The sequence below is a fragment of the Clostridium bowmanii genome (genome assembly GCF_018861315.1).
Lineage (GTDB): Bacteria > Bacillota > Clostridia > Clostridiales > Clostridiaceae > Clostridium_AD > Clostridium_AD bowmanii.
Map to the genome: position 1 here is coordinate 1 of NZ_JAHLDL010000016.1, position 57,671 is coordinate 57,671.

Sequence of the window (57,671 nt, forward strand, 5' to 3'; positions counted from 1 at the left end):
GACTAACTCACCTTTAAATATTTTTCCTCTTATTTCCGAAAAAAATTCTTTGACAATAGCAAAAGATTTTATCTCACTAATTTCCTTTCTTATATGTTATGAAGCTGTTCTTTATCAATTGTTTCAGCAGAAATATTTGTAATATAAATGTTAATAGAAGTCCAATAAGTGTTTTTATCAATATTCTTTTTACTTTTCCTTTTTGCAACCTTCAAAAAGTTTTCTTCTCTTTTTTTCTTGTATTCTGCAGTTAATTTAGTTACAATTAACCTGGTTTTAAATTTAGTAATTTTACCAATATAGATATCTAAGAGTTCAATAGTCTGGCCCTCTACGAGGGGCTTTACTATTTCTTCGATATCTATTCTTTTATATAACGTATCTTTTCTTACCTTTCCATTACTCATTATTTCTGGAGTATCATTTTTTATATACATTGCAGTAGTACTTTTAATTTTAGATAAATAATATGCCCCACATTTTTCTATATATTTAAAGTGTTCTGCTTTAAAGTACCCCAAATCTTTTAAATGCAAATCATTTGGTTCAATTCCTTTTTCCAGTGTTGGCAAGTAATCTGCATCATTTGATACCCCTTCTATTACATCACATTGAATAAAATTTCCGGTGAAAAGTTCATATTCTAATTGGATTTTTGCGGCAGCATCAGAGGAGCTTCCACCGCTCCCTCTATATGTTGATTTCAGATTTTCAGGAAGAGGTATAGTCGTTGAATCTACCACCTTTATTGATTTAAAAAGTGTCCTTAATAAAGCATTATCATTTCTTAAAATTCTATTTTGTTTTTCTAACATTTGTTGAAATACAGTCTTTAAAAAGGCTACTGATTCTTTATTAAAGCGTTGGTCCAAAGCTTGGGGCGATATAGTTATATCTTCCATCGCGCCTATTCTAGTGCTTAGTTGTAACAAGCTTGATCTGCACAAATCTTCACCACTAAATAGACATAGTGATAAAAATATTTCTACTGTTATTTTACTGTCTCTTTTAATAAATTTTGTATTGAGAGCTATCTTTTTAATAAAATCAATAGAATATAATTCTTTTAATATTTTTAGTAGTTGCTTTAATCTTTTGTTCATTTGTTTAGCATCCCTTCATTAATATATTTATTGTTTATATACTAATTTTATAATATTTAAGGCTAAAACAAAAAACAAAGAGTATAAAATTATCCTATATATGTAATAATTAGCTTGTTTAATAAAAATAAATAAAAAAGCTAGTAGATTCAATTACATTAATTGGTTCTACTAGCTTGATGGCTATGGGGTCTGACCCCTTTTTAAGTTCATATATTTTGTGGTTTCCTAATTGCTAGTGGATTAGATTCTTTACTGCATCCCTTACATATTCTACATCAAAATCATTTATCTCCGCAATATATTCTATAGAAAGCCCTTTACTGTATTGTTTCAATATCAATTGTTTAATTCCTTCTTTCGCTTTTTCTCTTTCTTCTTCTCTGCCTTCTTCTCTTCCTTCTTCTCTTCCTTCTTGCTTGTAGTGCAATTTCCTAATTTCGTCTATATTCAATTTAAATGCACCTCCTCTTTCCCTTTTATATTCTTCATATTTCTTTTCAAACACAATGTCTTCAGTTAAAAATAAGTATCGTAAAAAATCTACTAATGCTTTTATTTGATTATCGTTTTTAACTTTATTATCTGCAATGCAGGCAGGAGTATTAGTCAGACTCAGTATCCATAAGATATTAGGGTCTTATGCTACTGGCATATTTAAGATAAAAGAATTCAACAGGTATATTATGCAGGACTGCAATTTGTTCGAGGCTATATTCAGGGTATTCTTTTAATATTTCATTAGGAATAAGAAGTTCAGCTGCAAAAATATTAGCTTCACGTTCAAATTTATCTTTTACACAAAAGGTGTGTTTTTGGAGAAATACTATATTTAATTTAGAGTGAAGTATAGCATGTCCAAGTTCATGACTACATACTATTTTTCTATTTAAATAATCTAAGTTATTATGAATATGTATTATTTTAACTTTAGGGCATGCCTGATAGAATCCCCTAGTACGCATTCCCAAGTCTTCATACATAATCACTATCTTTAGGTATTCTGCTAATTCAAAAGGGTCACTAGTTTTATATTTTTTCATCAGCTGTTGCGCTGTATTCCGTACATGCTCCAAATTAAAACCTCCAAACTATAATTTTAATCTTTATTACTTGTATATTTTTTGGGTGTATATTTCTTTTTGTTTGAAATTTTAGCATACTCAAGCCCTGCTCTTATGGCTCTCGCTAAAATCTCTAAATCCTCTTCGTCTAATATATCACCATTTAACATTATTGCGTCCTGGGATTTAATCATTTCCAATGTGTGATTTAATAACTTACCAATATCTCGTTCATTGCTTTGGCTTAAACTAGGTATAAATTGCTGACTTAATCCATCGCCTCGTATATCCGTTCTACCCAATAAATAGTCCATAGAAACCATAAAAAAATCAGCGAAGGCTTGCAATGCTGGATTTTCAGGTACTTGAGCATTTTTCTCATATCTAGATATTGAACTTTTATTTATAGAAAAATTCTGAGCAAGTTTGTCTTGGGTTAATCCTTTTTCGATTCTTAATTTTTTAAAACGTTCACCGAAGGTTGTCATAAAATCACCATCCTGTATTTATTATCTCATAAATTAAGCAAAATGTAATTATATGTTACTAAAAAAAATAAATTTTATTTTTCTATTGACAAGTTGCGTTTAAAACAATAAAATGTAATAAAGACAGTGTGTAAAAATAATACATATAAGTAATATTTATATATTAGCTTGTTGTTTAAACATTGTTTATGAGCACTCATTTACGAATATTGTAATTTTTACTACATTATAATACCTTCACTGTAAATCACAGTGAATATTTTTTAAGAGGTAAGTTGTTTTAAAAACATTATATCATAAAATTAGTACTAATATTGTGGAATTCTTAAAAAATCAATCAGTGTACAAGCAAGTACACTAGATATTACAAGGTGGTGTATTTTATTATGGAAGAACTAGTAGAAAAGGCTAAAACTAAAGATGTCACGGCTACAGAAGAAATCATAGGAAAATTTAAATATCTCATATTTAAGGAGACTTCAAGATATCACATTCCAGGTTATGAACTAGAAGATTTGGTGCAACATGGTTATCTATCTGTTATAAAAGCCATAAATATGTACAAGCTAGGCAGCAACAGCTTTAACGGATACTGCATAAATTCTATAAAAATGAATTTTAAAGCACTTTTAAAAGGTCAGATAAAACATTTTAGAGAGGTTCCAAACAATGAAATGCTAGATTTTGATACTTCAGAAGATTATGAATTTACCTTAGAGGACGAAGTAATTGCGTATGATGAAGTTAAAATGCTATATACAGCTCTTGATAAACTTAATCCCTTAGAGCGTGATATTATAGAGAGATATTATGTTTTGGACCAGTCCCTAGGAGAAATAGCCTGTGATAGTGATAAAAGCTACCATCAATTTGCAAGAATGAAAAGAAAAGCCCTAGAAAAACTAAGAACACTTATGAAAATTGATGCCCCTGAATTCAAAACTCACAAGTTAAATAATTTAAACACAAAAAAATAAAAATAAAGAAGGACAGAAATGTTATACTGTCCTTCTCCTCATGTGATAGCTGTAAGGATTATTATCTATTCCAAACCCATTTAATTTATCCTTTATAATAATAATCTCGGTTCCAATAGTATGTTTATGAAATCGCATCATTAGTATAATAATGCATCTGACACAGCTGTTATAGTAACATTGTAGTTTGATTCTTTAAGGTTCATTAAGTAAGGTATCACTAATTTATTACCAGTCTTTACGATCTTAATTAAAGGTCTTAAACAATAACTCGAATAATTCTCAACAACTATTCCTATTAAATCATTGCTCAGTTTTACACAGGTACCTATTGGATAGGGTGCTATCTTCTTAGAAAAAATTTTTACTAACCGATGATCAAACAAAGTACCACTGCTACCCATAATAAGTTCAACACCTTCAGATGGTAATACCCCTTTTCTATAAGGCCTATCTGATATAAGTGCATCATATACATCAGCAATTGTTATTATACGGGCAAATAGCGATATTTTTTTTCCCTTTAATTTTAATGGATAGCCTGTACCATCGTACTTTTCATGGTGCTGATATATTCCCATATAAACTTTAGTGTCTATATCTAAATTTTCTTTTATGTATCTATAACCATTTTCTGAATGTTGTTTAATTATTTGAAACTCTTCATAAGTTAATTTTGCAGGTTTATCTAATATTTCATTAGGTGTATATATTTTACCCATATCATGTAATAAAGCGGATAGGCCTAATAAATATAGTTCTTTTTTTTCAAATTTTAGAGCTACACCTAATACAATTGATAATACACAAACATTTACTGAATGATAAAAAGTGTACTCACTTGCTACTTTTAGATCTATCATATTTACCATTAAATCTTTATTAAATAATATTTCATCAACAATATCACCCATTGATTTTTCTATAATCTTAAGATAGGTTTGTATCTCTTTTTTTTTCATATTGGGCTGCATTAAATTTTTTACTGATTTTATTGTTTTAATCTTTAAATCTTCGTTAATAATCTCCATTACAGTAATGTCTTCAGATAGTTCATCGATAATGTATAGCCCACAGTAGCCTAAAGCAATTAATTTTTTTATATATGACGGACGAATAAGTGCTTTTTTAGTTAAAAGAACTTCTCCATTATCGCCATATAATGTTTTGCCTAAAATCATTCCTTCTCTAATATATATAATTGGTATATATCTCATTTTACTTCACCTCAAATGTATGAAATGTTTAAATTTTTACAGTAACATTTTTAAAATACTATATTATATCTTTCGAACTTTATGTATAAAACTTTAGTATTCAACATAATATTGTAATATTAGCTTTTATATGTTAAAAATCACACGAATCATGTTGTAAACTTAAAAATGTCATTTAGCTTTTCTTCTGCTATGGAATCATCTCTCCATTGCTTTTATTCTTCCATCATATATATTTTTTCTAAATCATATCCATATAACTTTTAAAAAAATAAAAACTACCCAAATGCATCGCTATGCAGTTGGGTAGTTTTCTAATCTGGCTGTCGCCAAGCTTTTTTTGTTTTTTTCTCTTTATTTTTATCTATTCCATTTCAAAAGTAACAGTCCAAGTTGTTAAATCCACTTCTTGTTCATTAAGAAGTGCCTTTTCTATTTGCACTTCACATATTGCTATTTTAGAAGGACTAATTGTTTTATTTATGTCTATAAGGCCAACTGTTATAACTTTATCCTTTGCATCTTTTAATTTAAAAGGAAACTTGTCTATAGTCATTTCACTCTTACTTCCATTATACATTAATAGTATTACTTTTAAGTCACCGCTATTAGTTGTTTCAACACTAAAAAGCACCATCCTTGAGTCATTATTTTTAACAATTTCCCTTTCGGAAAATTCTAATATTCTAACAAGCTCTAAATCAGTTAAATCATCTGAGATTTTTTCAAATCCACCCTTTATCGATTTTTCAATAAGAATTTCTCTGGGATTTTTTACAGAAGCTTTCTCTAATTTTTCATCTATTTTATTCTCTTCATGTACATTTAGTATTTTACCATCTGGACAAATCTTATAAATAAAACTATTAGTTAAATCTCTCTTAGATAAATCCTCAGTGGTAATAGTGACTAACCCATTTAATTTATCCTTTATAACAATAGTATCATTTCCACTCTTTTGTTTATTAATATTACTCATATTGTATGTTCCTCTCCCGAATAATAGTTTTTAATTTTAAAATAACCTTCTATTCAACTTTATTATATCATATTATTTCCATAAAAAAAGCACAAGATTCAACTGTATCTTAATAATTCTACATGTATTCCAAAATAACCCAGGGGCCTGACCCCACCCTATTTTTTAAATAATATATTTACAGTTGCATCACTTACTGCTCCTTGTTGACCAAATATATAAACATTATTAACCTGTGGAAGTTTTCCACTTATATAGTTGGTTGTTATATTCTTTAAATTACTATCATCTACAAGAACTATAGCTGTAGAATTCATTGCTGCTATTGCTGATCCTGAAAGAGCATCAGGGAAATCTTTTCCTGTAGCTACACAAATACTTTTAAAATTTATATCACTCTCAAATCTCTTTATTATATTAATGTTTCTCTCGTACTGGTCACTACCAACTATTCTTTCTATGCTAGAAAACTTATTTGCTACATAATTACTTATTAAGTCAGTATCACCTAATATATATGTCTTGGTAAAAGACTTATTGCTTATAAATGTATTTGTAGGATCAGGTAATGCATCTTTATTAGTTAATATTATAGGAATCCCTTTTTTAGCTGCAATAGATGATGCTGATAGAGCATCTGCATATTGCATACCATTGGTTACCATGATTTCTCCTGATACTACACCTAGCTTTTCAGCTATTTTAATGGAGGTTTCAAATCTATCAGCACCACCAAGTCTTTCTGTAGCTATGCCCATTGTATTAAGTTGGTTTTCAATGCTTTGAGTTACAACTCCAGTACCACCAGTTATAAAAATATGAGCTACACTTAATCTTTTAAGCTCAGTTATTACAGTTTGTGGTATTGAATTTTTATCTGTCAAAAGAATTGGTGCATTATATTTTTTTGCAAGTGGTGCAGCGCTTAGAGCATCCGGATAATCATTGCCTGTAGCAAGTACCGCATAACTTGAAGTTGTTTTCCAGCCTGACTGAGATATAGCAGTTGCAGTTTGGTATCTATCTGCTCCGCCAAGCCTTATAATACTTATATTACTTGCAGCATTAACAACAACTATACAACTTGCAGTCTTATATCCATCTGCACTTGTAGCTGTAATAATTGCACTTCCTGCACTTACAGGGATTACCACTCCATTAGCTACCTTTGCAATAGCAATATTTGAAGAGGACCATGCTATATTTTGATTTGAAGCAGTAGATGGATTTATAGTAGCAATTAAAGTATCTATTGATCCAAGATTTAAAGTATCCGAGGTTTTATTTAAACTTATCGAGGTTACTTTTGAGCCTACTGTTCCTGAACTATTAACAATAACACTACAGCTTGCTGTCTTACTCCCATCAGCAGTTGTTGCTGTAATTGCAGCAGAACCTGCACTTACTGCAATTATTACACCATCAATTACTTGTACTTTACTTGTATCTGAAGAGGCCCAGGTTACGACTTGATTTGTTGAAGTTGGCGGATTTACAGATACCGTTAAAACATCTGAACCTCCAACTGTTAAATAATCTGAGGTTTTATTTAAATTTATTGATATTACAGGGCTAGTAACTTTAACAACGCAGCTTACAATATTAGTCGCATTAGCTGAAGTTGCTGTAATTACTGCAGTACCTGCTCCAACTCCAAATATTACTCCATTAGCGACTTGTACTATAGCAGTATTTGAAGAGGCCCAAGTTACATTTTGACTTGTCCCAGTATTCTGATTTACAGTGGCTATTAAAGTCTCATTACCAAAAATGGTTAATGCAGTTGAAGCTTTGTTTAAACTTATAGATGTATCTGCTTGACTTACAACAACCATACAAGATGAGGTTTTATATCCATCTCCTGTAATCGCCGTAATTAATGCAGTTCCAGGACTTACTGCCACAACTACTCCATTAAATACCTTTACTACATTAGTATTAGAGGATGTCCAAGTAACAGCTTGGTTTGTTGCAGTTGTTGGATATACAGTTGCTATTAAAGTATCAACTCCATTAACTGTTAAAGCATCCGTCATTTTATTTAAACTTATTGATGTTACGCTAACTACAGTATCTGCAAATACCTGCACATTCATAGCTTGTAATAAAAAAACCATCATAAAACAGATAATAATAATTGAACGTCTTTTTTTCATAATAATTGCCCCCCATAATAATTAATTCCATTAATATCTATATTAACACAAAGTATTCCATTGTAAAACTAATTTAGTCCCTATTTGTTAACAATTTACTTAATAAAATCTACCTTTGAAACAGTAGGGTATAATGTTTTATCCCAGGTATGATCTTTACTAATTTCATTATCTGTTAAATTAAAATAAGAATGTGATCGTATAGGCTTAGATGAAGAATGATCATCCTAGGTCTTTATAACTTTTCATAAGCTGTACCTCCATCCTACATTAAGTCTCCATTACTTTGTCTAGGATACTGAGTTGATTAAGTATTTCCTCATGCATTTATTTTATCAGAATATTACATTTAATTCTATACTATTTATTAATTACTATAATTATCAAAACATACAATAATTTCATCAACTTCTAAAACAGCTCAATCGGCTCTCCCTTGTTTTTTGGGGCTGTATTGATGTAGAAATTGCTGTGGGGCTTGCAAGCAAATAGGGTCAAATCCAGCAGAACTTGTGGAAATAAAAGGGCTAATCCCACAGTTTCAATGAATAGTCAATGTGGAAAACTTGACATTTTGTCTAATTATGACTAAAATTTCAATGAGGTGATTTTTTTGAAAAAATTTATATATATTCCAATGATACTAAGTATATCAATATTGTTTGTTGCATGTGGTGCTAAAACTCCTGCTAATGCTAATAAAACTAACACTACAATACCTACTGCTATTAAGGTAACTTACACTAAGAAATTAGCATATTTACCATCATATAACGGAGTACAACCAACCCAGTACACTGCTGCATCCAAAAAATCAGCTCTTGCTACTTCGAAATATACCATAAAAAACACTACAGATTCAAAAGTATTTCAAGATTATGAAAATATTTTAAAAAAAGATGGATGGACTATTACAAGTTCAAAAAAATATGTTAGTATTTTTGCAAAAAAAGACAAACATATAGCAAATATTGTAATCCAAAAATACAATAAAGATGTACTACTACAAGTTATGTCAAAATAGGCTATTAATGTTTCCCCTGCACTAACCTATTTTGTATAAGTAACTTTAGACCAATTGGAAATTAGTATGGAAATTTATTTCTATACTAATTTTTTATTTTTGGAAATTTAGATAATTCAAAACCTTACTCATTTATTGAGATTAGATGCCTATGGTATTTCTCCTTTCTATTTTCCTATATGTTCCTTGGGGTACTTTTCATCATATATGAAATTACTACATCATTATAGTCTCCGAGGCTTTTCGCGAGCGATGTGAGCTTTCTATTATTATCATTTTTGAAAATAAATATTTAGCATTCTTTATTGCCGCTTCTATTCTTTCTTTTGCAGTGAACAGAAAAAAAGAACCGCCACCTAAGTGACAATCCTCTATTCTTTTTGCTTTCTGATATTCCCCCGGGTGGTTTCGTGAGCGAAGTTAACCTGATTCACAAACATATCTATACTACTTGCCTTATAATTCATATTTAATTCTAGAAACACAATAATATCTTATAATACATATTTTTTATTAGAAATTACTCATTAAAATATATAGCTAAATTATCTATATTACAACCTTTTTCTAAAAGCTGTTCAGCTTTAAACTCTAAATTAAAAAATTTTGCTTTTAATGAATTAATCTCAATATTACTTGTATCAAAGGTACCTACAGCTACTATTTTAGCATTATCTATATTTTTAATAGTAACTGGTATCTTTTCAACTTTAATCTTTTTATCTGATGCATTTCTCACTATTATTGATATTTTCAGCTCTCCGCTCTCACCACTTAGAATTTTATATAATGATACATTAACATCCCCTGAAGTAATTGGCAACATTTCATTTAAATATTTATGTAATTTTTTAAATTCTGAATCATTAGGTACATTTTCAAATTCTATATTAGCACTATTATATGCTTTTATATTTGTATCAAAAACTATATGTAATCCATCTTTCAAAGCTATTGTATCAATAAATATATTCTTTTTATCAAAATATAGTTTCCAAGGTACTGCAGAGTACGGTGGTATATTTCCTACTTCTCTAAGTTCAAAAATTTGATTTGCCACAACTTCGTCTTTTGAATTAAGTATCATAAGTGGAAGCTTGTCAAAATTAATTTCTTTGGAAAGGCCATTTCTAAAATAAATGCCTACTTCAACCTTATCACCTAAATCAAATACATAAGTAGTATTTATATTTATGTCTCCTTCATTCATATCCGGTAAACTTTCTAATTCTTCTCTATAAAATTCTTTTTTAGCATCTGCGTGTGCAGCTTCATGCCCGTCATTTAAGTATAGTTGTAATTTAGCTTTGGTTCCATCAACCTTCATAATTGTCCTCCTATAATAAAATATTGGATTTTTTATTTACTTATCAACTATCACCTTGGGTACTAAAATATTAGTTCAGCTAGTTAATAATATCGCGCAAATTTTTATAATACTCTTTTATTTTTGTATAAATACAACATTATAAGTATTTTTCCCTAAAACTACATTTATTTTAGAATTTTTATTTGCATTTAGAATCCTTAATTGTCTATCTGAAATTTCATATGATTTCTTATCTACTTGTTTCCCATTTAATAATACATTAGTGACATCTTTTTCTGATAACCCCTTAAAATCAGCAGTTATATATTCTAAACCCAATAATTTTCCAGCTTCTGCTGATAACTGATCTTCTTTTACAGGAATCACCTCTTTAACTATATCCTTGCCACCTTCTTTTACATCTACAATTAAAGGTATCTCCTTATATTGACTCTTTAACTCTTTAGCATATTGCTTTCTATCACCTTAGCCTGATCTTTTGTTGTATTTTCTTTCAACGTAACATTAGCCACTACAACATCAGCCTTTAAATAAACCTCACTACTTGATACCTGTTTTTCATTTGTTATTTCTTTAGTCATTTTCTCATGCTTAACAATTTTATTAGGCACCGTAGGTGGCTTAACTGCTGAATTGCAAGACCTAACTATTGAAAATGCAATACCTATTATTACAACTAAACTAATAATTACAGCTATAATAATTTTATTTGTTTTAGTACTACTCATACGGTAGCTCCATGATAATTAATTTCACAGTTAATTATACTATTATTAGAGTTTTATTACAATGGAAACACACAACTTGCAATTATTCATTCGGTAGATGTCCTATAAGATATATATACTAATAAACATTTCTAGTCCGATTCTTCATGAAAAAGAGAAGAACATTTCCACAATTGTCCTTCTCTATTTGTTTTATTTTGTTATTATATCCAATTTATCTCATTTATTGCTTGTGAACATAGTCAATCTGCTCCTATAAAACTTCTTCAACCTTATAAGTTTTAGCATTATCTAAAGCAGTTATTGCCGTTCCTGTTAATGCTTGCGCTAATTCTTCCGCATCTTTTTTGTCAGTTTTTGCTACACTTAAAGTTCCATCAGATAATACTCCATAGTAGTTAATTCCATCTGTTACTACATATTTAGTTGTTGCTGTCAATCCTGTTATTGTAGAGTCTCCAGCTATTCCTAATGATTCTACTTCTAATGTTACTTCTGAAGCTTTTATTGCTTCTACCTCTTCTGGTATCACTTCCGGTACTACTTCTGGTACTACTTCTTGTACTGCCGGTACTACTACCGGTACTACTACTTCATCAACTTTAGACGGTTTAATTTTTTTTGGGATACCTAATGGTGTCATTCCATAATTATAAGGCTCATCAATCATCCAAGTTGGTCTCGTATTACTCATTTCATTTACTGGTGTAACTGTGATATTAGATCCATTTCCACTTACATTCATTTTAAATACTGTCCAGTACATTTCATTGCCATAACCTGTTGGCACATAGAAAGTATTATCAGCCGTTGCACTGTTACCTTTGAATACTTTAACTATCGCTCCCGAATTTCTTAAAGATGAGTCTCCAGAATACTCTCCAGAAAAATTGTGTACATCGAAAATATATTGTCCATCTACTAACTTATGAATAGTTGTAGTTTCCGGTCCATATGACTCCATATCATCCCAATCAAGATCAACGTAATTAGTATCAATATAAGTATATTCCTTATTATAAAATGCAGTATGGAATTTATCACCATCTGGAGTTGGACCAACCAAATGAGAATCCTCATCATATGGCAATTCACCCCAAGTAAGTACGATCTTTACTTCGCTTGTACCTGCGGTTCTAATAATAGTCTCATTTTGATCTGATAAAATTGTGTCTGATGGTACCACTACATATATATATCCCGTTATAAACCCATACCCTGTAATTTCACCAGTAAATTGTCCCGTTGGAAGACTAATGAAATAATAACCATAATCATCTGTTGTTGTTTCTTTTGCAACAGTCCCAGTGGTGTTATTAATCCCACTTCTAAATTTAATGGTAGCATTTGCCGCTCCAGCTCCGTTAGTGTCAGTAATTCTTCCACTACATCCAGTAGCTACTACTGCTATTTCATTTGATGTCTTTACTTCTCCTATAAGCTTTGTTGTATAATGAGAAGGACCTACCGTTACTTTAAACATCTTTCCTGCATTTTCAGCACCAGATATAGTTGAAAATGTCAATTTTGAGCTTGACTCATCATAATTAATATTTGACAATTCAACTAATCCGCCGTTAATAGTTGCAGTTATATTAAAATCATTTGCTGTTAATCCTGAAACAAAATGATTAAAATTTAAAGAAACACTGTTCATTGTAATTTCTGAAATTGATGTAATTGAAGCATTAGTTACAGATGAATAACTCTCTGATATTTCTTGTCCATTTACATTAATTGATGCACTTCCATTATCAAATACTAAATTCTGCGGTCTAGCGGATAATATTGAACCGCTTGCTCCAACATTTATTCTTGCACTACCTATTGCACCTTCACCAAAAATTGATGTTACTGCATTTAATATCATATTATCTACTGTCGTTCCTTGTGGAAGTGTAATTCTAACCTGTGAAGCTCTTGTATTAATAGTTTCAAATGCTCCAAGTAATTCAACCATTGGTGAATTCACTTGAGAATTTTGAACACTATTTGTAATATTTATATTGCTAAATCCAATAGCATTTCTACTTAAATTATTTTCTTCTATGGTTGCAGTACTTTCAAGTTGAACTTCTGCTACTATAGTACCACCTTCTGCTACTAATCTTACTCTACCATCATTTTTATTTACAATTATAGTAGCAAGAACAGAATCAATTAAATGTACACTGTTTTCTCCACCACCTTTAACAATTGTCGTGCCTTCAACAGTAACATTTTTTAATATTAAATCTCCATCTCCAATATTTTCTCCAAGTATTAAATCACCTTTTATAATCATGTTCTGTAATATTATATTTTTACCTGTAGCTGTCACTTTCCCATTTATAGTTAAATTAGAATTATCTGAACCATATGTTCCTGCATGACTATAAACTTGATCTTTATTCTGAACGGTTATAGGAGCTTTTATAACCACAGTCTCTTTGATTTTATTTTGTTTCTCTAGAAGAGACATATTTGAATTAGCAAGCTCATTAAATACATCATTTGCTTTATTAACTTCATATAAATTATTATTTACTTCATAAGAAGATGCACTAGGATCTCTTACTATGTTAAAAAACGTTGGTCTATCATTAATTAATATAAATGCTATTCCCCCCTTATTTACTCCATTAACCCAAATATCACCGTTTTGTGCATGTGCTTGTATTGGTATAAACATTAATAGCAATACTAAAATAGCAGTTTGAATAGATTTAATATAATTCTTATTGTTACGCATTGTTTTCCCCCCCATATATATTTTAAACTGTCCTTCATGTAATGGAATCTAATTTTAAGAGATGCCTTTTTCTCATTACAAAATTATATATTCTGATGGCAATTTTTAGTATTTAGTCTCCTTTCATACAATCTTTTAATAAACTACATAAGTATATTTTACTTTATTTTTATTGTAAAAACAATCTTTAAATACATTAATATTGATTATATTTAAATATTTTACATTACATTCGTAAACTTATTTATACACTAATTGCTTAAAAATATTTTTTAAAAATATTTTTATTGTAACAATTAAAAGGTATTTATAAACTTTAATAGAATTTTATAGTAGTACAAAATATAACTTCAAAGTACGAGGGGGAATATAAATGACTAATAAAAAATTATATAGGGGGTTATCCACGTTTGCAATGTCTGTACTAATTGTATGTTCTGTTAGTAGCATTGTTTATGCAAAAGATGGCGACATATACAACACAGATAATACAAACTTAGGAGGCATAGGTAACATATTACTTCACAATAAATCAGCTATTTTTAATCTGATAAAAAACATAGAAACATATGAATATGAAGTAGCTAATAAACTATATGCAGCATCACAGGTAAATGAACAATTTATTAAGAATCCTGATGCAACAGTGGTGGCAGTACATGCAGCTGTAAAAGCAAACCTTATACCAATAGTTGCTGCTCCAGGAACCGTTGCATCAGTTAGCGCTATTAGTGTTAATAGCTTCAAAATAGTATTCAACCAATCGCCAGCAGATACTTCAAAAATTAATTTTTCAGTATTAAAAGGAACAACTCCAATAACTGTAACAACTACCTGGAATACTGCTACCACAGAAGCTACCGTGACTAGTTCATCAGATTTACAAATTGGGAGTTATACAGTTAATGTGAAAAATGATACTGTAAGTATTGGAACGTCAAATGTAACTATTTCGGAGCATAAAATAGCTAAGATTAATATAATTTCTTCTGAACTAGAAATTAGTAATACTATAATTGGTACTACTACAACTCAGATTGGACATGCAACATATCAGATATTAGACCAATATGGAATTGATATTACAAATTCATCTTTAGCTCAAAGTATTACATGGACATGTGGAATAGGAAATGCTGTTGGAAGTAATGGATTATTAATAATTACTCCATTTAGTGGTGCTACTAATTTATTAACTTCTTATACAAATACCACAATAAATGCAATTGATGGGATTACAAAAGTTACGGCAACTTCTAATGTATCCGTTATGTCACCCCGTAAAATAGGAGAAACAGTTACAGTACACGATAGTGTCTGGGGGACTTATGAATTAACAATAAGTAATGTTGAGCTTACAAGTGAAAGAAACCAATCTTCGAAAACTATTCCGGCAGAAGTATATAAGGTTACTTATACATATAAACTATTATCAAAAGTATCCGCAACAAGCATGGGATTATATATAAATGGATTTGATTCCTCTATAGATAGTACTAATGAATTAGGTGAAACATACCCTAATAATATAAATAAAATTCCAAAAGAGCTATATCTTGTTGGTAATTCGTGTACTGCTGAAACTTTCATAGGTGTAGATAACCCAACAACTAAATTGATTTTAATAAAAAAATACTCAACAAATACCGGTAGTAATTTTGTGACATTTACTATTTCAACAAATAAATAACATTTTTCAATGAGTAATAGCTATTAATAAATTTCATCAATAAAAAAATCCTCAATATGATATTAATATCATATTGAGGATACTATTTTACTTTCATAAACTTATGCTGTAAAACTAATTACAATCTAGACTTATTGTCTAAAATCTTATAAGCCTTTTATTTTTTTATAAATACAACATTATAAGTTTTCTTTCCTAAAATAACTTTTATTTTAGAATCTTTATTTGCATTTAGTATTCTTAATTGTCCATCTGAAATCTCATATGAGTTCTTATTTAGTTGTTTTTCATTCATTAATACTTTAGTGACATCTTTTGATAACAACTCTTTAAAATCAACAGTTATATATTCTATCCCCAATAATGTTCCAGTCTCCGCTGCTAATTGATCTTCTTTTACAGGAATAAGTTCTTTGACTATATCTTTGCCTCCTTGTTTCACATCAACAATTACAGGTATTTCTTTATATTGGCTTTTTAACTCGTTGGCATATTTAGTAGCTAATACTTTAGCCTCATCTTTTGTTGTATTTTCTTTCAACGTAATATTAGCCACTACAACATCAGACTTTAAATAGACCTCACCACTTGCTACCTTCTTTTCATTTTTCAACTCTTTGTTCATATCCTTATGCTTAACTATTATAGTAGGGTCTTTTGGTAGCTTAACTGATGAATCGCTATTCCTTCCCATTAAAAATACACCACTCGCTATTATAGCTAAACCAATTAATACGACTAAACTAATTTTAATTTTGTTTGCTTTTATGTTACTCATAATTTACCTCCATCGCTAGTTAATTCCAAAATTAATTATACTATCATTAACACCTAAGTACAATAGAAATACACGGATTACATTATTTGTAATTTAATTTAAACTTATTGATGTTACATTAACTATGGTACTTGCAAATACATATACATTCATAGTTAGTAATGAAATATCCATCATAAAACAGATACTATTAATTAATGGACCTTTGCCTAATTTACAATCATTTTTATAAGTAGATTTTCATCATTTAGATTAATATTGCTAGTGCTACTTACTTTATATATCTTTGTCTCTCCTTCGCTTATGTCGCCGTCTCGTATTATAACTTCCTCTATGCCACCCTTCACAAAATATATAGTTACTTTGCCACTTTCATTTGCCTTTACAGTGATTCCCACTTTATACGTACTCTCACCAAGTTTGTACCTTTCTGCATCTGCGGCTACTAACTTTGACTTCTTTACAAAATCTGTACTTGAAGAATCCTTCGGTTGCTGTCCTTTATATGGAATAATTTCGACACTGTAATTTCCCTCAGGAGCTATATTTCCTAATCCATCTTTACCATCCCATCTGCATATGTTGAGTCCTGTAAATCCTTGATTGTTTGCTAATTCATTTATGATTGTGTCATTTTCATCTTTTACTTTTAAGTCATATCTTCCACTGCCAGTACAGTTAATTTTAAAATCTACAGTATCTTGTACTTCTACCTCTAAATTTTCTTTAACCACTTTACTTAAATCAATTTCTGCTGATACGGCACTCGAAGAAGAAATACTATTAAAGGCTTGAAAATATCTCTTCACATAAGTTTGTGTTTGTAATTTTTCTGTGTATTCTCCACTGTTTACATTAGCAATAACATTAAAATTCTCATCTAAAACCTTGTATCCACCAGCATTTGTTACGTTGTTCCAAGTAAACTTCAACGTATCTTCTGATACTAAATTTGGAGTTACCGTCCCCATTTCATCTACAATTTCACCATTTATAAGATCCGTAAAGACAAACCCTTGAAGTGTTGCTTTTGCAAATGCTGCATAGGTCATATATGTATATCCTGCTTGTCCCCAATTCGTTCCATAGGAATTAATAATTTTAAAAGCACCATAACCCTCTGGAGTCTCCAAAGTATCATCATAACCTACTATTACAACTGCATGTCCCCCTAATGTGTAATTTTCTGTGGTAACTATACTAGTCCCCTCCGACAAAATAAGAGGGTACATCCACTTAAACCCCACGTTTATACCTACTATCGGTAAATCACCTGTATTCAAATATTCTTTTGTCTTTTGTATTATGTAATCTGAAGAATCATTATTGGTATAGAGCACATACCAATCTCTTATTTTGTTTATTCCTGATTTTCGAATTACTTCACTGCTTGGTTGTGTTAAGTAATCCTTTGCCACATATGGAAAGTCATATAGTGTAGCAGCTCCTTCACTTTTCAATAAATCTCCTGCATCATTCAGAGTTGCACCTTCATCAACACCACCATTAATTTGATTATATAAAAAACTAGGACTAAAAATATGTTTTGAATTACTTCCTACAAACCATCCAATATCTTTTGCCTGCTGAAAAGTTCTAAGATAATATCCTGCTGCCCATGCAACGCAACTATTTTCCTGTTGATTTCCTATAGGTGGAAAATAACCTAAATTAGAATAGTCTAATTTAGAAGGGAGCTGATTTAATTTAAGTTCATTGGCTTTCAACTTATCCTCTAATGCTTTTTCCACTGAATAATTTTTGCTTAGATTTTTGTCCTCCTTCAATCCTGTATATGGCAGTTGAGCAAAGTCACTTTGTATCTCTACCCATTTGCTATCTTTTTTCTGTAATATTTTTTTATAATACTTATCATCATTTTTAGTAAATATCTCTATCTTATCTGTAGATAAGGCCCTTGTATCTAATAAGATTTCTCCACTTTTAAGTGGATATAGTTGCGGCTCCCCTGCCAATAAGACTTGTTTTGTTAACAAAGTTTCACTACTTTTAGTAGCATTTATTTTATTTGCATAAACATTCAAAACCTTTAAACATAATAATGCAATAAGTACAATAATTACATTTTTTATTGCTTTTCTCATTACTTCTAACTCCTTAACAAATTATTTTTCAGACTAGTTCTAAGATCCCCTTCATTTCATTGCCTTACCGCTTTTAAATATAATGTAAATTAACCCTATTAACACCTCTAAATTTATTATATTTACTTAATTCAACAAAGAACCACAATTACCCTTTATAATTTATTAATAAGCAATAAATGCTTATTAGTATTAATCTTCAAATCGACCCTATTCTATTTCTACTATCATTAAAATAATATGTTATTTTGTAAATGATTAAACGTAAGCGATTGAACAAACACCGTAAGAAGCTATATGTAAAATTTGTGGCAGTGAAGTTAAGATAATAAGAAAGAAAAAAGTAAGATCTGAAATGGATTATATCCCAGCGAAGCTAGTAATGAAAGCCTACTTCTAATATCTATACAAATGCATTGAATGTGAAAAAAATTATACCAATCCATATGATTCTATATCCTGAGCGCCTGTACCAGCACCTGTGCTTTCGCACTCTTTTGCATCGCCCTCATGTGTGGCATGGGTAATGTATAAAAAGTATATAATGTCAGTACCACTATATCGCCAGGAAAAAGACTTAAAAGAATGGGTGCTGAGCTTAAGAGAGACATGATGGCAAACTGGGTGATGCGCAGTTCTGAATATTGGCTTATGCCTCTATATGAGAAAATGCACAAGAAATTGTTGAAATGAGGTGTTATCATGAGTGATGAAATAACCTGACAGGTAAATCACGAGGAGGGAAAAAAGACATCAAGCAAATCTTACATTTGGATACATAGAAGTGACAACTGTGAAGGTCCTCCCATAATTTTATATAAATATACTAGTAGCCGTTCAGGTGATCATGCAAAAAAGTTCCTTGGAGGTTTTCATGGTTATCACGTAAGTAATGCATATGCTGGATCTGAAAAGGTTGAAGGAATTACACGACGTCTTTACTTTAGCCATCTAAGAAGATATTATCTTGAAGCTATACTCCTGGATTCTGGTAAAAAAGAAATTTCAGAATCGGGCGCATCCATTGGACGAGCTTATTGTGATAAACTCTTTAGATTAGAAAGAAAATGCATCGAGAAGATTATGATTATTGTAATTTGATATATGAATGTCTTTATGAAGAAGTCATCGCTATATGTAATGAGCTATCAGATTCTGAATTTAAGAAACTTATTCAAAAACAGTATAACTATATAAAGTAAATTGCAAAAGAAGGATTCTATTAAAAAACAATCTTCACAGCTTTGATGTGTAACTTGTTTTTTAGGATACGATATGTGTTCCATCGCTTACTGATTAAACTTCCTAAATAAGGATACTCACTGAATATATTACTAAATTCAGTGAACAGTGAAGTATTATATTATCTATGCCACCTAAATTCGCATTATCTTTCCATATATCTTCATCTTTTGCATAAGCAACTACACTGAGTGAAGACATGATTATTGTAGCTATTACAAACTTTGAGAACCCCCTGAATATTTTTTTATTTATCATTTTTATATTTTACCCTAATTTTTATTACTTTAAGACTCAGAATTTACTGCTACTCAATCGACTTAACCGCAAACCCATCTGGTACCGCTTCTTGAACATCACCAGTTGGTGTAAGGCTTGCTTTTATATTTGAATGTACTATTCCTATTGCTGAACCAGGAAGACTATTAAATTTGTCATTCACATCACTTGCATCATACATTTTACCGCCAACCTCATATTTGTATGTATTCATGCTACGTATCATAGTAAAAAGTTCTGACTTATGGCGAAGTAATATATTACCTATACTTCCTAAGTTCTCACTAGCTTTGTTGTATATGTCACCATCCGCCGCATATACAGGTACACTAACGGAAGCTGCAATTGTTACAGCTATTGCAAACTTTGATAATACCACGCATAATTTCTTATTCATAATTTTCATTCCTCCTAATTATTGTCTTGGCCACGTTATTTGGGTAATAAACGGTTCTTCAGTATAGCAGTAGAAGGACAGACCCACAGCTGTCCTTCTATTATCCTTTTATTTGATTGTCTTTACTTATTAATAAGCTTGCCGAATCTACTTTCTGTTTGCTACCTTTTGCAAGAAATTCACTCTTACCAATAGATGTTTGGAGATGACTGGAAGTCAGACCCTTGGCACTAGGGAATAACTACTGTAATACTTCTAGTACTTGCATCTGTCTTTGTATTGGCACTTATAGTTTTACTTGTCACAACAAATTTACCACTCCATGCATTTGTTGCTATGTCATAAGTTGATCCATTGTCAATTGTTACTGTGTAATTCACTGAATCAACCGCTGCATTTGCTAATGCTAACATTGCTGATTCAATATTAGTTTTGTCATTAGTTGTTCCAGAAGGTACTGTTTTTACTATTGCATCACTAACCTTAGCAATCTCTGCTGTTGCCCCTACTGTTATGTCTTCTACTTTGTATGTTTCTCCATTTTTTAATTCTGTTATTACTGAATCTGAATTAGCTTGTAAGTATTCGGTTCTAGTAGTAATACCCGTTCCAATAATTACTTTATATTTCATATTAGGTGTCAATCCTACAATCCCATTGTGCCATGCCACTCCAAATGAATCGGCAGCTAGGATAACCATATCATTAGAAGCATTCCCAGCTTTATCCTTCACAGCAATAGGCATAAATATGCTTGCCATTCCATTGCTAATAGTTGCAGTGGTAATATTAGCAGTGGCAAATGTAACACCAGCTGTCATTTCAATTATAACCGTTCTATTATCTCCCTGTAAAACCACACTCTTAGGAGTATAATCACTGAAAATTGTTCCATCAACATTTCGACTTCTTATTATCCAATTAGCTCCTGTTCCAAAGGATGTTCTGTCTATTGGTTCACTTGATATATATGTTATTTTTGAAGAATCTACACTTATTGAGTGCATACTTGGTCTTATACCATCTCCTACTATATCTTTCTTAGAAACAGATGAACTTATTATTTTTGAAGCTGCTCCCGTAATAATTGCATCAGTGCTAACTGCTCCTTGTGTAGCTTGTATAGCAGCAGTATTATTGACTAAATCTATGCCTGATGTAATTATATTTGAAAAGTCGTCGTCTTCTTTTACTGTATAACCAAAAACAATTTCATCTTTTGTACTGAGAGTGGCATCATAAGTAGCTTTACCAATGCTACTAGTACTAGTGCTAGTAGTGGTATTTAATTTTAAAACAGGACTACCAACCACAAAAACAGGTTCACTAAATTTAATTCCTATTTTCATAATCTCACCTATTTTATATAATGATGTGTCATCTATTGCTACAACATCTGTAACTACACAGGCCTTATTCTTGTTAATCGTCTTAGTTCCTGTAACTGTTACATTTGTTAATATGCAATCTCCAACACCAGTAACATTTACCGTAAGGTCTCCATTTATAGTTATATTTCTTAATTCATAAATATTAGCATCACCATCACCAACTATAACATTGCCAGTAATTGTTGATCCATTTCCATCTAAAACAATTTTTCCAATAGTTGATGATGGTCTTACTAATTCCACATCCTGGCTTGGTTTAATAGTAAATGCAGACGAAAATCTGATATATTGAACATTAACATCGCTTAATGCATTAGCAAGAAGGTTTACTGCATCATCTTGACTCAGACTATTTGATATAACCCTTGTATCATTTGTATTTGGATACACCACTTTAATTGAATCTAAATTAGTAGTGTAGGCTGTTAACATTGATATAAGTGTTGCTGGAGTTTTCATTAAATCATATAGGGTAATTGTTTTATTTGAACTCGTACTTGTTTTTGATACGTAGTTAGAAACAATCTCACCCTTTACGTCCACTAATTTTTCCGTTTTGCTAAAATCTTCTAAGAACTTTCCGTTAATATCAAAAGCTATTATACTAATTGTATATTCTAATCCTGTGTCAATATCAAGACCTGCTTGTCCGGTTGTAAATCCACCAAAACTTGCACTTGGAAAAAGTTCCTTTTTATCTAATACAAGCCCTGTGGAAGAAGTAACTGAAACTTTTAATCTTTTTACTGCAGCATCAGTTTTAACATCAATATTAGTTAATCTTGGATATGTAGTAGTAATAGGTGTATCATCTGTGGGTGGTATAATCAATCCATCCTTTTTATGTATAGTCTCAATTGAAGTTATACATTTTTTAGGTACAATAATGCTGATGTCTCTTGGAGAATTATACTCAAAAATGTTTGCATTTAAGTTATCTGCACTATTATTCATAAATATAGATTGAAAACCATTTGAAAGATCTGTTGAAGAAAAAGGCAATACAAAATCCGTTAACGGAATGTAATTTCCGCTAAACTTTAAGGCATCTTTTTCTATTTTTATTGCATAATTTGTAACACTAGGATCTAATTCTCCAATTTCAATACTCAAAACTTTACCAGTTGGGGTTGATGGTGTAATCGCTGATATCTTAAGATCTCTCAATACCGTACTAGGAGTTTTCTCAATCGTGCTTCCAATAGTTTCGGTCTGATATACCGTGATTTTTCCTGCTCCAAACGCAGTCATATCATAATCGAAGCTTACATTTATTGTGTTTATTGCAGTTGTAGTTGTGCCTGTGTTTGTTGTAATTGTTTTTGGTGTATAAGTATAAGGTACCGCAGCATACACTGTTGTCACTAAAAATAACGAACTAAACAAAAGAAAAATGGCAAATAGTTTTACATTGATTGTTTTTTTCTTGAAAATACTTAAATACATCTTAATTATTCCCCCTCATTTGTATAAAATTTATTATTGCTGAACTGTATATTTCTTGAACCCAAGTAGCTTGTTTGAAGAATCGTATGCATTAAATGTTACAGTTGAACCCTTTGTAAGTAGTGTATTCAATTGGAAACTATCATTTCCGTTATAGTACATATCAACACCATTAAGAGACATTCTAGATACACTACTTTCTGCTTGGACATTTACTGAATATATACCCAAAAGTGAATAATATTCTAAGGAAATGTCTTTAACATATTCTACTGCTGTTACATTAACATTAATTGATGTTGTTATAGTTAATCCATTAATTCTGCCTGTTATTTTTTTTAATCCGGCAGTGCTTGTACTAACTGAGGCCCAAGTAACAGGTTCTTTTCCTATAGAACCATCTTTATATAAAACATCAACAGTGCTTGGAAGCACAGGTTGGTTATTTTGTAGTACAGAAACATCGTCACTAGCTAAAACTGTATCAATTACTAAGTTTTCAGTTACTGTATAGGTTTTTTTCGCAGGAACACTAAGGTATTCTCCTGTATCAGCAGATTTCACACCACTTGTTACTATAACTGAATATATCCCGCCCATTTTAAGTCTATTAACCGAATTCATAATTACAGTAGTATCATCTATAAAATTATAAGTACAACTAAGCTTTGCTCCTGTACTGTCTTGAATCAAATATAAAGTACCACTATTAATTGATGTCTTGTCATATTCACTCCAAAAGCTTATGCTCCATGAAATTTTACTAGTACTTATATTTTGATTTGGTAAAACCTGAGTATTATCAGCAGCATATACCATTGAAGTCATAAGCAACATAACTAATGGAATACCAACAGAAATTTTTTTTAAGACATTTCTCCAATTAAAATTAACAATACCGTTGAACAATTTACTTCCACCCCTTTTTAAATTTTTAGCTGAATATGTTTTTCAAATAAATTATATTTAAGTAGTAAGTTTTAATTTTTTTTATTCTTATAATTTATTTTTTAATATGTTATGCATTGTTAATATTATCGGTTAAAAATTATAATTCTTTATACCTTCGCTTATTACTCTTGTAAAATTTTATTCTTTAAGTAAGTAGTCAAACATTTATAACAATGTTAGCCACCCATTTAACTAGTGTAAGTTAGCACTCCAATACCAAATTGTATCTTAGTTGGCATGCTTAGGATCAATGGTATTCTAATAATATCACATACACCACCAGATAATCATAGCGAAATTAATCCAGTTAGGTTATCATCAAATCTAAAATAATGATAAGAAAGCATATTATGATGGTTATATTGGTAATAACTTATTAATCCTTTTTCTATTTGATAGACTTACTTCATGTATTTAACAACAATACTCATTGTATATTAACATCTTAAATGCCCCTTAATTTTTGAATATTAAAATAGACACCCTTTCGAGTGTCTTAAATTGTTATATTTAATTTATTACAGAGTATATTTCTAACATTTAATTTACTTAAAAATGTTAGTCACTATTGAGTAATAGATTACAAATCAAATCCAAAGTATCCTAATTGGTTAGGAAGTATTGAGCCACAGGCAATAGAATAAATATATAAGTACAATCAGTATTTCCTTCATGATCATAAATTTTTATTGTGTCATTATTAACTATATGAATTGTTGCAGCTATTGCAAACTTTGATAATTGAACATACAATTGCCCCTCTATATCTACTAATAAGCATTATGTGGTTGTATTTTTAGAAATTCATTTCCAGCGTTTTGTTCAAAAAATTTAGTTACATCAGAAATTGTATCTCTATTAATTGTATGTCCTATTCCCTTATATGTTACAAATTGTATGGGATAAGGAAGATTACTAAATATTTTTTGGCTTTTATTCCATCTATCTGGCAATTGATTTCTTCCTATTAAATTATATATAAGTTGTCTTTCTGCATCATCATATCCGTCGTGTCCTGAAACATCATCATTAGTATCTAATTCTCCCATATATATATATTGTTTTACTTTTTTATATGCATCAAGATTAATATCTCTTCCAAGTATTTCTTTAGCATCACCAAGTCCTACAGGGTATATTAACTTTTGACCTTCAAGTTCTTCTAAAGGTATAATAGGGTTTGAATTTATTCCTCCGGTAGCTACAGCTTGAACTAATTCCGGATGTAATAAAGCAAATCTATTAACGAATCTTGCTGAAGCTGAAAAACCTATCATTAATACTTTATCTTTTACAAAAGTTATGTTCTCTTTATTTATAACATTTTTAGCATCATTTATCATATTTATTAATTGATCATCTATTCTTATTTTTTCATTATCGTATCCCAATATTGTATCTCTATCCAATTCATGAGTATAAAGTTTCCAATTTTCATATCCATCTGAAGTCACTCCTCTTGGAAACACAGGCATTAAAATTATAGAATTTATTTGTTTATTTACACTAGCAGCTAAAGAACCTTCATTTAAAATTCTATCTTTGACAAAAGTATCTTGTTTCTCTACGTCTCCTACTCTTCCATCATTATTAGGTTCCACAATTATATTTATATCCTTAGATGTTACTAAATTATTAGGAATACTTAAATAATAAGGATAAGAAAATCCACTATCCTTTCTTGGATATACCTTTATAACTTTATCCCTTGAATTTTTAGTATAATCATATTCTATATTTGATGTAGTAAATTTCATAAAATATTTTTTACCATTACCTAATAATATCTTAAATTTGTATTCACCTTCTGCAAATGGTTTTACAGGTGTTACATAAGCCTTATCCGAATCATAACTTATATTGACAGCAACAAATTTATTGTTTTGCTCTATAACAATTGCATCAATATTCTCTTCAACTATATTCTTTGTAAATACAACAGTAAAAGTTTTATTTACAGCTACATTATCCATCCTTGCTAATTCTATCCATGGACTCAATGTATCCGCTTTAGCTATATATACTGAATTCAAACTTAATAAACAACACAATATAAATGATAATATTTTTGGCATTATTTTTCGCATAACTAATCCCCCTGTTATTTTATTTTTCTTAACTATCCTAATCAAATATTCATTGACCTTTACTCTCCAACTGGAGGCATTAATTTAAATGTATCTAATGTTGCTTGTTTCTTAAGTGTAAGGCTTATTTGTGAACGCTTTCCTGTGTAAGTCATAGCAGTAATTACTAATGGAATATCAGTCGATATTATATCTGCGTGAGCTCTTACCACAATTACCGCTTTTGTTGAATCTGATGGATCCTGCTTAAGTTGAGCTGTTACATATGGGATTGATGTATACAAATAATCAACATTATGTAATATCAAACCTTTCTTAATAAGAGTGTAGTTTGTTGTAGGGTTACCGCTTATATCTGTAGCTGTAAAAGGAAGATAGAATATATCTGTAGTATCTCCTGCTGTTAAATCTTTACCATCAGTATTTGTTAATGCTGTACCCAATGCTATATCACTTAATGTACCTAATTGTACAGTTAATATAGCATTTGTGGAAACTGCAGTGCTTTCATCATAGGCCGTAATTACTACTCCTGAAGTAATTTCCATAAGATTCAAACCATCAGCTGGTGCTATCATAATTAATCCTTTTATTGCTGCTATAGAGCCTACATTCGTTTGAAAGTCTATGTTATTAGCCAAATGTGAACTTGTTATATCATTCCCATATTGATCTAATACAATATAAGTTGCATATCCATTCTGAGCTATAACACCTCCATATGTATTTTGATTACTACTAATCCCTAATTTTGTTGAAGTAATATCAATTTTCGCAACTGCTTGTTGCATTATTACCACCATACTTGTCCCTAAATCTATACTATCATTTTTTACATTCACAGAATAATTATCAGGAGTTAGGCCGTAAGGGCATGTTAATGTAGCTTCAGTATTAGATGAATTCCAGGTAATACTTGTTGTAACAGCTGTTCCAGCTGTTTCTTTCAATACAAATTCTACTTTGCTTATATCTACTGGCGAATTGTTAAATACCACTTTAAAGCTATTAGCAGCCGTAGCTTTTACTGATAAAACCATTACCTCCGATACTGATACTTCTGGAGTAAGTATTGTTGTTATTTTTGACTGTACTGCTTCAATCGTTGCATCAGGATTACTATTAAATTTCTCATTTACCTTTGATGCATCATATACTTTATTTGCTACTTCATAGCCATATGTGTCCATGTGCCTTATCATATTAAAAATTACTGATTTATTATGAAGTAATACGTTGCTTATTCCACCTATGTTGATTCCATCTTTCCATAAGTCCCCATCTTTTGCATAAGCTACCTCACTTACAGAAGATGCAAGTATTACAATCACTGCCAGCTTTGAAAACCCAATTATTAATTTTTTATTCACCATTTGTATTTAGTCCCCCTTATATCTCTTGAGTTTATTGGAATCATATAATAAATAATTATAATTCAATGATACCATAATATGTAATAACTTAAATATAAGTATTAAATTATTTTTTACACCATATTAATTGCTTGTTTTTAGATAGCAATTAGCTTAAAGCCCCCCTTCTTCATTATGCATTAATACCCACTTACCATTTTCAAATATAATTGTATGATTGAATTTGTATATATTGCCATCTTCATTTGCTTCAATAATTAAATTTTTCTTGTTTCCGTTATTAACAATATTAATTACATTTCCATGGGAGTAATCTGGATTTGACCCATCTCCTATAGGAGCACAATAAACACCCTCAATAGATTTAATGCGATACATATTTATAAATAAATCAGTATGAGATTCTTCCCAAAACTTCTCTAAATAATCTTTGACTTTTTCATAACTATTAAATTCTTGTTTTAACTCAGTATATCCTCTACCGTTAGTTGTTTCAAATTGACGTCCTTCTTGTTTACAATGCAAAATATCGCTATCTGCCTTATATGCATTTGCTATTAAAATTAATATATCTTCATTACTTATTGGTGTATAATTCAAAGTTTTCTGACTTGAATCATTTTCACTTCCAGTAGACTCTGCATCTGAATTAACATTAGCTGATGGAGTCCATACAGATTCTTCTACCGGAAAAATTTCTTCCACATTTTCAACACTTTCGGTTGTAGTTTGTTGTTTATTAATTTCTTTTTTTGAATCATTAATATTATAATTCCCTTTTGTAAGTATCGATTTATTACCATCAAGATTTAGTACTAACGTATTGTCATCTTGAAAATAAAACTTATGTCTCAGTTCTGTTCTCCCTTCTGTCTTTTCACCATCTACAACTAAAGGGTAAATGCTTAATGTATCAGAATCAACTATTAGATATATTCCACTCATGCTTCTTTGTGAATCCGGGTAAACCATTTTAAACTTTTCTTTTTCAAAATCTATATATGCAATAGACCCATCTTCCGCTGTACCCACCCAACTACCTACTATACTATTTTCTGCTGATTCAGCCGCCATCTCCGTAGGCAATACCTCTGACATAAAATTTTTAAAATCATCTGGAATAACAGTGTTCCAAATCATAAATACTCCAAAGAAAAGTAACACTACTACTATAGTTACTCTTAGTAACTTATTACTTCTTTTTTTTGTTTTTTCTGGAGATTTAAAACTATTTACTTCATTTAATAGTTGCGAAGTTTTTTCCCTGTATTTATGCTTATTCCCGCATTCTGGGCAGAATATATCACCATCATCTAATTTATGTTCACATTTACTACAACGGTACATATATAATTCCTCCCCTTTAATTTAGAGCTCTCACGGAAACCCTTCAGAGCCCATGAGAGCTCAATTTTAGTATTATTAATTTTTGTTGATTCCCCCATTTTTTTTGCATAAAAGAGTTTACATATATGTAAAATTTTAAAAAATTCCTCCTAAAGACATGTTTTAATAGGTGGATTATTTTATGCTTAAAAATTGGAGCTCTCATGCTGATTATCAGCAATTTATTATTTCAAATCTCTCACGTTTTGTATAAATCTTTTCCTAAAAAAGAAATACAATTTGAACCTTCTATATCCAAGTTGTATTGTTTAGACTTAGATATTCTTGGAGAGATATTAAAACATTATTATTCTAATATTGGTAGCCCTGCAACTCTTCAACCTGAAATATTTCGTTCATTTTCTTTAATGCTTTTCCAAGAGGAAAGAAGCATTACCAACTGGGTTAAAAAGATTCATGCCAGTGAGTTATTTACAAACTATATAGGCTGCACTAAAAATAATGTCCCATCACTTGGTGCACATTATAATTTTATCTCTAGATTATGGCTCTCAAATTTGTCTACCGACAGGGCCAAAGTAAAAAAAATATATTATTATAAGAAGAAGCCCTCTAAAATTAAGGCACCTGGGAAAAATAAAAAACTTCCTAATAAAAAACCGGGTGTTGTTAAGGCATTCATTCTTTACGAATACATGGCAAAAAACATTATTCATTTATGACTATGATTGCTGGAATTTATGTTCATCTAGATGCAAGGCTTAAAGTTTCAGGTTTTAGTATTTTAAACCTATTAGTGTAGCTATTTAACAATTAAATGTTTTTTTTGAAAATTCTTGCACTGTGCGCTTGTTTGCTATACCTATTTTTATTACAAACCGATCTCTGAGCATAAAATTTATAGTTCTATAATGAATCTATAAAAAACCAAGTTTTAAATATTAGTTTCCGTGACTACTATACTCTTTCCTTTTCACGTTCCATTTTATAGATCGGATCAGACACATAATCGGCTTTCATATTATTCCCGATAAATTTACCGTTCCTAAACATAGGCTCATAGTCCTTTGGATCATAGAACCGTAACTCTCCCCCACAATATATACACTTAATTGCAAAATTTGGATTTTTCTTAGAACATCTTACACAATACATATTTTTATATATTATTTGTATTTGTATATATTGTTTGTATTTGTATATATAATAAATAAATGTATATTCTGAATTTTATTAAGCACATAGATATAAAACAACTTAATATGGTTGAAGTTTTTTTATATCTAATTACTAATCATTTTAGAAAGTATTGGCTAAAATGTTATTTATTGTTGACCTTATTGCTATTATCGTCGAAAAAACTATATTCTTGATAGCTAGTATTTATAAAGTATGTAAACTTGTATCATTACCTGCCCAGTACTATAAATTGGATTTCATCTTTTATCCCTTAGTTTATTAATGCCTTTTTCTATTTTATAAACTTCTTTCATGTATTTAACCAGCTTGTCCAAGTATTTTTTACCCATTTTATACTTCGTTTTCCTATAATTATCTTATTAAAACAAGTTACATTTCAAACCTTTTAGCGGAATTTGCGACTGTTCTTAAAAGCCGTTAAAACTGTTGATTTATATTGGCTAGTGTATTATTGGAACGAAGCTACTGCGCTTACACTCATTTTCAGCCATAATTACACCTCCCTAACCCTTATTTTTTTCATTAAAAAAGGGCACCTTTTGAGTGCCTTAAGTTGTGTTATTTAATTTAGTACATTTTTCATTAAGTTAATAGGATTTACACTATAAATCTTTAATCCTACTTATTGAGCAGCTGGTATAACAATTGAAATTGTTTTAACTTGATCACCTAAAGTAATTGATATATCTACATTTTGTGCTACATTCTTAGTTTGAATTTTTGGATAAGGTAATTTTGCTGTATATGTTGATTGATTATAATCAATATCAGTATGTCCATTATCATCGAACAACATGTTAAATACTATTCCATCAACAAGTACTTTAGGACTAAATGTTCCTGTTCCTAATTCTTTATTGAATACCACAGTAACTACAAGTCCATTCTCACCATTGGTAGCACTAACTGACTGAACAACTACACCCGAGGCTACAGGAACATCACAAATTGCTGTAAGGTTCGTTGTTATTTTTGATTTTATTGCTTCTATTGTTGCATTAGGATTACTATTAAATTGCTCATTTACCTTTGATGCATCGTAAATTTTATTCTCTACCTCATATCCGTATGTGTCCATGTACCTTATCATATTAAAAATGGATGATTTATTATGAAGCAATACATTACCTATTCCGCCTAGGTTTACATCATCTTTCCACAAATCACCATCTTGTGCATAAGCAACTCCACTAACAGAAGATGCAAGTATTGCAACCATTGCGAACTTAGAAAATGCCATTATTAATTTTTTATTTACCATTTGCATTTAGCCCCCTACATACTTTAAGTTTATTAGGATGATATATTATATGATTCTAATTTAATAATACCATAATATATCATAAACTCAAAGATAAGGATATTAATAGTCTTTATCTTTTCCTATTGTCTAGTAACATCTATATAAATTTTAATTATTTACTTTAGTAAAAAGGGCAAGAACAAAGACTATTTCAAGTCGATATTCATTACCCTTTAAAATTATACTGTTGCTTGTTTTGTTGTGTAGCTAAAATAGCTACACATAAATAGACTTTCCCCCTCCCCATTAACCAAAATCATCCTTGCACTAATTATCTTATATAGTACCTTTAAAGTAATTTCAAAAGATGTTTTAATTAGTAAAACTTGTAAAGTTTTTTATCATTTTTCTTCTTTGTGAATTTTATAAACCTTAATGCCTCTTTTTAATGTATCCCTAATTGTGTCTATAAATGGAAAACTTGTCTTTTTTGGTACAAGTCTTTTAAAATCATTACTATTAAATCTATTATTTAATTCGTTGAAACTTTGAATTCTTATCATGAACCCAAAAAGTACCGGCAATATTACCTGCGCGGTACTATAAATTGAATTTCTTCTTTTATCTCTTAACTTATTAATCCCCCTCTTCTTATATTTTATAAACTTCTTTCATATATTTTACTAGTTTTTATAAATACTTTATCCCCATTTTATGACTTTGTTTAATATTGGAGCTAAAGTGCTGGTCATTCAATGCTGTATTTTCACATACATATAAGCTCGTTAGTTCATCCTGAATACAAGATAAATCTTCTAATTTTGTATTCCTACCTACGTCTAACATTTTTAGGATATTTGTCAGCATAGGATAGAATCACTATCATTAACAACTTTATTGTTATTACTTGAGGAAGTTAATAATGGTTTTAGTTGTGATGTATTGAAATCAATAAAATTAAAATTATCATCAAATCCAAATCGCATTCCTATATAGTCTACTGATAGTACCTTACTAAATTCTTCCATGCTTATATTGAACTTGGTGGAATTAGTGCCTTTTTTTATGCCACTATTTAAAATTTTCATAATTTTATCACCGTTTGGTGGATTAAAAAAGCTATAATCACAATCCCCTGAACTTTCATAATCCAAGGTAAATTCTATAGTATTTCCAACTCTTTCTGCTTTAAAGTAATTCACTTTAAAACCACCACCTGAATAATTACTGCTGAACTTTATGTTTCCATCAAATGCAGTTTGATTATCAGAATCACCTGAGCCATCCATTTTAGGATTAAAATCACTTTTACCCGAGTAATCCCAGTATTCAATTAATCCAAAATAATGATAAGATAGTACATTATGTAAATTAAACTGATAATTTCCGTCATTCAACATGTCCGTATTTTTAAGTATTTCTTGCACATATGCTTGCTTTCCTGAATTAAAACTTTCACTTCGAGTCTTACCTAAAGCCCTATTATACAAATACTTAAGATAAAAATAGTAAAAATTATTCTTTTTCATATTTTCTAAAGAAACATCATTATGCACCCCGTTATTAGAAATTACAGAAGATGCCGCCATAGCACTTATACATTTACCATTAGCTATAGCTTCATGCACCAAGTTTTTCCCATCTAAATTATATCCATTTAAGCATGTCCATAAATCTAGATTATAATAATTTTCTGACAGTACATTATTTATATTGTCTTTATTCATAAAAGAAATTCTTTTCTCTGAACTACTATCCTTTGATGTATATATACATTGATCAATATTATTCTCCTGACCATGGGTATTTATTATGAATGCTTTTATTCCATCTTTATTTTCCTTTGCTATATTTTCTTTTGTGAAATCGCCAATAACCTCTGTATTCACTGGATATGTTCCCTGTTTATTCCCATAGAGTTTATAATCACTGCTACTTAATATGTTAAACTCTTTATCCATTCTTTCTTTTAGAAAATATCCCAAATCATCACTATGATTACTACTTGCAAATATTGAATTTGAAAAATTCACAAAATTTCCAAAAGGTTTATCCTTAACTGAGGCAACATATTCACTATTTTTATTTATAAAAGGTGCAATCTCACCTTTTATAAGTGGTAGCCTTGAAACTGTCCATTCTGGCATGAAGCTTATATTTAATTTTTCACTAAAAGCTTTGTATATGCTAAAATCATTTTTCAAACTATTGCTATCATTCTTAAAATTAGAATAAAAGAAATCTGATTTAAAGTTTCCACTGTCATCTACTGAATCCTTCATTTGGATTTTAAAATGAACATCAAAAGCTGGAACATCATTGGAGGTTCCAAAAATCTGTATGCCTTTTAATGTACCATTTTTACTTTTAGAATCATTTTTTAACATTTCATATATATCTGGTGCTGAAGTGTACCCAGATACATCTTTTAATATACTAGTAGTTCCATCATTAAACTTATTTGTATATTCAGTAATTGATTTTAAGTCTTGTTCTGATATTCTATTTTTATTATATAAAAAATATCTATAATCTTTATCTAAACTTACATCGTTAGGATTTGCACAATTTTGTTTTACCAAATTTAAAAACCCTTCTGGGTTAATCATATCTTCATTTAAATACTTATTAGAGCCCTCATGAAGAAACTGTAAGGCTTCTTTTTCTGTAAGGTTAGAATTTATTTGAAGTCCCATTGTAATTACTCCTGTTATATAAGGAACTCCCCAACTAAATCCCCCATTACCCCAATAAATATAATGATTAGGTTCACTTTTATACCCTGCAGCTGTTGTTCTAAAATCTGCTGGAACTATTAGCCGTCCTTTAAACATATCTGATTGCCATTGTTTTTCCCAATTACTTATTTGATAATTTTTATAATCATCTCTATCTTGAAATCCGCCTATTCCACAAGTAGCCATATCCATAGAAACATCAATAACTATAATTCCACTTTTACGCGCAGCCTCCTCAGCAACTCTTAAATGTTTTGCATATTCTACATTTAAACTTTCATCAATACCATGAGACATACCTACAATTTTAATCTTTTTATTTCCATATAATGTCTTGTTTAATTCAATTATTTTCTCAAAAGCTCTTGCTTCAAACTCATTATCATCTTCATTGCCATCATGTCCAAAAAAATAAACCTCAGCATTTGGAACAAGACCTATTTCCTTTCCTGAAAGCAAACTTAAAACAGCAGGTCCATGCATTGATGGTTGAATTCTATCAGTTTGAATATCATAATTGTGTAGATTAACATTTTTATAAGCCTCATGATTAAGTAATAAATGTTGGTCTATATATGCAATAGCAACTCCATTACCTAAATAACCTTGCTGCTGTAATTTCCTTATACCTAGTCCTGGATTTTTACCTGCTTCTAATAGTTTTAATGGTTCAAATTTTTGTGGCATTTTATCTTTACCAGGCCATTTTGTATAAGTGTCAAAATCAAGTTTATACAATAATTCAACTTGATCTTTTAAATTTAATTCAGATAAATCTTTTCCTCTTATATCATCATATGGCTTTAGTTCATTAATATTAGAAACTTTTACTAAATCCTGTGCCAATGCTTCCTTTTGACAAATACCTAAAGGCAATATTATAAAACACATTAAATATACAATAACCATACTTAAAATTCGCTTAATTTTCATCCAACAGTTTCCCCACCATATTTTTCGAAAAATATTTTTAGATGACTTTCGTGAATAGTACTATCTTTTTAATCTAATTAAATTTATTATCACAATTGGCAGGATGTTATAATTGGATTTAGTGTCAAGTACTTTTAATTTTAAAAGTTGCTTGATTTTGATTTAGATTTATCCTTGTTACATCTATCTTAGTCACATTAACAATGGAACCATCAGTATAACCTCGACAGCTGTTTTAATAATAATTACTGACACAACTGCTGATAATGGAGTTACTATGTCAACTGTGCTTGCGGTAGCAACAGCTTAATTGCTACTTCTCCAATTCGCTACCTTATTCGCAGCATTTTTATTTTACATTTTATCCTCAAATTATTATCCCCTTAAATTATTCAATCAATTAAATAAATTTATATAATATTCATTTGTTTACATTTTATATCATTTTATACAAAACTTCAATATGATATTCAGTCAAATAGAAAAAAGATAGAGTGTCAAAATTATGTACTCTATCTTCATAATCTTATTCTATTTTTTGGCTTTATTTTAATTTAACTATTTAATAGCATGCATTTTAGCTCCATAAATTTATCCTATTCTATTTCAGCTATTATTCCACTAATTCACTTTATTGCTGTAAAAATCACCCTTGTTCCTTATAAATAAATAGACTTTCCCCCTCCCCATTAACCGATATCACCCTAACCTATTCTATTGTTATATCTATTATGTAGTATTAAAAATACACTCTTTATTTTCTTTTAATAAATAGAGCTCTTTAATTATAAGCCTGATTAATTCCTTCTGCGATTTCACAGCACTTTTCAGTCTTCTATTTATAAATAATTGCATTAGATTTGAAGCTATTATCATTAAATATAATATGGCTTCTATTGCATTTATATTATGAACAAAACATCTATCTAAAGCACAATGGGTTTTTAAATTATTGAAAACACTATTTTCTATATCCCATCTTGCGCTAATTATCTTATACAATACCTTTAAAGGAATTTCAAAGGATGTTGTTATCAGTAAAATTTGCGAATATTTTTTATCATTTTTCTTCTTTGTAAATTTTATAAATCTTAATGGCTCGTCCACATTATTCATGTGGAGACTTTTTTCATATACTTTAACTTCTAATTTTTTATCTTCATCATACCAATTTTCAGTTATCTCCTCTTTATTGATTTCACTTTTTATTTCCTTTATACTATTTATATTGTTTTTCTTAACTTGAACTACCGGAGTTACTTTGCATTTATTACAATGATTTATCCATATTGAATTACATGCCAGGGCATCATATACAACAATATCAATTAGATTTTTATGTTCACTAGTAACCTTCTCAAGTAGCCTCTTTGCTACAGTTAGCTCGCCTTCATCCTTTTTCGGGCTATCAATCCCTGCCTTGTATAATTCAAAATCTAATACCATTCTTGGTTTTTTCCCAACTGTAGAAATGAAAACTGCACTATGTGAGTAATGTGTGTTTTTACCTTTCACTGTAACTAAACATTCCTTACAACTTTTTTTATTACTTCCGAATATTTTAGTTCCATCTATAGCGGCCACACTGTAACCATCTATAGTTCCCTTTCTAAATACTTTATTTTCCACAGATTTTTTTATTATTCCTACATTAATATCATCTATTCCTTTTACATTTATAACCTTCAATGTATCCCTAATTGTATCTATAAATGGAAACTTTGTCTTTCTTGATACAAGTCTTTTAAAATCATTACTCTTAATTCTATTATTTAATTCATTGAAACTTTGAATTCTTATCATGAACCCAAAAAGTACCGGCAATATTACCTGCCCGGTATCATAGATTGGATTTCTTCTTTTATCACTTAACTTACTAATCCCCTTCTCTATTTTATAAACATCCTTCATATATTTAACCAGCTTGTCCAAGTATCTTTTACCCATTTTATACCTCATTTCCCTATAATTATTTTATTAGGAAATGAACTATATTTCAAGTGTTTTACCGGAATTTACTACTACTTTCAAAAACTGTTTAACCTGTTGAATTTTATGGATTCATTTAATAGTGAAGCGAAACTGCTGCTAGTTATGTACCTATTACTTTTATCAAACATCTTAAGCATCTCCCTTTCCTACAATATCCCTTTTTCTTTTAGGCTACAGTACTTTCCATCTGACCCAATAATAATAATAATAATAATATGATCTATAAGGCTTATCCCAATTATTTCGCCAGCTTCCTTTAGTCTCTTAGTAATACTAATATCTTCTGAGGAAGGATTTGTATCTCCTGAGGGATGATTATGAAATAATATTATGCTAGCTGCATTGGATAATATTGCCACTTTATAGGTTTCTCTTGGGTGGACAATTGAAGCATTTAATGACCCAATACTTATCGTACTTATTGAAAGTGGCTGATTCTTAGTATCAAGGCAACATACTATGAGTTGCTCCCTATCTAAGTCTTCTAAGAATCTTCTACCAAGCTCTGCTCCTTCAGAAGGGCTACTAATTTTTCTAACGTCATAGAGGATACTGCCCTCCCTTACCATCTTAATTGATACAATATTTATTCTTTTAGCAGGTGTTTTCTTATCTTCATTTTCACACACCTTCATGACCATTTGATCTCCTACTTTTTTTCCTATGCAATAGATTGATTTAGCCATGAAGCTCTCCCCCTTTTTATGTGTGGTATTATTACATTTTCTATTAGATTCTCTACTATTATTTCTACTGTATCCCACGCATGGCTGCTAATATACCACATATCTTTACCCTCAAACTCAAAGGTTAGTTCATATTTACCATCACTTGTTTCCAACGCATCAACATAGTTATCTTCAATTAGTACCTCTTCTAGTACAGTCTTGTAGAAGTCGCTTATATCACACCCTACAACTGAGTTTACTGTATACTCCATTAGGTTCTCTATACCGAATTCTTCTATAGCTTTCTTAATTCTTCTCTCAAGATATTCAATGTCCATTCTCGTTAGTGAGCTTTTTATCATTGTTCTCATTCCTTTCAATATTGGTTTTAGGCATAATAATAGCACTTAACCATATTGCTGTAAGGTTAAGTGCCTATATGTTTCCAATCTATTTTATGGTCTTGATTTTTCTCATTTTACTTTCCACTTACATCCATAGAGTTCTTGCTATCCATTTTCTAAATACTACACCTACTATTGCACCAAATATTATTCCTGAACCAATGCTTGTACTTGTCATTACTGCTGCTATTGCTCCCACTACAGCACCACCTACTGCCCACTTTACTAACATATATAATTCCTCCTTCTTATGTTCCTATGTGATCCTAGGGTATTATTCATCATGTATGAATGTACCTTTCTAAGATTATAATATATACTTATTATTACACTTAAACCATTAAATATATTGTAATAGCTTGAAAAATCCCCTACATCTTTTATTGATGTAAGGGATTCGGTATTTATACTATTCTTTATTCTATTGCAATATCTTCTTTTTTATTTCATTTACTTTTTGTATTGTAAGTTCAGACCCCTTTGCAACTTGTTCAACTGACAATCCCATGTTCAAGAGATTTTTTGCTATCTTTATTGCTGTTTCATCCTGAGCAGAACTTATCATGTTAGCCCTCTCATGAAGTGATCTTTCTCTTGCTTTGTATAGTTCTAATGTCTTTGGATCACTACTTAGATATTCAATTTTTTCTTCTGCTTTTTTAATATCAATGTCCATGTCCATCAACTCTTCCAACTCCTCTTTACTTATATCTTCTCTAAAGAAGGATAGCCACCTTTGCAGCTTATCTTCTTTTAGATTCTTATTTTCTAACTTTCTAAATTTTGCCATCTCTATAAAGTGAATCTCAACTACGTCTGTTAGCATGTAGTCTTTGACCTCATCTTCCCATAGATGAAATGTTGTATGAAACTTCTCAGGGATTTTAATATATTCAAAATCTACTATATTTATAGTAATGACCTTAGGTAGATTCTTATAATCTTCTCCCTTTTTTATTCCTTCTGAGAACATTTCTCCCCAGTACCACATTGTTCTTTTATCCATGTTATGCTGGTTTGTTAGCTGCACTTCTATCTCAAGCTGTGTACCATCTGCTGTTTTAGCCCTTACATCTATTATACCTGTTTTATCTTCAATTAATTCTGGTGTCAATTCTTTATTTTCAACTATTTCTAATGTAACTAACTTACCTCTATCTTCTTTACTTAGAATAGCATTAAGCAGTGCTATTAGATTATCTTTTGTTTCTTCCTCACCGAAGGTTTTCTTAAATATGAAATCATTTAGAGGTTTTAATCTCTCCATGTAACCATCTCCTTCCTTATCTCTATTTTATCAGAAAATTTAACTTTATTCTACACTATTTTACCCTTATTTATTGAAACTATAGACGTACATTAGAGAAGGTCTACTGCCTCTTTTTTGTCCTTTTGGCTTGTATTAATATAAAAGTTTGCCGTAGTCTGAATGGAAGCATGTCCTGCCAGTTTTGCCACTGTCGTCAGCTCCACCTTTTTGCGAAGGAGATTTGTACAGAAGGTATGCCTGAACAAATGAGGGTACATTTTTAGTCCTAGACTCATTCCTAGCTTGTTTAGGAGTTTATTGACAGCATCTCTATCCATCCTTGCTGCCCTGTTTGTTAGAATTAGAAATTCACTTTCTGCAAACTTATTGCTTCTTCTTTCTCCCTCTAGGTATTCCTTTATCGCCTCTATTACTTCTCCCTTTAGAGGAATTTCTCGTCTCTTAGATCCTTTACCACAAGAAATAGTTAGATTCATAGCTAGGAGATCTATATCCTTTAACTTTATATTTACTAGTTCTGATACTCTCAGACCAGTATAGAGTAAAAGTACTATTATTAGTCTAAGCCTTGATGTTGCTCCTTCTGAATGAATAAAGAATAGTAGCTCTTCAACTTCAACATCTGTAAATACTTCAACTTCTTTTTCACTCCCAGCAGCTAGTTTTAGCTTATCTTTTTTTAGATTCACTACTTGCTCAGTTAGATACTTTTCATCTATTAGGAATTGATTAAAGGATTGTAGGCTATTAATTTTCTTGTTGATAGTGTTTATCTCATAGTTATTTTGCACTAGGAAGTTTTTATAGGCTGTACAATGAAATCTGGTTAGTTTACCTGTGAAAATGTTCCCCTTAGATTCTAACCAATCAATAAAGCCCCTAATGTCTCCCGTATAGCTTTCTATAGATTTAGATGCTAGTCCATCTTCAACTAATGCTTTATTGAAACTAGCCACTAATTTTAGAGATACTTTTTCAATACTATTATCATTCATGGCTATTCCTCCATAAAATATCTAGTGTACTTGCTTGTACACTGATTGATTTTACTTGTTTTATACATAGACTACATATAACCTATGTAGCCTAAAACATTTTCCTTATTTGCTCAAAAACGCCTTGTTGGGAATACTCATATATATGTCCATTTTCTCTGCTTTAGGTTTAATTAAAAACTTTTCAAGAACTAGATTCTCCATATCTTCAGATATATTTAAAAATGACTTCTCTTTCAAATTCTGTATATACTTTTTATCAATAACCATAATTTCTCTCCTTACACTTTATATTTTTTCGTATATTTTACCTCTAAGAAACTCTAATTGCTCTTTGAATTTCTTGTTTTCTGTTTCAAGTTTTTTAATCTTTAGATCCTTTGCCATTATGATAACATCTTTAGATTTAGCTGTTTTATCATATTTAGCTCTTTGATTCATATTTCTGCTTGTTTGCTTATCCCTAAGTTCTTCTATTCTTTTCTTAGTTTCTTCATTTTTATAAAGAAAAGTTTTAGAAACGCCACTAAGCTGAGAAACACTATTAAAGTTAACTTTTTGTTCAGTCAAAGATAGTTCTCTAATGGCTTTATCAACTTTTTCTAAAGTAATTCGGGTCTTTTCTTCTGCGTATTTCTTTAATCCTTTAGTACTTCCAGCCATTATGTATCCTCCCCCGACTTACTGTTCTTATGTACTAATTTTTGCTCTTTAACTTTTTCTAATGTTTTTTGAAGCAATTGTAAATAACCTTTATTCTTTTCAGCCCAAAGTTCTCTACCACATCTATTACTTATTTCTATTTGAGTTTTAACCTTCTCAATTTCTTCCTCATATTCAGGGACATTCTCGATAGTAGTGCAGAAACTTGCACAAGTTAAACAATGGTTCATCTGTTGCTTACAAGGTATTTTAGAAGCTTTAAAACATACTCCAAAAGGAACTCTTACAGCATCCAAATTCTTTTTAACATATTCATATCTGATAAGATTTTCTCCTGCGTCGGTTGAAGCATCTACTACTATAATCTCATTAGTTTCTGTATTCACTTTAAAGAGTTCTAAATCCTCAGTATTCTTCCATTTCTCATAAAGGGCATTTTCACTTACAGTAGCATAATGAACTGTCATTTGAAGGCTCTGATGACCTAAAATCTGCTGAATAATACTTATACCCATACCTTGCTCAACATATTCTTTGGCTCTTGTGTGTCTTAGAGAATGAAGCCTAAAATGATATAGCTCGCCATTAACATCTCTAATATCTTTTTCTTCAATGAGTCTTTTAATGGTTTGTAATAATGCTGATTTGCTTAATGGCCTTCCTTTTAACTTTCCGTCGTAAGTATTAAATAAATACTTTTTAGGATTATTGTCTTCCTTACTTAATTTTTTAGCTTCGTCAATAGACTTTTGAACCATTTCAGCAACCTTATTCCTTATAGGAATTTTAAGTTGTGCTATACCTGTTTTAGTTATTTCGCCACAAAGATAGTAATTATAGCTTTGCTCTTTACTATTCCATATTTGTTCTAAGCAATTATGATATCTAAGATTTAGTATATCAGTACCACGCCATCCTGTTTCTCTAAGAAGAATATAAATAGGTATATACTGTGATCTATCTAAATTCATAGTATTGTTATCTAATTGTTTTATTATAGGCTCTGGAATAAATTTAGCTGTTTTAACTTGTATAGACATTGTATCCCTATGAGGCGTATCGTCTTTAAATATTAAAAATGCCAACTCTTTACAAGGTGCTTCTGTATATTGAGCCAATTGAATATAGTGTAAAAATATTCTTACATACGATAAAAATTTACTCCTGTAATGATTGTTTTTTTCTTTATGATCATTATTTATCCAGTATAAATAAGTCTCTATATTTTGTCTTGATAAGTCCTTTAAAAATCCATTTGAATAACCATTTGAGTAAAACGTATTAAAAAAATAATTCAATACATTTATTATTTCAACACAATGACTCCACGATTTTCTTGTTATTATTGTTATAAAGTAATGTTTAATCGTCTCTCTATAATAGATAGGAATACTATTAAAATTAATAGAAATATTTTTACTGTTATTAGCACCACTTGCAGGTATTTTAGAGCCTTTAATATTTTTTGAATACCATATATCTTTTTCAGTTTCTTCCCTATCATCATAAAAATCTTTAATGAAATCTATTAACATATTTGTAAACGAAAAATATCTTGTTTCTGTTGGCGAGTATTTTACATCTTTATTTATTAAATATAATTTCCATTTTATATATGTTTTTTCTTTATCTAAATTCAAAAAGCTTCTTATATCATTGCTATTTAAAAAAGCACTTAAATGTTTTAGAACTCTTCCCTGTCTAACTATTACTTTATTAGTAAGATATTTATTCTTAAAAGAGTATAGGAAATAGTATTTCATTTCATTTTTTAAGTCTAGGTTTTCAAATGTAGAGAAATCTATATTTCTATATGTATAAATTCTTTTTCCTATAAAAATATCTTCTGTTAAATCCCATTTATCATTTTCTAACCAATATCCAATATCTTGTCTAAGATATTCAATAATATCATCATGTTTACTTTGTTGATTACTATTTATCTTTTGTAAATTCTTCACCTATTCTTCCTTCTTGTTGTAAATATCTAAGTCTAAATTAGGTTGAGTTTTATTAAACTCTGACCTTATTTCTTCGTTAGAAGGGTGTATATAAGTGTTTAAAGTAGTATAAATATTTTTATGGCCTGCTCTTATCCTAAGCAACTCTGGTTGCCATCCAGCCATTCTAAGAACTGTTAGCGAACTATGCCTAAACATGTGTGGAGTAGAATATATGTCAGTTTTCTTTTTAAATGTTCTAAATAAATTATCAACACAAACATAATCCATCGCTTTATGTTTGTGTTCACCACTTATTTTTATGAATATATGGTTAGTTACAACCCCTTCATTATGATATTCAGCGATGTATTCCATAAACATATTAGCTAAATTTTGAGATATATCGATCCTTCTTGCACTTGAAATAGTTTTAATTTCCGCGTTATTCTCAAGTTCACCTCTATCTTGAATATCTATAATCATATCACTTATATTGAAATCTTCTATCCATAATGATAAGGCTTCGCCTATTCTAATTCCTGTTTCATATAGTAATGCTAATAGAAACTTATCTCTAAGGTTATTACAAGCTCTAACGAGCGTTCCTATTTCCTCTTTAGATAAAGTCTTAGGTTTAGACTTATGAACTTCTAGTTTTAATATATTACTTGTAATTTTCTTTTGTTCGTAAGCTATTCCATATAAAAATCCTTTGAAGTTTCTACTCGGAGTAGATACAAACTTTTTAAGTCTATCTGAAATATTATTACTGTATTCTTCATGTCTTAAAATATAGTCGTAGAATGTTAAAACTGCATTTACTACAATATTTACTGTTCTTGGACTCCTTGCAGCATCTATTGGTTTAACAGGGATAACCTTTAAGCTCTTATACGGATTTTGTAACCAGTTTACAAACAACGCTAAGTCATCAATAGTTACTGCTTGAAAATCTAATTCTCTTTGTTGTAAATATTCAAAGTATAGCTTTAAATGCTGACAATACATCCTTAAAGTATTCCTTGCAGAATTGGTGTTGTCCTTAAACCTAATAAACTTTAATATCGGTTCTATAGGCAATCCGTTATCATCTATAACAAAGTATCTTTCCTTACCATCTTCTTTTTTCACCTTTACTACTTCCATAGTTCTATATCCACCTCTATGATTTATTTAATCATAGGGTTTACTATAACCACTCTGTTTATTCAAACTATTTATATAGTAGTTATAGTTATATATTTATATAAAAATGTACTATGAATTACTATAAATACTATCTAATTAAGTACACTATATTCCATAAAGAATCAGTAATTTTTCAGGAACAAGACCGTACGGTACCATTAAGCTAATACTAAAGTCCGAACTTAGAAGCATTAGTGCATTAGTATAGTTTTTACCATTAGAGCAACTTATAGAATCAACATATTCTGGCAATGTATAGCCAAAGTCTATTAGTTTATTTATAGACACAATATCTTCTTTATCTTCTGCTATTAGAATGTAACCGCCTAAGTCCTTTTCTCCTCTATCTTTTCCGTAGCTATCATCAAGTATTGTTGCAATTTCTAATGCTTTTGCCATTACTTCTACTGGTAGGTCTTTTAGAGTTTCTGCTTCTGATTTGTGAGCTATCTTAATCATCATTTATTCCTCCCTTGAATTCTATTACTCTTATATCAAGGTTATATTAACTATTTGATTTTTCAACAGATACGGATACAACAAAAAAGCCTAAGACAGATTTTACTCCATCTTAGGCTTATTGCATGTTTCACTGCTTAATTATGATTATGCCTTGAAGAATGAGACATGCAAGGGGTCAGAAGGTGTTGATAGGTATGGAAAGTAGATTTGATGATGGATAGGTGAATTCTTTTGCAGTGAATTTCTATGAAGTTTTGCAGTGAACTAAAAAAGAGAAGAACATCTTCTAAAATGTTCCTCTCCTATTTTCTAATTTCATTATTCTTTGTAAGTTTATGATAGGTTCATCACCAGTTTTTAGTTATATTGTATACTAATTTTAGATGAAAATAAAAGCCACCATACCAAAAGATATGATGACTTCTACTGTATATTTAGTTATTTGATTTCTATATAATTTCCACAACATGGTTTGTGGAGTAGTCAGTGATAGGCTCTGGCTTTAGTTGTAATTGATGTATCTGATGTGATTGTTTTGAAATATTGTGGATTTGTATTTTAAAAATAGAGAAGGACAGATCCACAACTGCCCTTCCCACATTATTATTGTTTAATTCCACTCAAGTTCAAATTCTTTATTTTGATACCTCTCGAGTTACCTCTGAAAATATTTGAGAATTAGTTGAGTTTGACTTCAGTTATTTTATTATTGTAGCAGTTATTGTTTGACCAACTGCTGAATTACCATTAGCATCTACAACTTCTGTAGTACCTTTCTTTATAGTTATAGTTACAACATCAGTATCCTTAACTATAAAGTTTCCTGTTACTGGAGCTACTGTAAATGTTTTTCCTTGAGTTACTATTGATGGTGCGCCAACCGTTACTACAGTTCCATTAACTTTTACTTCTAAGTCATCAGTTGCATTAAATGTTTCAGCGGCTCCACCATATGTGCTTTCATTAAATTTTACTGTTATTTGATTTGGAGCTGTTACTTCTGCTGCTGCTATTGGTGTAACATTTTCAAGTAATCCAGCAACTGCTTGATCAAATACCTTTACAGCATTACCATCTATATCTTTAATTCCACTTATTTGTATTTGGTATGCGCCATTATATTGGATTATAGCTGGCAATAATGTTAATTTTACATGTGTATCATCGCCTGTAAATACAGCCTTACTTGCTATAACTTTTCCATCTACCTTATAGTTATTTACATTTAATGCTGTAACTCTATCCAAACTATTATCAAAATCAACTACTATAACATTAGGATCTACTGTGTTAGGATTTACAGTAGTTACAGTAGTTTCTGCTGTAGTTGCTTTAATCTCAAAAGATACATTTGTATCCTTTAATGAATTTGGTGTAGCAGCAGTATCAGCTACAATACTTCCTATTTTAGCTGTGTAAGTTCCAGGTAGTAAAGCTTGAAGACCTGCTGCATTTCCATCAACATCATCTGCATTAATTCCAATTGCATCTGTAACTGTATCATTATTTAAATCTAAAGCTTTTAAGTTTGCATTCGTTACATCAGTTACAGTAACATCTGACTGTTCAACTCCATCAGCATCTATATAGTTCAATGTTAATGTGCTACCTGCTGTAATAGTTACAGCTTTATCAACAGGGAATACTACATAATTTGTTCCACCAATATTTTTTAATTGACCTACTGTGCTTGTTAATGATGGATTAGTTGCTGCGAAAGTTAACATTGAAGTCTTAGTTGAATCAGCTGGTGTAGTTGGATTTCCAGTCACATCTTGGAAATCTGAAACTGTTATTGTGTGTAATCCAACTGTTAAATCAGTATTAGTATTAAGAGCTTTCATGTTAACTATAAATGTTTTATTATCAAGGGTAGTAACATTAGCTGTAACTACATAAGCTGCTAATCCACCATCGATTTTAACTTTAAAGTATTTACCAAGTGCTGGTCCACTAGTAGAATCCTTTAGAGCCTCTGAGAACTCAACTTTCATCTGTGAAAGATTTATAGGAGTCATTGCAACTACTGTTGGTGCAACAGCATCTGCTGCTAGTGTAAATGACTGTACTGTTGGATTTGGTGTTACTAAATTTCCTGCAAAATCTACTAAGCTTGTAGTTACTATCTTATATGTCTTTGCTTTAGTTAATGATCCTACATTTATTGTTACTGATTTTTTATCTAATGAAACAATGTATTCAGCATTTGTTAATGTTGTTAATACATCTTTGTCATTATATACTTTAATAGCTGCAAGAGCTGCAGTTCCATTAGCTAAGTTTACTTTTTCGCTAAATGTAAGTTTAACTGTACTAGCATCTTTTAATTCTGGTGTTGCAATAGTAGGTCTAACAGCATCAACTAAAGATACCAATCCTTCATATGCTTTAGCTAGTGCCTTACCATTAGCATCTAATATATTAGTATTTGCTGTAACAACATAGTTTGTTGCTGTTGAAGTTAAAGCAGTACTATTGTTTAGTGTTAAAATAACTGTTTTACCATCTGCATTAAGCTCAGCAGCATCAATTGTAAGAGGTGATCCTGCTACTGGAGTAATGCCATAATTTGTTTCATTTTGAGCAGTTGTAGCATCTACTGAAGAATTAAATACAACTTTTACTTCTGTAGCGTTAATCGCACTAAGCCAACCAAAAATGTTCCAATATTTGTATACCTGAAACCTGGTCATATCAATGCTTCCCAATGTTAGTAATTTTCACTATTGTTCAAATATTATTAGAATATTATTAGTTTCACTAATAATTAGGTTTCTAATATTAATTTTTATATAGTTATTCTATAGTATTCTTGTAACATTTAGCGAAAAAAAATAACAGCAACCTTAATCGCTGTTATTTATCAATCATTACTAATGCATTTAGCACATAGAGTTATTTTTCTATGATATCTCAAAATACTTTTTCCAATATTACAAATGTCTTCGAATCCAATCCTCAATATTCTCTTTTAAATATTCTTTTTGTGCAATTTTTAATCCCAATTCAACTAATTCGCTTTGATTATATTTTAATTTAATATTACTCAACTTGCACAAAACTCCCATCAAAGTAATTCCTAATCTTTTATTACCATCTATCATTGAATGATTATTTATTACTGAATATGCTATAGATGATATTTTTGTTATATCATCATCATATAATTCACACCCATCGAAAGTTTGAAATGCATTCTCCAACGCACTTTTCAATAATTCAATATCTCTTATTCCATGGCTGCCACCAGACGCATTTATAAGCATTTCATGAATTTCTAGCACTTCATTAATTTCAAGCTTTATCATTTTGCAAGCTCCTTTAGTGCTTCTATATTATCATTAATAAAATCTTCTGCAATCTTTAAATGTTCTTTCTTTTCCTTTGATTTAACAAATTCTATAAAATCAATTATTTCCGCTTGTTTAGCTTCTGATAATTTTTGTACTTCCTCATATATCTTATCTGCTAATGACATTCATATTCACCTCTTTAATTTCTATAATATCTATAATAGTATTATACCATGATTTTTGCCTATTAAACATAAAATATTCTGTCTTTTCTATTTGGATTACATTGCACTTTTTCCTTCAATGCCTCCTTAGATAGTCCTACTACAATTTCAGCCTTTAGATCATGACTCATAAAAAATAGCAGCGACCTTAATCACTGCTGTTCATACTGATATATTAAGCATTTAGCATTGCACTTGCCCTATGGCTATACCCATACTTATTAAAGAATTCTATTAACGCTACCTCTAATACTTGCCTTTGTGTTACATGCTTTTCACTAGAAAATTCTTTAAGTAACATTTTTAAACTACTCATCATTGATGCAGATAATACAGTTGTTATTCCTGGAAGTAAATATGTTGGTATACATTGTGCCTGCTTCTCTGGGTTAAAGTTTTCCATTTCCCTATCATTATTACTCTGTAGCATCTTTAGCAGCGGTAGGTATTGGTTAATGTCTATTCCACCTACTACACCCAATACATTCAACTCCTCCAATTGCTGCTCAATTGGTTCTTTAGGTATATCTTTCGTTGGCTCATTATCTTCCACTTTTCCAGTTTTCATTATATAATTACCTTTTTCGCTATCCCATGAACAGTTATTCCTTTTCATATATTCTGCCATCTCAACATGAGTCCTAAATTCAGCCTTATTAGCTACTTCTAGCATATCTTCTAACCCACTATCAAATAGTGCTATTACTTTTCCTACTCTAGTACCAGCTATTTTTACTTTGTTTAACCTATCCTCAAAGGCTAGTTTAGGAACTTCAACTTCATAGTTGTGAATTTTGCCATTCCATTTCCAATTCTTTCTTCTCATGTACATGTCTAAGCCCTTGTAGTCCTTATAACCAAGTTCTAATGATATTTCCTCCCTTCTCTTACCCTCAGCTAAGCCTCTTAAGATCCTAGTTATTTTATCATCATATATAGGTTTTATTAATGCTTCCCCCATTACTATTACACCCCTTCTTTTTATATTTCGTTTACTGCTGCTCTTAGCTCATTATTATTAGTATGCATATAGACTGATGTTACTCTAACGTCTGCATGTCCCAATAGTTTCTGTATTTTAACTATATTTACATTTTTTAACACCAGGCGAGATGCGAAGCTATGACGAAGTGAGTGACAAGACACAGATTTCTCCCACCCTAGCCTTTTAACTGCCTTGTTTATCTCTGAATTAATATATTGTGAAGATAGCTTACCTGATTTCTTTGTAGCAAAGAAATTTTCACTACTTACCTTTGGTCTTTTATTCTTAAGATAATCTGTTAGGATTTCATTTAGTTTGTCATTAATAGGAATATCTCTATCTTTATTACCTTTCCCAGCTATAACATGTATTACTCCCTTTTCAAGATCCACCTCTTTCAATTTTAAGTTTGTACATTCTGATACTCTCATGCCTGTGTTGTACATTGTATTTACAGCTATTGCTATTATTTCAACATATATTTCATCTACTAAGGTGTTAACTTCATCATCTACAAGATATGTTCTTTCTTTTCTCTTGAACTTAATTGTATCAATGCTTAATGTAATATTTCTATCTACTAATTCCTTCTTATAGCAGTATTTATAGAAAGCTCTTAGTATATTAAGGCTTATACTTCTGCTCGATGCTGCTAATCCATTAATTTGCTGGGACTTCAAGTACTCCTCTAAATTGTTTAGCTTTATATCATTGAGATATGGAGGGAAATTAAACCTTGCCTGTTGGTATCTCTGGAACTTATTTAATTCTTTCATGTACCCTTTTACGGTTTCACCACTTTTCTCTGTATATATTAGATTTTCCTTATACTCAGCAATTGTTGACTTTAAAGTTATCATAGTATCTCTTCCTTTCTTTATCTATATCATTTCTATAATATATAACTCAAAATTCATTTGTAACTATTTGTCATTATTGGGTATGTTGTTTACTGTTTCCCTATGCTAAGTAGGGAATTGAGATTGTATTAGGGACTCGTTAATCGCTGATTTTACTAACTTCTAAGCAGCTATTCCCTAATGCCCTATTATTTAAAAACTACTACCTATATACCTACGAGTTATTTGCTAGAAACGATTTGCACTTAACGCTACTTGTTACATGTTACTTATATCGTTAATGAGCCTTACCGCTACAACATGATTTATGTTACTAAGTACCTATTTGATGATACAGTTTATGTTATTCCCTTTTGTTCTTTCTTCTTTTGTATCCACTTTTGCTGTTTTGTTTGTGGAGATGGTGCCTCCGATTCCTTTTGTTGAGTGGCTGCATTCCTTCTCCCGTTCCTTGTTTGCTGAGGATTTCCTAGGAAAAACCGTTGAGAAAAGCTTTCTTTACCTTTTTCCTGCCTTTTGATTCTGCTGCTGTATTCGAATTTTCTCTTTTCTTTATGCCGCCATTCCCTGACCTGCATCCACTTTTGCTGCTTTGTTTATTGAGATGGTGCCTCTGATTACTTTTGATGCGTGGCTACATTCCTTCTCTTGCTCCTTGTTTGGCTATCGTCTTTCCTGGAAATCTGCTCAGAATCCAGCTCCCTCCTTTTGTTTGGACACTGCCTCTACCATTGTGGATTTTTTTAGTTGTATGCTGCAAGCCCTTCCGTTGCTCGTTGCTTGGCAACGAGCATCCCTTTCTCGTACCTTTTGCAACTTAATTGCTACATGTCGCCCATTTTATCTATATCATCTAGTTCTACTGGACTTACTTCTTCTTCTATCATCTTAGCTACACTCTCTTGGTTAATTTTAATTACATAGCATTTTGTGTCTGGGATACTATTTATGTGCCTCTTTCTATATGTTTTACCTGTTTCACAATCTAGCAGCCCCTTTTCTTTCCATTTTTTTATTACAACTTTTGGCTCGTTAAAACCATTCTCTGTCAGTATTTTCTCTAATACACTTGCAATTACCACTATTTGCATTGGACCGTTTTTATTAAATCCCTTACGCTCAATGACTCCCCAAGTTTCTTTATCATATGATGGTGTAGATAGTGTTTTGTTATATTCGTAATGTACACCGAATTTTGATTTATTTTGAGCTATCTTTTCCATTAGAATACCTAATGCCTTAGTTGCAATGTCTTTATCATCAGCTAATTCAATTTCATTATCAATGAGCATTTTTTCTATTCCACTTATATTTAGATCCATTCCCATTAGCTTCTTCATTATTTCAGCTGTTGCAGTTATTAGAGCGAATTTACCTGCTATTCTGTCCTTAAGCTGACTCTCTGGTATATCTTTCTTTAGACGTTCTGCACATGTATCATACACTTTCCTTACTTTATCTTTTCCACATCGCATTAGATATCTTGCAAATATACTTCCGTAATGACCATAGTTTGCTATTACTGTTCTTTTTATTAAATCAGAATGAGCTGCATCTTTTGTCCATGTTATGTTCCCAAATTCAAATAGTCTTGCCCTAATGCCTGTGTACTCACTGCTTTTACTCGTTAATGAATTTTCACCTGTTGAGATAATGGTAGTCCTCCATACTTTCGGGTCTTTAATCTTACAGTTTTTACTCAACCTAAGTTTGTTCTTACCTGATGTTAATGAGTAGATTATACTTGTCAAATCTTTAATGGTACACATACTTGATTCATCGAATAGTATTGGTACACCTATATTTCCACCCATGCTTTCATGCATAGCATTTCCTGTAGCATTCCATGTCATGAACAGCCCTTTTTCTGTTTGGTTGGGTGAACCAAATGCCGATATTGCAAGCATTGCAGCAGTAGTTTTCCCTTTACTGCTATCACTATATATGTGAATTAATGGACTTTCCATCCCTAGATCATTGCCTAAGTATCCTACTAGTGCAGCTGAAAATCCTATTACTAAAGCTAGTTCCAATTCAACATTTCCTATTACACTGCTTTTCACCATATCCATCCACACTTTACCACTACCCTTAGGCTTTATTAGCAGTTCCCCCTCATAGGTGGATTCAAAGTCATCTGCTTTTTTAGCTGCTAGCGTTTTGTAATGATTGTAGTACAACTTATCATTGTAGTATCTAAAACCCAAATTAGAGTAGCTATATGTTTTAGGAGCAAATTCTCTTTCATTCCTTAGATGCTTTATTAGTGCCTTTGCATTTATTTCGTTAACATCTAATCCCTTATCCAACAGATTCATTATCTTATTTTTAGATGCAATCTCACCTAATTCTACGCTGATATCTTTTGTATCATATCCATCATCAACAGTTAACACAGCTCTCATCTCCTCAGTATCAATATTTTCATTTATCTCTTTTACTGTGGAATAGTTTGATACTTCCGTATATACAACATTTCCACTATTTTTGTCCATATGCCATGTGCACACTTTATCACCATATAGCACTACATCCTGATGACGGCTTTTGATTACTTTCTTGGTAATAACACTATTACTATTTTTACTTTTATTGCTATTGCCCTTATATGTTAACTCCTTCATTTCTTGAAATGACATGCTTAACTCCCCCTATTATCAACCTTATTTAGTTTGGGAGATGCAATCTACACCAGCATCCCCCATGTTTTTACTATTTCATAGTTATTATTGCAACAACTTTATCACCGCTCATTTTGTACTCAACTTCATGGAAGGTAATACACACTCTATCTGTAAAATCCAAGTCAAACTTTTTAGTTATTGCTTTTATTAAATCTACTTTGTATATAATTCCTTTGTATATAATTCCTTTTAATACAACTTCAGATGTAACCTTCTTCTTTGGTTTATTTCTACATATTTTAAACGCATTTTCACTATTGGGTAATGTTGCTGAGATCGCAATCTTATCAGCACTAAGCTGTATTCTTACAGCTTTTGGGTTTCCTATTTCTTTCATTACGCATTTAGCAATCTCAAGCCTTTTACATTTTTTTGAATTTACTACTGTCAAAACACCAGGTTCTGTGATATCTCTGCCGTATGTCTCAGCTTCTTCTTCTTCAAATTCGCTACCATCAAACTCTTCCAGTTCTTTTTTTTCTACTTCTGTATCTTGCTCCTCTACTGTTTCATTTTGATTCTCAGGTTCTTTTATTCCCAATTCTTTAGCAATTGGTTCCGCAATATCGCCTTCACTCTCTGATGTTTCTCCTTCTTCGAACTCATCTTCATCATCTTCTTGATTGTCATTATCTAACTCTAAATCTTCTTCTTCCAACTCTAGATCTTCCTCATCCAACTCTAACTCTTCCTCTTCCATCTCCTCTTGATCTTCCAGATTGTATTCGTCTTCTTCAGTTTCCTGAGAATCATACTCTCCATCGTCCAACTCTTCTTCTGATTCAACATCTGAGTCAATTTCCATTTCACTCTCTTCAAGCATTGCCTCTTGCTCTACCTCTAATTGTTCGTTATTGATTATCTTTTTCTTTGCCATTAATAACACGCTCCTTCTTCTTAATAACTAGAGTATACTAAATTTCTATACAATCTAATACGTATCAGTTATTGATAAAATCGCTATTTGTATACGCAAACACATGTTCTGACCCTCGTCACCGATTATTACTCTTTTTGCCATTAATAACACACTCCTTTTTCTTGAATAACTAGAGTATACTAAATTTCAATACAATCTAATACGTATCAGTTATTGATGAAAGTGCTATTTTTATACGCAAACACATGTTCTATTTATAGGCAAAGTTAAAGAGCAGAATCTCTTCTGCTCTTTAGTTAACTTTTATTTTTCATTTCCTGTTTTTTTACTCCATTCTTCATCACTCATTTTCTTAACGAATTCATTCATCTGTTTAACTTTTTTCATCACCGCTTCATGATAAAATTCGCAATAGAGTACTATTCTATCTTCTGGTGATGTTGAACGTATACTATTAAAATTTCTGTTTATCTCCTCCAAGAGCTGTTGTTCCATTATGTAAGTTACATCTTTAGTATTATAGAACATTCCTTGTATTGAAGCTAAATCTTCAACATTGAGTTCTTCTACATTTTCACCAAACATAAGTCTATTTATTTCTGCTTTCTTAGAATAGAGCTTTGTGAGAAACTCTTTTGTTTCTTCAGTACTTTTATTATCAAACATCTTAAAATGATTAAGCATAAGACTCCAGTTTGTCTTTTTACTTAGAGGGATATCATAATTTCGTTTTGCTTTAAATTCGCTCTTATCAATACCTAGCATCGTGCACAGTTCACCAAAATTTTTCAGTATTTTTTTATATGCGTAGTCTTCATCATAATAATCTATTGGGTATATTTCCTTTGCTAACTGTTTCAAAGAAATATAGCCTTCTTTACCACTTGCTTTACTAGAAAAAATATCATTTGCTTCCATTCATTTCTGCCCCATTTCATCTAAATTATATATTTATAACTATATCACATGATTAGTAGATTAGCACACCTATTTGTAAGTAACCTTATATTTATACCCTTTTATTACAACACACTTTTGCTGATGAATCACTGATATTTTTCTACCTTACCCCTGTTGATTCCTTTAGTCATTCAATCTAGTTCGTTTCTTTTTATTTTTTTCGGGACTGTTGCCGTGGGTTCCTTGATTTGCAAGCGGCTATGCCTTTCCTTGCTCCTGGTTTGAGTTGCGATTTTTCCACAAAACTTTCGCTAGACCTGATGTGTACATTTTGTTGATTCTTTTTCCACTTTCTTTTTTTTCGATTGGTCTGCCCATTCATGTGTTCTGCCCTTTGCTTTTCCACTCCAATGCTTTTGCTGTGCCTATTTTCCTTTTGCTTTGGGAACTGGGACTGCAACTGGGACTGTGAGAGTTGTTGATTTGTATGGATTTGTCACGAAGAGTCCCCTTTCCCTTGATTCTGTTTTTGGAAGCATTTCTATCATGATTCACTTGCAAAATGGACTAATAACCCCGTCAGTACTACTTAATACTAACTATTATTTATTATTTATGTAGTATTTGCTCTTATATATTTTATATTTTTATTTCACTACTCTCTACTATATTTGGCTTGTAGTTTTGGATGACCCTCTTGTATTTTGGTATCCCTTATATTTGATGTTTTTCTACCCTTCTATGCGCTGCCTAGATTTTATTTCAAAATATTTTAGGTTTCCCCATAACATTATATTAATCAAAATTTTATGGAGGTTTTATATATTATGGATAATGAAATTAGACAATCAATGTGTGCACTAAGCTTCTCTGAAACTACTGAGAAGTTAGGACAAAACAAGATCAAGTACCTATTAGTTCAGCTAGATGAGTGCAAGGCTTTAATTAAATCACTAAAGAAAAAGAGTACATCTGCTTTATCTGAGCCAGAATTATTTCACTTAACTAGGACTTTAGACTTACAGGTCAGAAAAAAGAAAATTCTAGCTGATAAGTTATTTGACCTAGGTTATATCACAGATAGAAGAGGTCGTCCTAAGAAAAACATCAATGATAGATACAAATCTAATCATATTCGAATGGCTTGTTACTTTACTCCCCAAAATATTCAAGATATTAAGATTTTAAAGGAGGAAAATAGTATTGCTAATGTATCATCCTTTCTAAATGAACTTATAGCTGTTTATTTTTCTGCAACGAAGGATGGTGTTATTAATGACTAAGAAAACTAAGACACAAATAGGTATGGATATGACTAGAAATGCTATTTTAGTACATCAAAGGCTCGCTAATGCTGCTTTAAGGGAGAAAAAAATAATGGAGTCTGAGGGCATCATTGTACCTGGTATATCTATATCAGTTAAAAGTGCTGATAACCCACCATGGAATCCAGATAAATACTTTATTAAGAGCTATACTTCTTGCATTGAGGAGGTAAAAAAAGAATATGGTCTTACTATTGCTGAGATGGGTATTATATACATGCTTTCATCTTATATCGACTACGAAAATAATCTTATTTCAAACCATGATGGTACTCCTATTATTAAAAAAGACTTAGAAGCTATTCTAGGATTAGGTCAGAATGCAGTAGTGAAACATATAGCATCCCTAGTTAGTAAAGATATAATTGTCTCTTCAAAGAATAAGCGCAGTGTTAATTATTATCTCAACCCTAGGATCTTTTATATGGGAAACAGAATTGATAGAACACTTCTAAGTATGTTTCATACAGATATCAAATCCTTTAAGTAGTTTTTTTAATGAATATAGCCCAATTTTGGGGTCACATTTATATGTAATAGTGCCCACTTTTTGGGCACTATTTTTCCTATAAGTTTCATGATGCTTGGAGGCAAATTGTCATTTTGCTAATACATTTCCTTTTTATAATATTAAGAATTTAGATTTTATAGTATCCACTGATTAGTGAGATTTTGGAATCAAGTTTGTTATTACAACTCTTTATTTTTGATATGTGTATATGTAGCTGTATGCATCTTTAACTGCTATCAACTTAATTGCATAGTCTGCTGCTTCTAATGAAATTGTGAATAAGGTCTCGCTATCGTATCCAGTACCTCCGCAGTATTTTTCTACCCGTTTAAAGCTTGGAAGAAGGTCAAATTGGAGATAGTTCAGCTCCTTCTGTAGCTTCCCTAGGTCAATTATAGAGTCTGCTCTTAGCTCCATCAACAAGTTTGTTGGATTCCATTGATTGCAAATTCTCCCATCGTTCCAATCAACTCTCATTGTTCCAAGTCTCTTTTTTTCATCTATTTTAAACATAGTACCTTTCACTAAATCCTTTTTCATTGTTATTCCCCCATCATTTAATATTCACTAGCAATCATCATGGTTGAGTGATTATCCCCATCATCTATTACAAATACCTTTGCATTTACAGTTTCTTTAGAGAGTAATTTATATGTCTTTTTGTATTCTGGTACCTCCTGTCTATGTTCAATGTTTTGGTAGAATATATCATTAGCTCTTTTTTCTGTTAATTCAAAAACTTGAAGATAATCAAGAATTTCTCCTTGTTCCTTCAATTTATCTATGTTACTCCACATGAACAATTGCAATTCTAATGGTATATCAGCTTCTACTCCTCTAGTCATATATCTATTACTTTTATCAAACATCTTAAGCATCTCCCTTTCCTACAATATTCCTTTTTCTTTTAGGCTACAAAATTTGGTTTCACTGCCTATAATAATATGATCGATGAGTTCTATACAAATTAGCTTTCCTGCTTCCTTTAGCCTATGGGTTATACTTATATCTTCAGCAGATGGTGTAGGGTCTCCTGATGAAGGATGGTTATGATAAAGTATAAAAGAATTTGAGTTACTGAGTATTATTGGCTTAAAAACCTCACGACAGTGAACAATGGAACTATTAATACTGCCCACTGATACCTTATTTATTGCAATGGGTTGATTCTTTGTATCTAAGCAGCACACCCACAATTCTTCCCTATCACATTCTTCTAGGAATCTTCTACCGAAGTCTGCTGCATCCGATGGCGATGTTATTTTTCTTCCACCGTAGAGAATACTGCCTTCCCTTACCATTTTGATGGATATAATACTTACTCTTTTAGCAGGTGTTTTTTTATCCTCCGTTACATTTTCACAAACTTTCAATACCATTTGGTTTCCTTCCTTTTTCCCTATGCAATATATTGATTTAGACATGAT

General features: G+C 30.7%; 53 protein-coding genes and 1 pseudogene (1 of these 54 running past the window's edge). 7 read left to right on the forward strand and 47 right to left on the reverse strand.

Annotated elements, in window-relative coordinates:
* Positions 1–89: 89 nt before the first annotated feature.
* The 4 genes from KPL51_RS12035 to KPL51_RS12050 form a co-directional block, all read right to left on the reverse strand.
* Positions 90–1,103: an IS4 family transposase gene (locus KPL51_RS12035; protein ID WP_216161592.1), complete on the reverse strand. Its 1,014-nt coding sequence runs from the start codon at positions 1,101–1,103 to the stop codon at positions 90–92.
* Positions 1,104–1,338: 235 nt separating this feature from the next.
* On the reverse strand, positions 1,339–1,557 hold the full coding sequence (locus KPL51_RS12040) for a hypothetical protein (protein ID WP_216161595.1): 219 nt from the start codon (positions 1,555–1,557) through the stop codon (positions 1,339–1,341).
* A gap of 178 nt (positions 1,558–1,735) precedes the next feature.
* Positions 1,736–2,179 (reverse strand): ImmA/IrrE family metallo-endopeptidase, encoded by a 444-nt coding sequence (locus KPL51_RS12045; RefSeq protein WP_224853509.1) that lies wholly within the window; start codon positions 2,177–2,179, stop codon positions 1,736–1,738.
* A gap of 23 nt (positions 2,180–2,202) precedes the next feature.
* Complete coding sequence (locus tag KPL51_RS12050) at positions 2,203–2,655, reverse strand: helix-turn-helix domain-containing protein (RefSeq protein WP_216161598.1); 453 nt, start codon at positions 2,653–2,655, stop codon at positions 2,203–2,205.
* Positions 2,656–3,041: 386 nt separating this feature from the next.
* Between KPL51_RS12050 and KPL51_RS12055 the strand changes: the two genes are divergently transcribed.
* The gene (locus tag KPL51_RS12055) at positions 3,042–3,632 is read left to right on the forward strand and encodes a sigma-70 family RNA polymerase sigma factor (RefSeq protein WP_216161603.1); all 591 of its coding nucleotides are present in this window, start codon (positions 3,042–3,044) and stop codon (positions 3,630–3,632) included.
* A 140-nt stretch (positions 3,633–3,772) separates the two neighbouring features.
* Here the strand turns inward: KPL51_RS12055 and KPL51_RS12060 are convergent, their stop codons facing one another.
* From KPL51_RS12060 to KPL51_RS12070, 3 genes are all read right to left on the reverse strand, one after another.
* Positions 3,773–4,849, reverse strand: coding sequence for an HD-GYP domain-containing protein (locus KPL51_RS12060; protein ID WP_216161606.1), 1,077 nt, complete (start codon positions 4,847–4,849; stop codon positions 3,773–3,775).
* A 364-nt stretch (positions 4,850–5,213) separates the two neighbouring features.
* On the reverse strand, positions 5,214–5,828 hold the full coding sequence (locus tag KPL51_RS12065) for an SLAP domain-containing protein (protein WP_216161609.1): 615 nt from the start codon (positions 5,826–5,828) through the stop codon (positions 5,214–5,216).
* A gap of 158 nt (positions 5,829–5,986) precedes the next feature.
* Positions 5,987–7,984 carry a cell wall-binding repeat-containing protein gene (locus KPL51_RS12070; RefSeq protein ID WP_216161612.1) on the reverse strand — a complete coding sequence of 666 codons (1,998 nt, stop codon included), beginning with the start codon at positions 7,982–7,984 and terminating at the stop codon, positions 5,987–5,989.
* A 613-nt stretch (positions 7,985–8,597) separates the two neighbouring features.
* On the opposite strand from KPL51_RS12070, the gene KPL51_RS12075 reads away from it, so the two are divergent.
* Entirely contained in the window at positions 8,598–9,008 is a 411-nt protein-coding gene (locus KPL51_RS12075; protein WP_216161615.1) for a hypothetical protein, read from the forward strand.
* 520 nt (positions 9,009–9,528) lie between these two features.
* Here KPL51_RS12075 and KPL51_RS12080 read toward each other — a convergent pair.
* The 4 genes from KPL51_RS12080 to KPL51_RS12095 form a co-directional block, all read right to left on the reverse strand.
* Complete coding sequence (locus KPL51_RS12080) at positions 9,529–10,335, reverse strand: SLAP domain-containing protein (RefSeq protein WP_216161620.1); 807 nt, start codon at positions 10,333–10,335, stop codon at positions 9,529–9,531.
* 117 nt (positions 10,336–10,452) lie between these two features.
* Positions 10,453–10,704 (reverse strand): hypothetical protein, encoded by a 252-nt coding sequence (locus tag KPL51_RS12085; RefSeq protein WP_216161624.1) that lies wholly within the window; start codon positions 10,702–10,704, stop codon positions 10,453–10,455.
* A 68-nt stretch (positions 10,705–10,772) separates the two neighbouring features.
* Positions 10,773–11,066 carry a hypothetical protein gene (locus KPL51_RS12090; RefSeq protein WP_216161627.1) on the reverse strand — a complete coding sequence of 98 codons (294 nt, stop codon included), beginning with the start codon at positions 11,064–11,066 and terminating at the stop codon, positions 10,773–10,775.
* A gap of 253 nt (positions 11,067–11,319) precedes the next feature.
* On the reverse strand, positions 11,320–13,797 hold the full coding sequence (locus KPL51_RS12095; protein WP_216161630.1) for a carboxypeptidase-like regulatory domain-containing protein: 2,478 nt from the start codon (positions 13,795–13,797) through the stop codon (positions 11,320–11,322).
* Between the two features lie 373 nt (positions 13,798–14,170).
* Here KPL51_RS12095 and KPL51_RS12100 point away from each other — a divergent pair, with 373 nt between their 5' ends.
* A complete protein-coding gene (locus tag KPL51_RS12100) occupies positions 14,171–15,487 on the forward strand; it encodes a hypothetical protein (RefSeq protein ID WP_216161633.1) in 1,317 nt (438 codons plus the stop codon).
* Positions 15,488–15,644: 157 nt separating this feature from the next.
* Here the strand turns inward: KPL51_RS12100 and KPL51_RS12105 are convergent, their stop codons facing one another.
* A complete protein-coding gene (locus tag KPL51_RS12105; protein ID WP_216161636.1) occupies positions 15,645–16,265 on the reverse strand; it encodes a hypothetical protein in 621 nt (206 codons plus the stop codon).
* A gap of 209 nt (positions 16,266–16,474) precedes the next feature.
* Positions 16,475–18,370, reverse strand: coding sequence for a C1 family peptidase (locus KPL51_RS12110; protein WP_216161640.1), 1,896 nt, complete (start codon positions 18,368–18,370; stop codon positions 16,475–16,477).
* A gap of 289 nt (positions 18,371–18,659) precedes the next feature.
* Here KPL51_RS12110 and KPL51_RS23510 point away from each other — a divergent pair.
* Positions 18,660–19,438, forward strand: a pseudogene (locus KPL51_RS23510) (IS66 family transposase); the annotation flags it as partial.
* 237 nt (positions 19,439–19,675) lie between these two features.
* On the opposite strand, the gene KPL51_RS12120 reads toward KPL51_RS23510, so the two are convergent.
* The 7 genes from KPL51_RS12120 to KPL51_RS12150 form a co-directional block, all read right to left on the reverse strand.
* On the reverse strand, positions 19,676–19,870 hold the full coding sequence (locus KPL51_RS12120) for a hypothetical protein (RefSeq protein WP_216161643.1): 195 nt from the start codon (positions 19,868–19,870) through the stop codon (positions 19,676–19,678).
* A 49-nt stretch (positions 19,871–19,919) separates the two neighbouring features.
* Entirely contained in the window at positions 19,920–20,288 is a 369-nt protein-coding gene (locus KPL51_RS12125; protein WP_216161646.1) for a hypothetical protein, read from the reverse strand.
* Between the two features lie 230 nt (positions 20,289–20,518).
* Positions 20,519–23,125, reverse strand: coding sequence for a hypothetical protein (locus tag KPL51_RS12130; protein WP_216161649.1), 2,607 nt, complete (start codon positions 23,123–23,125; stop codon positions 20,519–20,521).
* Between the two features lie 33 nt (positions 23,126–23,158).
* Positions 23,159–24,034: an Ig-like domain-containing protein gene (locus KPL51_RS12135; protein WP_216161652.1), complete on the reverse strand. Its 876-nt coding sequence runs from the start codon at positions 24,032–24,034 to the stop codon at positions 23,159–23,161.
* 812 nt (positions 24,035–24,846) lie between these two features.
* Complete coding sequence (locus tag KPL51_RS12140; protein ID WP_216161655.1) at positions 24,847–26,163, reverse strand: Ig-like domain-containing domain; 1,317 nt, start codon at positions 26,161–26,163, stop codon at positions 24,847–24,849.
* Positions 26,164–26,222: 59 nt separating this feature from the next.
* Complete coding sequence (locus KPL51_RS12145) at positions 26,223–27,536, reverse strand: hypothetical protein (protein WP_216161658.1); 1,314 nt, start codon at positions 27,534–27,536, stop codon at positions 26,223–26,225.
* 153 nt (positions 27,537–27,689) lie between these two features.
* Positions 27,690–28,883 carry a DL-endopeptidase inhibitor IseA family protein gene (locus KPL51_RS12150; protein ID WP_216161838.1) on the reverse strand — a complete coding sequence of 398 codons (1,194 nt, stop codon included), beginning with the start codon at positions 28,881–28,883 and terminating at the stop codon, positions 27,690–27,692.
* Between the two features lie 203 nt (positions 28,884–29,086).
* Between KPL51_RS12150 and KPL51_RS12155 the strand changes: the two genes are divergently transcribed.
* Positions 29,087–29,605 carry a hypothetical protein gene (locus tag KPL51_RS12155; protein ID WP_216161661.1) on the forward strand — a complete coding sequence of 173 codons (519 nt, stop codon included), beginning with the start codon at positions 29,087–29,089 and terminating at the stop codon, positions 29,603–29,605.
* 1,100 nt (positions 29,606–30,705) lie between these two features.
* Here KPL51_RS12155 and KPL51_RS12160 read toward each other — a convergent pair.
* The 23 genes from KPL51_RS12160 to KPL51_RS12270 form a co-directional block, all read right to left on the reverse strand.
* Positions 30,706–31,344 (reverse strand): hypothetical protein, encoded by a 639-nt coding sequence (locus tag KPL51_RS12160; RefSeq protein ID WP_216161664.1) that lies wholly within the window; start codon positions 31,342–31,344, stop codon positions 30,706–30,708.
* A gap of 383 nt (positions 31,345–31,727) precedes the next feature.
* Positions 31,728–31,910 carry a hypothetical protein gene (locus KPL51_RS12165; protein ID WP_216161667.1) on the reverse strand — a complete coding sequence of 61 codons (183 nt, stop codon included), beginning with the start codon at positions 31,908–31,910 and terminating at the stop codon, positions 31,728–31,730.
* Positions 31,911–32,186: 276 nt separating this feature from the next.
* A complete protein-coding gene (locus KPL51_RS12170) occupies positions 32,187–34,997 on the reverse strand; it encodes a S8/S53 family peptidase (protein WP_216161670.1) in 2,811 nt (936 codons plus the stop codon).
* 729 nt (positions 34,998–35,726) lie between these two features.
* Entirely contained in the window at positions 35,727–36,944 is a 1,218-nt protein-coding gene (locus KPL51_RS23515) for a transposase (RefSeq protein WP_224853505.1), read from the reverse strand.
* A 191-nt stretch (positions 36,945–37,135) separates the two neighbouring features.
* Positions 37,136–37,675, reverse strand: coding sequence for a JAB domain-containing protein (locus tag KPL51_RS12180; RefSeq protein ID WP_216161673.1), 540 nt, complete (start codon positions 37,673–37,675; stop codon positions 37,136–37,138).
* Positions 37,651–38,019, reverse strand: a complete 369-nt coding sequence (locus tag KPL51_RS12185) for a hypothetical protein (RefSeq protein WP_216161675.1) — start codon at positions 38,017–38,019, stop codon at positions 37,651–37,653. Before KPL51_RS12185 ends, KPL51_RS12180 begins: the two co-directional genes overlap by 25 nt.
* A 127-nt stretch (positions 38,020–38,146) precedes the next feature.
* Positions 38,147–38,293, reverse strand: a complete 147-nt coding sequence (locus KPL51_RS12190; protein ID WP_216161678.1) for a hypothetical protein — start codon at positions 38,291–38,293, stop codon at positions 38,147–38,149.
* 189 nt (positions 38,294–38,482) lie between these two features.
* Positions 38,483–39,328: an Rpn family recombination-promoting nuclease/putative transposase gene (locus KPL51_RS12195; RefSeq protein ID WP_216161681.1), complete on the reverse strand. Its 846-nt coding sequence runs from the start codon at positions 39,326–39,328 to the stop codon at positions 38,483–38,485.
* Between the two features lie 92 nt (positions 39,329–39,420).
* Positions 39,421–40,326, reverse strand: a complete 906-nt coding sequence (locus tag KPL51_RS12200) for a tyrosine-type recombinase/integrase (RefSeq protein WP_216161684.1) — start codon at positions 40,324–40,326, stop codon at positions 39,421–39,423.
* Between the two features lie 105 nt (positions 40,327–40,431).
* A complete protein-coding gene (locus KPL51_RS12205) occupies positions 40,432–40,596 on the reverse strand; it encodes a hypothetical protein (protein ID WP_216161861.1) in 165 nt (54 codons plus the stop codon).
* 18 nt (positions 40,597–40,614) lie between these two features.
* Positions 40,615–40,989, reverse strand: a complete 375-nt coding sequence (locus KPL51_RS12210; RefSeq protein ID WP_216161687.1) for a DUF6262 family protein — start codon at positions 40,987–40,989, stop codon at positions 40,615–40,617.
* Complete coding sequence (locus tag KPL51_RS12215; protein WP_216161689.1) at positions 40,989–42,950, reverse strand: tyrosine-type recombinase/integrase; 1,962 nt, start codon at positions 42,948–42,950, stop codon at positions 40,989–40,991. The genes KPL51_RS12210 and KPL51_RS12215 overlap by 1 nt, the downstream gene beginning before the upstream one ends.
* On the reverse strand, positions 42,951–44,078 hold the full coding sequence (locus tag KPL51_RS12220; protein ID WP_216161692.1) for a tyrosine-type recombinase/integrase: 1,128 nt from the start codon (positions 44,076–44,078) through the stop codon (positions 42,951–42,953).
* Between the two features lie 147 nt (positions 44,079–44,225).
* The gene (locus tag KPL51_RS12225; RefSeq protein ID WP_216161695.1) at positions 44,226–44,582 is read right to left on the reverse strand and encodes a hypothetical protein; all 357 of its coding nucleotides are present in this window, start codon (positions 44,580–44,582) and stop codon (positions 44,226–44,228) included.
* Positions 44,583–45,280: 698 nt separating this feature from the next.
* Positions 45,281–47,275: a hypothetical protein gene (locus KPL51_RS12230; RefSeq protein ID WP_216161699.1), complete on the reverse strand. Its 1,995-nt coding sequence runs from the start codon at positions 47,273–47,275 to the stop codon at positions 45,281–45,283.
* Positions 47,276–47,515: 240 nt separating this feature from the next.
* Complete coding sequence (locus KPL51_RS12235; RefSeq protein WP_216161701.1) at positions 47,516–47,890, reverse strand: type II toxin-antitoxin system death-on-curing family toxin; 375 nt, start codon at positions 47,888–47,890, stop codon at positions 47,516–47,518.
* Positions 47,887–48,060: a hypothetical protein gene (locus tag KPL51_RS12240; RefSeq protein WP_216161704.1), complete on the reverse strand. Its 174-nt coding sequence runs from the start codon at positions 48,058–48,060 to the stop codon at positions 47,887–47,889. The genes KPL51_RS12235 and KPL51_RS12240 overlap by 4 nt, the downstream gene beginning before the upstream one ends.
* A 214-nt stretch (positions 48,061–48,274) precedes the next feature.
* On the reverse strand, positions 48,275–49,060 hold the full coding sequence (locus tag KPL51_RS12245) for a hypothetical protein (protein ID WP_216161707.1): 786 nt from the start codon (positions 49,058–49,060) through the stop codon (positions 48,275–48,277).
* Positions 49,061–49,080: 20 nt separating this feature from the next.
* Positions 49,081–49,944 (reverse strand): tyrosine-type recombinase/integrase, encoded by an 864-nt coding sequence (locus KPL51_RS12250; RefSeq protein ID WP_216161710.1) that lies wholly within the window; start codon positions 49,942–49,944, stop codon positions 49,081–49,083.
* Positions 49,945–50,282: 338 nt separating this feature from the next.
* Positions 50,283–50,522, reverse strand: a complete 240-nt coding sequence (locus KPL51_RS12255; RefSeq protein WP_216161713.1) for a hypothetical protein — start codon at positions 50,520–50,522, stop codon at positions 50,283–50,285.
* Between the two features lie 246 nt (positions 50,523–50,768).
* Positions 50,769–52,583, reverse strand: coding sequence for a DUF927 domain-containing protein (locus tag KPL51_RS12260; RefSeq protein ID WP_216161716.1), 1,815 nt, complete (start codon positions 52,581–52,583; stop codon positions 50,769–50,771).
* A gap of 73 nt (positions 52,584–52,656) precedes the next feature.
* A complete protein-coding gene (locus KPL51_RS12265) occupies positions 52,657–53,505 on the reverse strand; it encodes a hypothetical protein (protein ID WP_216161718.1) in 849 nt (282 codons plus the stop codon).
* A 306-nt stretch (positions 53,506–53,811) separates the two neighbouring features.
* Positions 53,812–54,426, reverse strand: coding sequence for a hypothetical protein (locus KPL51_RS12270; RefSeq protein ID WP_216161721.1), 615 nt, complete (start codon positions 54,424–54,426; stop codon positions 53,812–53,814).
* Between the two features lie 809 nt (positions 54,427–55,235).
* Between KPL51_RS12270 and KPL51_RS12275 the strand changes: the two genes are divergently transcribed.
* Together KPL51_RS12275 and KPL51_RS12280 are read left to right on the forward strand one after the other, a co-directional pair.
* Positions 55,236–55,691, forward strand: a complete 456-nt coding sequence (locus tag KPL51_RS12275; protein WP_216161724.1) for a hypothetical protein — start codon at positions 55,236–55,238, stop codon at positions 55,689–55,691.
* Positions 55,684–56,223, forward strand: a complete 540-nt coding sequence (locus KPL51_RS12280) for a hypothetical protein (protein ID WP_216161728.1) — start codon at positions 55,684–55,686, stop codon at positions 56,221–56,223. Before KPL51_RS12275 ends, KPL51_RS12280 begins: the two co-directional genes overlap by 8 nt.
* A gap of 210 nt (positions 56,224–56,433) precedes the next feature.
* Here KPL51_RS12280 and KPL51_RS12285 read toward each other — a convergent pair whose 3' ends face one another.
* The 4 genes in view from KPL51_RS12285 to KPL51_RS12300 are tightly spaced (at most 18 nt apart) and all read right to left on the reverse strand, a layout consistent with a single transcriptional unit that may run on beyond the window.
* On the reverse strand, positions 56,434–56,784 hold the full coding sequence (locus KPL51_RS12285; RefSeq protein WP_224853502.1) for a hypothetical protein: 351 nt from the start codon (positions 56,782–56,784) through the stop codon (positions 56,434–56,436).
* A gap of 17 nt (positions 56,785–56,801) precedes the next feature.
* Positions 56,802–57,113 (reverse strand): DUF960 domain-containing protein, encoded by a 312-nt coding sequence (locus KPL51_RS12290; protein WP_216161731.1) that lies wholly within the window; start codon positions 57,111–57,113, stop codon positions 56,802–56,804.
* A gap of 18 nt (positions 57,114–57,131) precedes the next feature.
* Positions 57,132–57,668: a JAB domain-containing protein gene (locus KPL51_RS12295; RefSeq protein ID WP_312888613.1), complete on the reverse strand. Its 537-nt coding sequence runs from the start codon at positions 57,666–57,668 to the stop codon at positions 57,132–57,134.
* Positions 57,644–57,671, reverse strand: the 3' end of a protein-coding gene (locus KPL51_RS12300) for a hypothetical protein (RefSeq protein WP_216161735.1). 341 nt of this gene lie beyond the right edge of the window; only the last 28 of its 369 coding nucleotides appear in the window; its start codon lies beyond the right edge, outside the window; it ends in the stop codon at positions 57,644–57,646. The genes KPL51_RS12295 and KPL51_RS12300 overlap by 25 nt, the downstream gene beginning before the upstream one ends.

Bases quoted from the DNA above. Each gene is read 5' to 3' on its own strand.
- KPL51_RS12240 (WP_216161704.1), bottom strand. From the start codon at position 48,060: ATGTCATTAGCAGATAAGATATATGAGGAAGTACAAAAATTATCAGAA.
- KPL51_RS12110 (WP_216161640.1), bottom strand. From the start codon at position 18,370: ATGAGAAAAGCAATAAAAAATGTAATTATTGTACTTATTGCATTATTA.
- KPL51_RS12140 (WP_216161655.1), bottom strand. From the start codon at position 26,163: ATGCGAAAAATAATGCCAAAAATATTATCATTTATATTGTGTTGTTTA.
- KPL51_RS12220 (WP_216161692.1), bottom strand. From the start codon at position 44,078: ATGGAAGTAGTAAAGGTGAAAAAAGAAGATGGTAAGGAAAGATACTTT.
- KPL51_RS12265 (WP_216161718.1), bottom strand. From the start codon at position 53,505: ATGGCAAAGAAAAAGATAATCAATAACGAACAATTAGAGGTAGAGCAA.
- KPL51_RS12225 (WP_216161695.1), bottom strand. From the start codon at position 44,582: ATGATGATTAAGATAGCTCACAAATCAGAAGCAGAAACTCTAAAAGAC.
- KPL51_RS12060 (WP_216161606.1), bottom strand. From the start codon at position 4,849: ATGAGATATATACCAATTATATATATTAGAGAAGGAATGATTTTAGGC.
- KPL51_RS12205 (WP_216161861.1), bottom strand. From the start codon at position 40,596: ATGGTTATTGATAAAAAGTATATACAGAATTTGAAAGAGAAGTCATTT.
- KPL51_RS12210 (WP_216161687.1), bottom strand. From the start codon at position 40,989: ATGGCTGGAAGTACTAAAGGATTAAAGAAATACGCAGAAGAAAAGACC.
- KPL51_RS12155 (WP_216161661.1), top strand. From the start codon at position 29,087: ATGCTGATTATCAGCAATTTATTATTTCAAATCTCTCACGTTTTGTAT.
- KPL51_RS12095 (WP_216161630.1), bottom strand. From the start codon at position 13,797: ATGCGTAACAATAAGAATTATATTAAATCTATTCAAACTGCTATTTTA.
- KPL51_RS12280 (WP_216161728.1), top strand. From the start codon at position 55,684: ATGACTAAGAAAACTAAGACACAAATAGGTATGGATATGACTAGAAAT.
- KPL51_RS12250 (WP_216161710.1), bottom strand. From the start codon at position 49,944: ATGATAACTTTAAAGTCAACAATTGCTGAGTATAAGGAAAATCTAATA.
- KPL51_RS12050 (WP_216161598.1), bottom strand. From the start codon at position 2,655: ATGACAACCTTCGGTGAACGTTTTAAAAAATTAAGAATCGAAAAAGGA.
- KPL51_RS12190 (WP_216161678.1), bottom strand. From the start codon at position 38,293: ATGTTAGTAAAGTGGGCAGTAGGTGGTGCTGTAGTGGGAGCAATAGCA.
- KPL51_RS12150 (WP_216161838.1), bottom strand. From the start codon at position 28,883: ATGTACCGTTGTAGTAAATGTGAACATAAATTAGATGATGGTGATATA.
- KPL51_RS12100 (WP_216161633.1), top strand. From the start codon at position 14,171: ATGACTAATAAAAAATTATATAGGGGGTTATCCACGTTTGCAATGTCT.
- KPL51_RS12055 (WP_216161603.1), top strand. From the start codon at position 3,042: ATGGAAGAACTAGTAGAAAAGGCTAAAACTAAAGATGTCACGGCTACA.
- KPL51_RS12170 (WP_216161670.1), bottom strand. From the start codon at position 34,997: ATGAAAATTAAGCGAATTTTAAGTATGGTTATTGTATATTTAATGTGT.
- KPL51_RS12130 (WP_216161649.1), bottom strand. From the start codon at position 23,125: ATGTATTTAAGTATTTTCAAGAAAAAAACAATCAATGTAAAACTATTT.
- KPL51_RS12255 (WP_216161713.1), bottom strand. From the start codon at position 50,522: ATGCAGGTCAGGGAATGGCGGCATAAAGAAAAGAGAAAATTCGAATAC.
- KPL51_RS12185 (WP_216161675.1), bottom strand. From the start codon at position 38,019: ATGATAAAAAGCTCACTAACGAGAATGGACATTGAATATCTTGAGAGA.
- KPL51_RS12035 (WP_216161592.1), bottom strand. From the start codon at position 1,103: ATGAACAAAAGATTAAAGCAACTACTAAAAATATTAAAAGAATTATAT.
- KPL51_RS12090 (WP_216161627.1), bottom strand. From the start codon at position 11,066: ATGAGTAGTACTAAAACAAATAAAATTATTATAGCTGTAATTATTAGT.
- KPL51_RS12245 (WP_216161707.1), bottom strand. From the start codon at position 49,060: ATGGGGGAAGCATTAATAAAACCTATATATGATGATAAAATAACTAGG.
- KPL51_RS12295 (WP_312888613.1), bottom strand. From the start codon at position 57,668: ATGTCTAAATCAATATATTGCATAGGGAAAAAGGAAGGAAACCAAATG.
- KPL51_RS12120 (WP_216161643.1), bottom strand. From the start codon at position 19,870: ATGATAAATAAAAAAATATTCAGGGGGTTCTCAAAGTTTGTAATAGCT.
- KPL51_RS12065 (WP_216161609.1), bottom strand. From the start codon at position 5,828: ATGAGTAATATTAATAAACAAAAGAGTGGAAATGATACTATTGTTATA.
- KPL51_RS12070 (WP_216161612.1), bottom strand. From the start codon at position 7,984: ATGAAAAAAAGACGTTCAATTATTATTATCTGTTTTATGATGGTTTTT.
- KPL51_RS12200 (WP_216161684.1), bottom strand. From the start codon at position 40,326: ATGAATGATAATAGTATTGAAAAAGTATCTCTAAAATTAGTGGCTAGT.
- KPL51_RS12125 (WP_216161646.1), bottom strand. From the start codon at position 20,288: ATGAATAAGAAATTATGCGTGGTATTATCAAAGTTTGCAATAGCTGTA.
- KPL51_RS12275 (WP_216161724.1), top strand. From the start codon at position 55,236: ATGGATAATGAAATTAGACAATCAATGTGTGCACTAAGCTTCTCTGAA.
- KPL51_RS23515 (WP_224853505.1), bottom strand. From the start codon at position 36,944: ATGGGTAAAAGATACTTGGACAAGCTGGTTAAATATATGAAGGATGTT.
- KPL51_RS12290 (WP_216161731.1), bottom strand. From the start codon at position 57,113: ATGTTTGATAAAAGTAATAGATATATGACTAGAGGAGTAGAAGCTGAT.
- KPL51_RS12145 (WP_216161658.1), bottom strand. From the start codon at position 27,536: ATGGTGAATAAAAAATTAATAATTGGGTTTTCAAAGCTGGCAGTGATT.
- KPL51_RS12285 (WP_224853502.1), bottom strand. From the start codon at position 56,784: ATGAAAAAGGATTTAGTGAAAGGTACTATGTTTAAAATAGATGAAAAA.
- KPL51_RS12105 (WP_216161636.1), bottom strand. From the start codon at position 16,265: ATGAGTAACATAAAAGCAAACAAAATTAAAATTAGTTTAGTCGTATTA.
- KPL51_RS12080 (WP_216161620.1), bottom strand. From the start codon at position 10,335: ATGAAGGTTGATGGAACCAAAGCTAAATTACAACTATACTTAAATGAC.
- KPL51_RS12235 (WP_216161701.1), bottom strand. From the start codon at position 47,890: ATGATAAAGCTTGAAATTAATGAAGTGCTAGAAATTCATGAAATGCTT.
- KPL51_RS12180 (WP_216161673.1), bottom strand. From the start codon at position 37,675: ATGGCTAAATCAATCTATTGCATAGGAAAAAAAGTAGGAGATCAAATG.
- KPL51_RS12230 (WP_216161699.1), bottom strand. From the start codon at position 47,275: ATGACCAGGTTTCAGGTATACAAATATTGGAACATTTTTGGTTGGCTT.
- KPL51_RS12270 (WP_216161721.1), bottom strand. From the start codon at position 54,426: ATGGAAGCAAATGATATTTTTTCTAGTAAAGCAAGTGGTAAAGAAGGC.
- KPL51_RS12195 (WP_216161681.1), bottom strand. From the start codon at position 39,328: ATGGAGAGATTAAAACCTCTAAATGATTTCATATTTAAGAAAACCTTC.
- KPL51_RS12260 (WP_216161716.1), bottom strand. From the start codon at position 52,583: ATGTCATTTCAAGAAATGAAGGAGTTAACATATAAGGGCAATAGCAAT.
- KPL51_RS12160 (WP_216161664.1), bottom strand. From the start codon at position 31,344: ATGGTAAATAAAAAATTAATAATGGCATTTTCTAAGTTCGCAATGGTT.